General features: G+C 62.6%; 49 protein-coding genes, 10 pseudogenes and 1 other annotated feature (2 of these 60 running past the window's edge). Of the genes and pseudogenes, 31 read left to right on the top strand and 28 right to left on the bottom strand.

Features of this window, described 5'->3' with window-relative positions:
* Positions 1-1,536, bottom strand: partial view of an acyl-CoA dehydrogenase gene (locus I1A62_RS04240; RefSeq protein ID WP_219454333.1) — the 5' portion only. 327 nt of this gene lie to the left of the window's left edge; 1,536 of the gene's 1,863 nt are visible here — the first part of the coding sequence; its start codon is at positions 1,534-1,536; its stop codon lies beyond the left edge, outside the window.
* A 523-nt stretch (positions 1,537-2,059) separates the two neighbouring features.
* Here I1A62_RS04240 and I1A62_RS04235 point away from each other — a divergent pair.
* The 3 genes from I1A62_RS04235 to I1A62_RS04225 all read left to right on the top strand — a co-directional run bounded on the left by I1A62_RS04235 (position 2,060) and on the right by I1A62_RS04225 (position 5,956).
* Positions 2,060-3,079 carry a hypothetical protein gene (locus I1A62_RS04235; protein WP_219454331.1) on the top strand — a complete coding sequence of 340 codons (1,020 nt, stop codon included), beginning with the start codon at positions 2,060-2,062 and terminating at the stop codon, positions 3,077-3,079.
* A gap of 227 nt (positions 3,080-3,306) precedes the next feature.
* Entirely contained in the window at positions 3,307-4,299 is a 993-nt protein-coding gene (locus tag I1A62_RS04230) for a cyclase family protein (protein ID WP_219454329.1), read from the top strand.
* A gap of 28 nt (positions 4,300-4,327) precedes the next feature.
* Positions 4,328-5,956, top strand: a complete 1,629-nt coding sequence (locus I1A62_RS04225; protein ID WP_219454327.1) for an NAD(P)/FAD-dependent oxidoreductase — start codon at positions 4,328-4,330, stop codon at positions 5,954-5,956.
* A 245-nt stretch (positions 5,957-6,201) separates the two neighbouring features.
* Here the strand turns inward: I1A62_RS04225 and I1A62_RS04220 are convergent, their stop codons facing one another.
* Complete coding sequence (locus I1A62_RS04220; RefSeq protein ID WP_219454325.1) at positions 6,202-7,572, bottom strand: MFS transporter; 1,371 nt, start codon at positions 7,570-7,572, stop codon at positions 6,202-6,204.
* A 164-nt stretch (positions 7,573-7,736) separates the two neighbouring features.
* Positions 7,737-9,284, bottom strand: a complete 1,548-nt coding sequence (locus I1A62_RS04215) for an AMP-binding protein (protein WP_257890432.1) — start codon at positions 9,282-9,284, stop codon at positions 7,737-7,739.
* Positions 9,285-9,720: 436 nt separating this feature from the next.
* On the opposite strand from I1A62_RS04215, the gene I1A62_RS04210 reads away from it, so the two are divergent.
* Entirely contained in the window at positions 9,721-10,521 is an 801-nt protein-coding gene (locus I1A62_RS04210) for an enoyl-CoA hydratase/isomerase family protein (protein ID WP_257890431.1), read from the top strand.
* On the top strand, positions 10,518-11,597 hold the full coding sequence (locus I1A62_RS04205; RefSeq protein ID WP_257890430.1) for an MBL fold metallo-hydrolase: 1,080 nt from the start codon (positions 10,518-10,520) through the stop codon (positions 11,595-11,597). Before I1A62_RS04210 ends, I1A62_RS04205 begins: the two co-directional genes overlap by 4 nt.
* A 133-nt stretch (positions 11,598-11,730) precedes the next feature.
* On the opposite strand, the gene I1A62_RS04200 is transcribed toward I1A62_RS04205, so the two are convergent.
* Entirely contained in the window at positions 11,731-12,732 is a 1,002-nt protein-coding gene (locus I1A62_RS04200; protein WP_219454321.1) for a phosphotriesterase, read from the bottom strand.
* Positions 12,733-13,839: 1,107 nt separating this feature from the next.
* On the opposite strand from I1A62_RS04200, the gene I1A62_RS04195 reads away from it, so the two are divergent.
* The gene (locus I1A62_RS04195) at positions 13,840-14,163 is read left to right on the top strand and encodes a hypothetical protein (protein WP_219454319.1); all 324 of its coding nucleotides are present in this window, start codon (positions 13,840-13,842) and stop codon (positions 14,161-14,163) included.
* Positions 14,164-14,221: 58 nt separating this feature from the next.
* Here I1A62_RS04195 and I1A62_RS04190 read toward each other — a convergent pair whose 3' ends face one another.
* Positions 14,222-15,316: an IS630 family transposase gene (locus I1A62_RS04190; protein ID WP_219454317.1), complete on the bottom strand. Its 1,095-nt coding sequence runs from the start codon at positions 15,314-15,316 to the stop codon at positions 14,222-14,224.
* Positions 15,317-15,412: 96 nt separating this feature from the next.
* On the opposite strand from I1A62_RS04190, the gene I1A62_RS04185 reads away from it, so the two are divergent.
* From I1A62_RS04185 to I1A62_RS04175, 4 genes are all read left to right on the top strand, one after another.
* Entirely contained in the window at positions 15,413-15,808 is a 396-nt protein-coding gene (locus I1A62_RS04185; RefSeq protein WP_219454316.1) for a DUF3263 domain-containing protein, read from the top strand.
* A gap of 465 nt (positions 15,809-16,273) precedes the next feature.
* Positions 16,274-17,500 (top strand): AMP-binding protein, encoded by a 1,227-nt coding sequence (locus I1A62_RS04180; protein WP_257890428.1) that lies wholly within the window; start codon positions 16,274-16,276, stop codon positions 17,498-17,500.
* A complete protein-coding gene (locus I1A62_RS45910) occupies positions 17,497-17,664 on the top strand; it encodes a hypothetical protein (RefSeq protein ID WP_257890524.1) in 168 nt (55 codons plus the stop codon). Before I1A62_RS04180 ends, I1A62_RS45910 begins: the two co-directional genes overlap by 4 nt.
* Positions 17,665-17,722: 58 nt before the next feature.
* Positions 17,723-18,421, top strand: coding sequence for an IS6 family transposase (locus I1A62_RS04175; RefSeq protein WP_219455077.1), 699 nt, complete (start codon positions 17,723-17,725; stop codon positions 18,419-18,421).
* A 132-nt stretch (positions 18,422-18,553) separates the two neighbouring features.
* On the opposite strand, the pseudogene I1A62_RS45905 reads toward I1A62_RS04175, so the two are convergent.
* Positions 18,554-18,817, bottom strand: a pseudogene (locus I1A62_RS45905) (hydrolase); the annotation flags it as partial.
* Between I1A62_RS45905 and I1A62_RS04170 the strand changes: the two are divergent.
* A complete protein-coding gene (locus I1A62_RS04170; protein ID WP_219454314.1) occupies positions 18,713-19,273 on the top strand; it encodes a GntR family transcriptional regulator in 561 nt (186 codons plus the stop codon). The pseudogene I1A62_RS45905 and the gene I1A62_RS04170 overlap by 105 nt on opposite strands.
* Positions 19,274-20,023: 750 nt before the next feature.
* Positions 20,024-21,587, top strand: a pseudogene (locus I1A62_RS04165) (AMP-binding protein).
* Here I1A62_RS04165 and I1A62_RS04160 read toward each other — a convergent pair.
* Positions 21,540-22,295, bottom strand: a complete 756-nt coding sequence (locus tag I1A62_RS04160; protein ID WP_219454312.1) for a hypothetical protein — start codon at positions 22,293-22,295, stop codon at positions 21,540-21,542. The pseudogene I1A62_RS04165 and the gene I1A62_RS04160 overlap by 48 nt on opposite strands.
* Before the next feature lie 83 nt (positions 22,296-22,378).
* Between I1A62_RS04160 and I1A62_RS04155 the strand changes: the two genes are divergently transcribed.
* The 4 genes from I1A62_RS04155 to I1A62_RS04140 all read left to right on the top strand — a co-directional run bounded on the left by I1A62_RS04155 (position 22,379) and on the right by I1A62_RS04140 (position 25,723).
* Positions 22,379-22,657 carry a DUF5372 family protein gene (locus tag I1A62_RS04155; RefSeq protein WP_082764443.1) on the top strand — a complete coding sequence of 93 codons (279 nt, stop codon included), beginning with the start codon at positions 22,379-22,381 and terminating at the stop codon, positions 22,655-22,657.
* A gap of 174 nt (positions 22,658-22,831) precedes the next feature.
* The gene (locus I1A62_RS04150; protein ID WP_219454310.1) at positions 22,832-23,308 is read left to right on the top strand and encodes a helix-turn-helix domain-containing protein; all 477 of its coding nucleotides are present in this window, start codon (positions 22,832-22,834) and stop codon (positions 23,306-23,308) included.
* Entirely contained in the window at positions 23,238-23,702 is a 465-nt protein-coding gene (locus I1A62_RS45895; protein ID WP_257890537.1) for a hypothetical protein, read from the top strand. The genes I1A62_RS04150 and I1A62_RS45895 overlap by 71 nt, the downstream gene beginning before the upstream one ends.
* Entirely contained in the window at positions 23,669-25,723 is a 2,055-nt protein-coding gene (locus I1A62_RS04140) for a recombinase family protein (RefSeq protein WP_219454307.1), read from the top strand. The genes I1A62_RS45895 and I1A62_RS04140 overlap by 34 nt, the downstream gene beginning before the upstream one ends.
* Before the next feature lie 51 nt (positions 25,724-25,774).
* On the opposite strand, the pseudogene I1A62_RS04135 reads toward I1A62_RS04140, so the two are convergent.
* The 8 genes and pseudogenes from I1A62_RS04135 to I1A62_RS04105 all read right to left on the bottom strand — a co-directional run.
* Positions 25,775-26,593, bottom strand: a pseudogene (locus tag I1A62_RS04135) (IS21 family transposase); the annotation flags it as partial.
* Between the two features lie 374 nt (positions 26,594-26,967).
* Positions 26,968-28,356 (bottom strand): carboxylesterase family protein, encoded by a 1,389-nt coding sequence (locus I1A62_RS04130; protein WP_219454305.1) that lies wholly within the window; start codon positions 28,354-28,356, stop codon positions 26,968-26,970.
* 216 nt (positions 28,357-28,572) lie between these two features.
* Positions 28,573-28,710: a hypothetical protein gene (locus I1A62_RS04125; protein WP_219454303.1), complete on the bottom strand. Its 138-nt coding sequence runs from the start codon at positions 28,708-28,710 to the stop codon at positions 28,573-28,575.
* Positions 28,711-28,808: 98 nt separating this feature from the next.
* Positions 28,809-28,988, bottom strand: coding sequence for a hypothetical protein (locus I1A62_RS45890; RefSeq protein WP_257890426.1), 180 nt, complete (start codon positions 28,986-28,988; stop codon positions 28,809-28,811).
* A gap of 24 nt (positions 28,989-29,012) precedes the next feature.
* Positions 29,013-29,213 (bottom strand): annotated as a pseudogene (locus tag I1A62_RS47055) (MarR family transcriptional regulator); the annotation flags it as partial.
* A 12-nt stretch (positions 29,214-29,225) separates the two neighbouring features.
* Positions 29,226-29,387, bottom strand: a complete 162-nt coding sequence (locus I1A62_RS04115) for a hypothetical protein (RefSeq protein ID WP_219454300.1) — start codon at positions 29,385-29,387, stop codon at positions 29,226-29,228.
* On the bottom strand, positions 29,371-30,336 hold the full coding sequence (locus I1A62_RS04110; RefSeq protein WP_257890425.1) for a PDR/VanB family oxidoreductase: 966 nt from the start codon (positions 30,334-30,336) through the stop codon (positions 29,371-29,373). The genes I1A62_RS04115 and I1A62_RS04110 overlap by 17 nt, the downstream gene beginning before the upstream one ends.
* On the bottom strand, positions 30,333-31,631 hold the full coding sequence (locus I1A62_RS04105) for a Rieske 2Fe-2S domain-containing protein (protein WP_219454298.1): 1,299 nt from the start codon (positions 31,629-31,631) through the stop codon (positions 30,333-30,335). Before I1A62_RS04105 ends, I1A62_RS04110 begins: the two co-directional genes overlap by 4 nt.
* Before the next feature lie 300 nt (positions 31,632-31,931).
* On the opposite strand from I1A62_RS04105, the gene I1A62_RS04100 reads away from it, so the two are divergent.
* Positions 31,932-32,162 carry a hypothetical protein gene (locus I1A62_RS04100; RefSeq protein WP_219454296.1) on the top strand — a complete coding sequence of 77 codons (231 nt, stop codon included), beginning with the start codon at positions 31,932-31,934 and terminating at the stop codon, positions 32,160-32,162.
* Here the strand turns inward: I1A62_RS04100 and I1A62_RS04095 are convergent.
* A pseudogene (locus I1A62_RS04095) lies at positions 32,143-32,394 on the bottom strand (transposase); the annotation flags it as partial. The gene I1A62_RS04100 and the pseudogene I1A62_RS04095 sit on opposite strands and share 20 nt — an antisense overlap.
* 104 nt (positions 32,395-32,498) lie before the next feature.
* On the bottom strand, positions 32,499-32,738 hold the full coding sequence (locus I1A62_RS45885; RefSeq protein WP_257890424.1) for a transposase: 240 nt from the start codon (positions 32,736-32,738) through the stop codon (positions 32,499-32,501).
* A gap of 143 nt (positions 32,739-32,881) precedes the next feature.
* On the opposite strand from I1A62_RS45885, the pseudogene I1A62_RS45880 reads away from it, so the two are divergent.
* A pseudogene (locus I1A62_RS45880) lies at positions 32,882-33,106 on the top strand (IS630 family transposase); the annotation flags it as partial.
* 26 nt (positions 33,107-33,132) lie between these two features.
* On the top strand, positions 33,133-33,555 hold the full coding sequence (locus I1A62_RS04085) for a hypothetical protein (protein ID WP_257890423.1): 423 nt from the start codon (positions 33,133-33,135) through the stop codon (positions 33,553-33,555).
* A gap of 43 nt (positions 33,556-33,598) precedes the next feature.
* Here I1A62_RS04085 and I1A62_RS45875 read toward each other — a convergent pair.
* Positions 33,599-33,691, bottom strand: a pseudogene (locus I1A62_RS45875) (AAA family ATPase); the annotation flags it as partial.
* On the opposite strand from I1A62_RS45875, the pseudogene I1A62_RS04080 reads away from it, so the two are divergent.
* Positions 33,675-34,625, top strand: a pseudogene (locus I1A62_RS04080) (IS1380 family transposase); the annotation flags it as partial. The pseudogenes I1A62_RS45875 and I1A62_RS04080 overlap by 17 nt on opposite strands.
* 551 nt (positions 34,626-35,176) lie before the next feature.
* Here I1A62_RS04080 and I1A62_RS04075 read toward each other — a convergent pair.
* Both I1A62_RS04075 and mdlC read right to left on the bottom strand, forming a co-directional pair.
* The gene (locus I1A62_RS04075) at positions 35,177-36,541 is read right to left on the bottom strand and encodes an FAD-binding oxidoreductase (protein ID WP_219454295.1); all 1,365 of its coding nucleotides are present in this window, start codon (positions 36,539-36,541) and stop codon (positions 35,177-35,179) included.
* Between the two features lie 13 nt (positions 36,542-36,554).
* Entirely contained in the window at positions 36,555-38,138 is a 1,584-nt protein-coding gene (gene mdlC / locus I1A62_RS04070) for a benzoylformate decarboxylase (protein WP_219454293.1), read from the bottom strand.
* Positions 38,139-38,250: 112 nt separating this feature from the next.
* Between mdlC and I1A62_RS04065 the strand changes: the two genes are divergently transcribed.
* Positions 38,251-39,153: a LysR family transcriptional regulator gene (locus I1A62_RS04065; RefSeq protein ID WP_219454291.1), complete on the top strand. Its 903-nt coding sequence runs from the start codon at positions 38,251-38,253 to the stop codon at positions 39,151-39,153.
* 639 nt (positions 39,154-39,792) lie between these two features.
* Here I1A62_RS04065 and I1A62_RS04060 read toward each other — a convergent pair.
* From I1A62_RS04060 to I1A62_RS04025, 8 genes are all read right to left on the bottom strand, one after another.
* Entirely contained in the window at positions 39,793-41,232 is a 1,440-nt protein-coding gene (locus tag I1A62_RS04060; protein WP_219454289.1) for an aldehyde dehydrogenase, read from the bottom strand.
* Positions 41,233-41,674: 442 nt separating this feature from the next.
* Positions 41,675-42,499 (bottom strand): SDR family NAD(P)-dependent oxidoreductase, encoded by an 825-nt coding sequence (locus tag I1A62_RS04055; protein ID WP_219454287.1) that lies wholly within the window; start codon positions 42,497-42,499, stop codon positions 41,675-41,677.
* A gap of 125 nt (positions 42,500-42,624) precedes the next feature.
* Positions 42,625-44,058: a carboxylesterase family protein gene (locus tag I1A62_RS04050; RefSeq protein WP_219454285.1), complete on the bottom strand. Its 1,434-nt coding sequence runs from the start codon at positions 44,056-44,058 to the stop codon at positions 42,625-42,627.
* Positions 44,059-44,115: 57 nt separating this feature from the next.
* The gene (locus I1A62_RS04045) at positions 44,116-44,910 is read right to left on the bottom strand and encodes an SDR family NAD(P)-dependent oxidoreductase (RefSeq protein WP_219454283.1); all 795 of its coding nucleotides are present in this window, start codon (positions 44,908-44,910) and stop codon (positions 44,116-44,118) included.
* The gene (locus I1A62_RS04040) at positions 44,907-45,140 is read right to left on the bottom strand and encodes a hypothetical protein (protein ID WP_219454282.1); all 234 of its coding nucleotides are present in this window, start codon (positions 45,138-45,140) and stop codon (positions 44,907-44,909) included. The genes I1A62_RS04045 and I1A62_RS04040 overlap by 4 nt, the downstream gene beginning before the upstream one ends.
* Positions 45,137-45,727 (bottom strand): MarR family winged helix-turn-helix transcriptional regulator, encoded by a 591-nt coding sequence (locus I1A62_RS04035; RefSeq protein ID WP_219454280.1) that lies wholly within the window; start codon positions 45,725-45,727, stop codon positions 45,137-45,139. The genes I1A62_RS04040 and I1A62_RS04035 overlap by 4 nt, the downstream gene beginning before the upstream one ends.
* Entirely contained in the window at positions 45,702-46,667 is a 966-nt protein-coding gene (locus tag I1A62_RS04030; protein ID WP_219454278.1) for a PDR/VanB family oxidoreductase, read from the bottom strand. Before I1A62_RS04030 ends, I1A62_RS04035 begins: the two co-directional genes overlap by 26 nt.
* On the bottom strand, positions 46,664-47,974 hold the full coding sequence (locus tag I1A62_RS04025) for a Rieske 2Fe-2S domain-containing protein (protein ID WP_219454276.1): 1,311 nt from the start codon (positions 47,972-47,974) through the stop codon (positions 46,664-46,666). The genes I1A62_RS04030 and I1A62_RS04025 overlap by 4 nt, the downstream gene beginning before the upstream one ends.
* A gap of 329 nt (positions 47,975-48,303) precedes the next feature.
* On the opposite strand from I1A62_RS04025, the gene I1A62_RS04020 reads away from it, so the two are divergent.
* From I1A62_RS04020 to I1A62_RS03980, 10 genes and pseudogenes are all read left to right on the top strand, one after another.
* On the top strand, positions 48,304-49,659 hold the full coding sequence (locus tag I1A62_RS04020) for an MFS transporter (protein ID WP_219454274.1): 1,356 nt from the start codon (positions 48,304-48,306) through the stop codon (positions 49,657-49,659).
* A 519-nt stretch (positions 49,660-50,178) separates the two neighbouring features.
* Positions 50,179-50,646, top strand: a complete 468-nt coding sequence (locus I1A62_RS04015; RefSeq protein WP_219454273.1) for a MaoC/PaaZ C-terminal domain-containing protein — start codon at positions 50,179-50,181, stop codon at positions 50,644-50,646.
* Positions 50,643-52,289, top strand: a complete 1,647-nt coding sequence (locus I1A62_RS04010; RefSeq protein ID WP_219454271.1) for an AMP-binding protein — start codon at positions 50,643-50,645, stop codon at positions 52,287-52,289. The genes I1A62_RS04015 and I1A62_RS04010 overlap by 4 nt, the downstream gene beginning before the upstream one ends.
* Positions 52,290-52,502: 213 nt before the next feature.
* Complete coding sequence (locus I1A62_RS04005) at positions 52,503-52,763, top strand: DUF4263 domain-containing protein (protein ID WP_257890422.1); 261 nt, start codon at positions 52,503-52,505, stop codon at positions 52,761-52,763.
* 145 nt (positions 52,764-52,908) lie between these two features.
* Positions 52,909-53,442 carry a helix-turn-helix domain-containing protein gene (locus I1A62_RS04000; RefSeq protein ID WP_257890421.1) on the top strand — a complete coding sequence of 178 codons (534 nt, stop codon included), beginning with the start codon at positions 52,909-52,911 and terminating at the stop codon, positions 53,440-53,442.
* Positions 53,443-53,454: 12 nt separating this feature from the next.
* A pseudogene (locus tag I1A62_RS03995) lies at positions 53,455-54,674 on the top strand (IS3 family transposase).
* Positions 53,733-53,861, top strand: a sequence feature (AL1L pseudoknot). (Overlaps the previous pseudogene by 129 nt.)
* 309 nt (positions 54,675-54,983) lie before the next feature.
* Positions 54,984-55,754: pseudogene (locus I1A62_RS03990) on the top strand (DDE-type integrase/transposase/recombinase); the annotation flags it as partial.
* 85 nt (positions 55,755-55,839) lie between these two features.
* A complete protein-coding gene (locus I1A62_RS45870; RefSeq protein ID WP_257890420.1) occupies positions 55,840-56,346 on the top strand; it encodes a site-specific integrase in 507 nt (168 codons plus the stop codon).
* 104 nt (positions 56,347-56,450) lie between these two features.
* On the top strand, positions 56,451-56,927 hold the full coding sequence (locus I1A62_RS45865) for a tyrosine-type recombinase/integrase (protein WP_374710671.1): 477 nt from the start codon (positions 56,451-56,453) through the stop codon (positions 56,925-56,927).
* Positions 56,896-57,671 carry the 5' end (the start) of a tyrosine-type recombinase/integrase gene (locus I1A62_RS03980; protein ID WP_219454270.1) on the top strand. 1,171 nt of this gene lie beyond the right edge of the window, so only the first 776 of its 1,947 coding nucleotides appear in the window; the start codon lies at positions 56,896-56,898; its stop codon lies beyond the right edge, outside the window. Before I1A62_RS45865 ends, I1A62_RS03980 begins: the two co-directional genes overlap by 32 nt.

Here is a 57,671-nt window from a genome sequence, read left to right as displayed (position 1 = left end):
CTGACGCACCTCGGCGAGGCCCTGCGCGAGCAGGTCGGCCTCCACCTTCAGCTCGAGTTCGGACGAGGTCCCCTCGACGAAGGCACCGATTTCGCTCAGGAGGGTGTTGAGGGCACGCTGGTCGTCACGAATGATCTTCCGAAGCACGAGGTCCAGGCCCTGAATGGCCGTCGTACCCTCGTAGAGACTGTCGATCTTCGTGTCGCGGACGTACTGCTCGAGAGGGAAGTCCTTGAGGAACCCGGAGCCGCCGAACGTCTGCAACGACTCGGTGCCGAGCGTGACCCAGGCCCGCTCGGAGCAGTAGCCCTTGATGATGGGAAGCATCAGGTCGTTCATTGCATCCGCCAGCTCGGTGTTCTCGCCCTCGACCTGCGCCACCTGGATTGTGTCCTGCCAGGTTGCGGTGTAGAGGACGAGCGACCGCATGCCCTCCGCAATGGCCTTCTGGGTGAGCAATGACCGCCGAACGTCCGGGTGCTGGATGATCGCCACTCGCGGGGCGTGCTTGTCGGCCTGGCGTCGCAGATCGGGGCCCTGGACCCGCGTCTGGGCGTAAGCGAGCGCGTTCAGGTATCCGGTCGACATGGTCGCCATCGCCTTCGTCGCCACCATCATCCGCGCGTTTTCGATCACCTTGAACATCTGGTTGATGCCATCGTGAACCTCGCCGAGCAAGTAGCCGACGGCCGGACCCGACCTGTCGCCGCCGAACTCGACCTCACACGTGACCGACGCGGTCATGCCGAGTTTGGCCTCGACCGCGGTCACTCGTACGCCGTTGAGCTCGTCCAGCGGCGCCCCGGTCTCGGGGTCGAAGTGCCACTTCGGCACCAGGAACAGGCTCAGGCCCTTGGTGCCCGTTCCGCCCTGACCCTCCACTCCCTGCGGTCGCGCCAGCACGAGGTGAAGGATGTTTTCGCTCAGGTCGTGGTCGGCCCCGGTGATGAAGCGCTTGGTCCCCTCGATGTGCCACCGCCCGTCACCCGCCGGGGTCGCCCGGGTGCGCGCCGAGCCGACGTCGGAGCCGGCCTCGGGCTCGGTGAGCACCATCGTCGCGCCCCAGCGACGCTCGATCATGTGAGTGGCGATCGACCGGTCTCGTGCGTTGCCGTTCTCCCACACGATCCGGGCCGCGTCAGCGAGCGACGTGTAGAGCCAGACCGCCGGGTTGGAACCCAGGACCAGCTCGTCGAGCGCCCACACCAGCGACGGCGGTGCCGGCTCCCCGCCGAGGTCCGCCGGCAGGCGCAGGCGCCAGTACTCGGCGTTCAACCAAACGTCCACGCTCGCCTTGAATTCGGGATTCATCTCGACCGTCTGTCGAACGGCGTCGTACCGAGGGGCATTTCGGTCGGACGCTCGGAACGAGTCACCCAGCGGGCCGACCGCGAGCCGCTCGACTTCGCCGAGCAGGTTCCGCGCGGTGGACATGTCGACGGAGGCATAGGGTCGCCGACCCAGGATGTCCTGGCGCGAGAACAGCTCGAACAGGTTGAACTGGATGTCCCGGAGATTGCTGAGGTAATGGCCCATGGGTCCGCTTCTGTCAGTCGGGAAGACCGTACCTCGCAGCATCAACGCGCACGAGCCGGTCTGGTGTAATGAACGTTAACTTTGACGAGGGTGGAAGTCAACGCGATCCAACGAAACAGTGAGGTTAACTGGCAGTTCTAGGGCGTATCCGTAGCTGCTTGCCCACCCCCCTCGTTCAGCTACCGAAGTGAAGGCAGATCGGAAATTAACAATCCGATTCGTTCAGCCAACCACGGCCGGGCGCTCCCCTCGAAGGAAAGGCGGACGAGACCGGCGGGGCCGCCATTCGCCGCTCTCGCGAATCCGGTCCACCGGCGGGATGTTTACGATGAGCACCAGCGGACTCGAAACCCAAATCCGAAGACAATATATATATTCGCCACTAACTTACATGGGTCATACTTGCGCTTTCATGAGGTTGATGATGCGATCGGATCAGAATCAAAAATTACTGAGTCGCATCTGTTCGGCTCGAGCCCGGACGGTGTCGATGCAGCGCCCGCACTACCCGAAGGAGCAACGGATGGACCCGAACGACGACTTCCCGCACGCCATTGGCCCGGAGTCGAACTTCAACGAGTCGATGTACTACCACTTCGCCGATCGCACCAGCGGCCTGAACGGGTTCCTCCGCCTCGCCAACCGCCCCAACGAGGGCCGCGGCGAGCGCACACTGTGCCTGTTCCACCCCGACGGCGCCGTCAGCCTCTCCTTCGACCGACCCGTGTTCGCCGACCACGCGGCGTACGACGCCGGCGGGGTCCGCATCGACATCCGCGAGCCGTTCCGGCACCACCACATCGCATTCTCTGGATCGACCAGCGTCTTCCCGGACCCCTGGGCGCTCGAGGATCCGAAGCGCGCCTTTGCCTCGACCGAGGCGGTTCCGTGCACCCTGCGTCTGGACGCCTTCGCCCGGTCCGAACCGGTGGAGTTCAGCCTGGACGGGGGCGGCGACTTCGTGCCGCACCACTACGACCAGTTCATGGACTACTCCGGCGTGCTCAATGTCGGCGGGCGCGAGTACCTCGTCGACGGCCAAGGCATGCGCGACCACTCCTGGGGACCTCGCTCCTGGGCGGCACCCCGCTACTACCGCTGGCTGTTCGGCGCCTGCGAAGACTTCGCCTTCGCCGCCGGCGTTCTCGCTCGCGACGGGGTACCGAACCGCGCCGCCGGTTTCGTGTGGGACCAGGGAAGAGTGACGCACGTCGACCACGTGGAGGTCCACACAACATGGAACGAGCACGCCGTCGCATACCTGGAGGTCACGCTCGTGGGGCACGACGCTTCCTGGACCGTCACTGGCGCTCCAGGCAGCTCCGTGCCACTCCGTCACCGGAGCCCCGCCGGCGTCACCCGCATCCTCGAGACATCGGTGCTCTGGAGTCACGGCACGAGCGCGATGCTCGGGATTGCGGAATACCTCGACCGGATGGACGACGGCGTGGCGCTGGGTGTGGTCGAGTACGACGCACCAGATGTGGCACACCGCCCTTCCGTCCCGCCACGCCCGATGAACCCAATCAGGCAGAATAGATAATAACCTCGAAGGGACCCTCGAGGTGGCGCCATGCTCACCACAAGGGACGGCCCGCAGCTCCATTTCTGCATCTCTCACCGGCATATTGGGCCACTTCGACCGCAAGCACACCTTTCGGAATCACCCACCACGCGGACACCGTTGACTGATCAACTTGGCAGAGTTAAAGTTAACATCATGATGTGCGTCACAGGTGACGCACACCGGCGCACAGATAGGGATTTCAGATGTCTGAGGAATGGCGGACACTCGCCGACCGGGTTCGCAACTGGGGACGGTGGGGCGAGCACGACCAACTGGGATGCCTGAACCACATCACCGCGGATGCGCTTGCCGGTGCGGCAACTCTGGCCACGCAGGGCAAGTCCTTCTCACTCGCCATCCCGTTGGACGGCGACAGTCCGATGGGCCCCCACGGGCTGCGCCGGGCTCCCGTGCACCTGATGAGCCTGGACGGCGGCGACGAGTCGCTCGGCAACCGCTTGCAGGGCTTCGGGGGTTATGCAGCACGCGAGGCGGAGGCGCTCGAGCAGACCGGCCCCTTCCGTGCGAACGACGACTGGATCCTCATGCCGCTCCAGTCGTCGACGCAGTGGGATGCGCTGTGCCACGGGTACTACGAGGGGCAGATGTACAACGGCGTTCCCGCCAGCGCGTCGACGAGCCTGGGGGTCACCCGCAACGCCATCGACACCGTCGCCGCCGCCGGCGGGGTTGCAGGTCGCGGTGTGCTGCTCGACGTGGCCAGGCACCGGGGCGTGGCACACCTCGAGCCGCAGAGCGTTGTCACGGCGCAGGAACTCGATGCCGTCGCCACCGCTCAGGGCGTCACGATCCACACGGGCGACATCGTCCTCGTTCGCACCGGCTGGTGGCCGCGGTACGCCGAGCTCGGCGTCGGGAACGGCGTCGAGTGGCAGATGGGCAGCCCCGGACTCGACTGGCGTGCGGCCGAATGGCTGCACGACCACGACATCGCTGCTATCGCCTGCGACAACGTCGCTGTCGAGCCGACAATGCCGGCTGACAACGGCCTCATCCTGACGCTGCACATGCTCACGCTGCGTGACATGGGCCTGATGCTGGGCGAGCTGTGGGACCTCGAGGTCCTGGCCACCGACTGTGCCGCCGACGGCATCTACGAATTCTTCCTCACCGCCCCACCGCTCCGGGTGACCGGCGGCACGGGCTCTCCCATCAACCCCATTGCGTTCAAGTGACGACACCTATTGAGAGGCAACTACTGTCATGACCCTTTCCTCTGATGGGCAGACCGCTGCCGCTGCCGACATCGACGTCATCGTGATCGGCGCCGGTTTCGGCGGCCTGACCGCGACCTACAGGATGCGGGAGCGCGGGCTCGACGTCCTGTCCTTCGAACGCGGGCTGGACGTAGGCGGCACCTGGTACTGGAACCGCTACCCCGGTGCGCGCACGGACTCTGAAGGTTCGTTCTACCGCCTGAACCTCTTCGACGACATCGTGGAGCCGTTCTCGTTCAAGGAGAAGTTTCCGGCGCAGCCCGAGGTGCTCGCCTACCTCGGCCGCGTCGCCGACGAACTCGACCTGCGCAAGCACTACCGGTTCGGCGTCAGCGTGGACGCCGTCGTGTACGACGAGTCCACCGGTCGCTGGCAGGTCCGCACCGACGACGGACAGGACTACACCGCGAAGTACGTCGTGAGCGCCGTCGGGATCCAGTCCGAGCCGCTCGTGCCCGACCTGCCCGGTCAGGAGAATTTCGGGGGACGGATCTACCACACTGCGAAGTGGCCGGCCGATCCCGTCGATCTCGACGGTTGCCGCATCGCCGTGATCGGGACGGGCTCGAGCGGAATCCAGATCATCCCGCAGGCGGCCGACGTCGCGTCGAAGCTGTACGTCCTCCAGCGGACCCCTACCTACAGCGTGCCGATGGTCAACAAGGAGCTCACCGAGGAGGAGCAGCGCGAGCTGATCGAGAGCCTTCCCGAGATCCGAAAGGCTGTGCGGGACCACCCCTTCTCGATGCCGTACTCATTCTCCGGCCGCTCGGCGCTCGACGTCACCGACGAGGAGCGCGACGCGATCTACGGGGAGGGGTGGGCCAAGGGTGGCTTCCGGTTCATGATCGAGTCGTTCGACGACATCGGCACCACCAAGGAAGCCAACGACACGGTGTCGGAGTGGTTGCGGGCCAAGATCCACTCGATCGTCGAGGACCCGATCACGGCGGCGAAGCTCACGCCGAACTACCCGTACACGGTCAAGCGGCCACCGTCCGGCGTGGAGTTCTTCGAATCGTTCAACAAGGACCACGTCGAGTTGATCGCGCTGCGCGAATCTCCCCTGGTGTCCTTCAGCGAGAAGGGACTCGTCCTCGAGGACCGCGAGCTCGAGGTAGACGTCGTCATCCTGGCCACCGGCTTCGACTTCGTGACCGGCTCCCTCTACAAGCTCAACGTCCAGGGCCGGGACGGCCTGCCGCTCTCCGAGCGCTGGGCCGACGGCCTGTCGAACTACCTCTCGGTCACCCTGCACGGTTTCCCGAACTTCTTCGTGCTGGGCGGTCCGCTCTACCCGGGCGGCAACTGGCCGACCGTCGCGGAGGAGGTCTCGACCTACATCGCGAACGTGATCGCCGAGGGCGAGAAGCGCTCGGCGCAGGTCATCGAGACCAAGGCCGAGGTCGAGGAGGCCTGGGTCGCCCACGTCAACGAGCTCGCCTCGCAGAGCCTGATGGCCCAGTACGGCAAGGACGCCAACGCCTACGGGCTCGGTGCGAACATCGAAGGCAAGCTGCAGTCGGTCTTCTTCTATCTGGGCGGCGCCCAGGTGCTCTTCGACCAGTTCGACCACGAAGCCGCCTCGGGCTACCCGGGGTTCGAGATGTCCTGATCCGTCGGCGCCACCGACCCTCGCGCGCGGTCGCCTCTCGGCTTCGAGAGGCGACCGCTTTCATGCGCCGACCACGGTGCCCGTGGCACTGGCCGGCCCGGCAGAGGCGAGACCTCGACAGGCGAACACCGGTTTCGAAGCGCACACCGAACTACCCGTACGCGGTCAAGCGGCCACCGTCCGGCGTGGAGTTCTTCGAATCGTTCGACAAGGACCAGGTCGAGCGCCCGACCGAGCCTCGCTTCTCAGCTGCGAGAGGCGACCGCGTCCGCCCGCCGACGACGCAGGTGCGCCGGGATGAAGACACAGGAGAGCGCCGCGACCACGGCGCCCATGGCGAGGACACCGAATCCCGCGACATAGCCACCTTCGCCGGCCACGCCCGGCGCACCAGAACCCGATACGACCACTGTCGAGGACACCGCCAGACCGAAGGCGCCGCCAACTGTCCGGAGGTTCGCGTTGAGCCCGGCCGCCACGCCTGTCTGGGAGCTCGGAACGGCGCGCACGGTGGCACTGGCCAGGCTCGCGAAGGTGAGACCACTGCCGGCACCGAATACCGCGGTCGCCAAGCCCAGGCCGACCAGATCGTCATGGAGGACGATCGCCATCACGATGCCGGCGGCGGTCGTCAAGCAGCCCACTGCCGTGGTCACGCGAAACCCGAACGTGCGGTGCATGCTTCCAGCAGCGATGCCCGACAGGAAGGAGGTCACGGCCGACGGCAGCACGATCAGGCCTGCCTCTGTCGCCGAAGCAGTGAAGCCGTAGCCGTGCGCGGACGGTGTCTGGACGAGCTGGGGTACGAGGGCCAGGAACGCATACAGGGAGAAGCCGACCCAGAAGGCGACGAGGTTGGCGGACCACACGCCTCTGAGGCGCATCATCGTCACGTCGACCAACGGCACCCGGGAGCGCCGTTCGACCAGGACCCATACAACCAGGAGCGCGACGGCAACAGTCAGCGTGGAGACGAATCGCGGTGAGGTCCAGCCCCAGCTGCCGACCTGGCTCACCGGCAACAGTAGGGCGACCGTCCAGCCACTGAAGATCACGGCGGCGACGACGGGGATCGTGCCTCCGTCGCGATCGGTTGACTCCCGGAGTGCCAGGCGTACACAGATCGCGACGAGGAGCGCCACGGCGCTCGCCCCGACAAACAGCGATCGGTAGCCGAACTCGTCGATTACCGGACCGGACACCACAATCGCAGCTCCGCCGCCGACGGCGACCAGGGCGGACAGCATGCTGACGACGCTTGGCACCCGATCGTCGGGCCATTCGTCCCGCACGATGCCGAAGGCCAGCGGAAGAGTGCCCGATCCCAAGCCCTGGATCACCCGAGCGAGCAGCAGCACCTCGATGTTGGGTGCGACCGCGGCGAGAAGGGCACCCACTCCGAGTGCGACCTGGGACAGGACCAGGATGCGGCGCTTGCCCCAGGCGTCGCCCAACCGTCCGCCGATCGGTGTCGCGACGCACGACGAGAGCAGGAACGCCGTGACCACCCAGGAGGTCGTGGCCGGGTCGGTGCCCAGTTCGATCCGGATGTCGGACAGCATCGGGATCACCATCGCCTGGGGCAGCGAGTACGAAGCGATGGCGAGGGAAAGCATGAGGGCGATGCGCGTACGGTTCGACGCCGGTGCCCTCGCTACAACACGCCCGCCATGGGGCCCGCTCGGACGCGCCGACGCCCCCTCATACACAGCGGACCCGGTCCGCCCACCATCGTGGCCGGGCACGGCGCTCCTCGAGTTGCCGCTACAGGTTTCCGGCGTCAGCCCTTCGACGTCGATGAGGGCTCGCTCGTGTAGAGGGCGCGCAGCTTGCCCTTCGCCATCTTCCCCGATGCCAGTCGAGGAAGATCCTCCAGGAAGTCAACGGACTTGGGGCATTTGAAGCCCGCCAGCTGCTCTCGACAGAAAGCGATCAGAGCGCGCTCCAATTCCGGGCCGGGCGTGACACCGGGACGGACCTGGATCACAGCCTTGACTTCTTCACCGAAGTCGTCGTTGGGCACACCGATCACCGCGACGTCGCCGACCGCGGGGTGCATCACCAGCACGTCCTCAATCTCCTTGGGGTAGATGTTCACCCCGCCGCTGATGATCGTGAACGCGATGCGGTCGGTGACGAAGAGATAGCCGTCTTCATCGACGTAGCCGATGTCGCCGCAGGTGCTGGTCCGGCCGCCGTCGCGTCGCGTGGACCTCGTCTTCTCGGCATCGTTCATGTACTCGAAGTTCGTCGATCCACGCCACCAGATCTGTCCGATCGTGCGGGCGGGCACCTCGTTGCCCTCACCGTCGAGGATGAGCAGCTCGCCGAAGATGGGGCGTCCCACGGTGCCCGGCCTCTGGAGCCACTCGTGGCTGTCAACGTTGGTGGCGCCGATGGCCTCGGTGGTGCCGTAGTTCTCGATGAGAATGGGACCGAACCAGTCGATCATCTGGTGCTTGACCCCGGGCGGGCACGGTGCGGCGCCGTGGACGACGGCTTCGAGGGAAGACACGTCGTACTTGGCACGGACATCGTCCGGGAGCTGGAGTAGGCGGGAGAACATCGTCGGCACCACTGCCGTGTTGGTGACGCCGTACTTTTCGACCGTGGCGAGGAACGTCTCCGCGTCGAACTTCTCCATCACGATGGCCGTGCCACCCATGCGCAGCGACGCGGTCAGGTGACTGTGCGGCCCGCCGTGATAGAGCGGCGCCGGTTGGAGGAATACCATGCCGTCCCGCATGGAGTAGACGCTCTCGGCCTGCTTCATCAGCGGAATCGGCTCGCGCGGGTCTGCGACGGGCATCGGCCGGAGGATCCCCTTCGGCCGGCCGGTCGTCCCGGACGAGTAGTGCATGGGCAGACCGAGTCGCTCGTCCGGCACGTGGGACACGGGCTGCGACCCGATCTCCTCTGCATAGTCTACGAACGGCGCTGCGTCCGCGTCGACCATGACCCAATGCTCGACGCCGGGACACAAGGCGGGCAGCTGGTGAGCCGCCTCGGCGATCGTCGATGTCGTGAAGACGACACGAGCCCGGCAGTCGTTGATGATCCACGAGGCCTCGGCGGACGTGAGGTGCGAGTTGACGAGGGTGTAGTACAGACCGGTCCGCTCAGCGCCGCCCTCGACCTCGAGCATCTGGAGCGAGTTGGTCATGAAGACCGCGACCCGGTCGGCCGGCTCGAGTCCGTAGCTGCGGAGCAGGTGCGCCACTTGGTTCGCAGCATCCTCGAACTCTCGGTAGGTCCGTTGTTCGCCAGTGTCGTTCATGATCAGGGCCACGCGATCGGGCGTGCGTGAGGCCACTTCGGCTGCGTACACGTCGTGATGCTCCTTCCGTACGGGGCCCGGTTCGTCACCGGAGCCTATCGTGAAGGTTAACTCTGCATTAGATGCGAGGCAAGATGTGCAATTACAGGGAGATAGCACAGTTTTGTTAATGTTGAATACGTTCAATGTTGGGCGTAGGCGGCCCAGGAAGCTCCGCCGGCTCCAGGGGATACCAGAAACGACGTCGATCGGCGCACGAGCCATCCCACGCGCTCCCCGATGTGCCCCCGCTGCGCGAATGTTATCGCCCAGTTCACACCATGGCCCGAACCTTTCTCCCATTCTGCCTGCATCTATTGACGGCGTTGCAGCCAGAAGTTAATGTCAAATATTAATTCTTCCTTGGCGCTGTCCCGACGACAGCCGGTCGAGGGTTGCCTCAGCCACGCGCATCTGGCCGCGTCGGCCCGACGAAGGAGCTCAGCACGTGCCGACGAACGACCCCGTGATCCTCACCGAGACCTCGGGCGGCGTACTCACCGTGACCCTCAACCGTCCGGACAAGAAGAACGCCCTCAACACCGAGATCTACGAGGCGCTCGTAGCGCTCCTGACGGCCGTGAAGCGCGACCCCACCGTACGCGTGCTCGTACTGCGCGGCGCTGGTGACGACTTCTGCGCCGGCGGAGACCTCAGCGAAGGTCTGGCAGACGACGACCACCCCCTGCGCTACTTCGATCGTATCCACGAGGTGCCCCGGCTCCTCCATGAGCTCCCCATCCCCACCATCGCGGAGGTCTCGGGAGCAGCGTTCGGTGCAGGCTGGAACCTCGCACTGTGCTGCGACCTGGTAGTCGCCTCGACGGACGCTCGGTTCTCCCAGGTCTTCACCAAGCGCGGGCTGTCGCCTGATTGTGGAGGCTCCTGGCTGCTGCCGCAGATCGTCGGCCTCCAACTCGCGAAGCGACTGGTACTGCTCGCCGAGGTGCTCAGCGCAGCGGAGGCTGAGCGACTCGGGCTGGTGACGTTCGTGGCGGAGAAGGGACAAGTCGGATCCCTCGTCGCCAAGCTCGCCCAGCAGCTGAGTGCGTCCTCCCCCGGCGCTCTCTCCCAGTCCAAGCGACTGCTCAACGAGAGCGTGACACAGACCCTGGGCGCGTCGCTCGCCGACGAAGGTCGAGCCCAGACCGCGAATCTGGCAACTGACGACTCGCGCATCGCGTTCGAGGCATTCCTCTCCAGAAAGCAGCCCTCATTCACCGGACGCTGGAGCCTCCACGCGCAGTGAGCAGGAACAGCACTGATCGGACGCAGACCAAAAGGCCGCTGCCCGACTGGGCCGAACCCGGGGCATACCAGGTCGCGCCCGGCGTCCATCGGATCCCGCTCCCGCTTCCGTCGGACGCGCTCGTCGCGGTCAACGTCTACGTGCTCGAGAGCGACGACGGGCTCGTCCTCATCGACGGCGGATGGGCTATCACCGCGGCGCGCGACTGCCTGGAGGAGTCGCTCCGAGCAATCGGACACCATCCTCGGGACATCATGACGTTCCTCGTCACCCACTCGCATCGTGACCACTACACGCAGGCCGTGGCGCTCCGTCGGGAGTTCCGTCGAGCGCGCATCGTCCTCGGCGTCGGCGAGAGAGCCTCACTGTCTCTCGTCGCCCGGGGGAAGCCCCCTCGCGGCACTCAGGCACGTCAGCTACGTGAGGCCGGAGCGGACGATCTCGCGCTCGCGTGGAGCGACCGTGAGACCGGAGCACGAGATGACCTGATGGAATGGGAACTTCCCGACGAGTGGCTGGAGGGTCGACGCCAGATCGTCGTCGGCAACCGGACATTGGATGCCATCCCGACTCCGGGGCACACCCGAGGTCACTTCGTCTTCGCCGACCACGCCGCGGGCATCCTCTTCGCGGGTGACCACGTCCTTCCCACGATCACTCCGTCGATCGGCTACGAGGGTGTGCCGGCGCAGCTTCCGCTCGGCGACTACCTCCACTCCCTGGCGGACGTGCGAGCCCTGCCCGACCTGGAGTTGCTGCCCGCACACGGAGGCGTCGGGCACCGATCACACGCACGCATCGACGAACTGATCCATCACCACGACTCCCGGCTTGCTTTGTGCCTACGCGTCGTACGCGCGAGTGGTACAACCGCCCGCGAGGTCGCGGCCCAGATCTCCTGGACTCGTCACGATCTACACCTGGACGAGCTCGGGAAGATGGACAGCGGGCTTGCCGTGCTCGAGACCATGGCCCACCTCGACGTGCTCGCCGCCCGTGGGGCAATCGGACGATCGACGATCGACGGCGTCCACCACTACGCCCTGCCCCCAGCGGGTCCGGCCCTCCCGATGTAAGACACGAAAAGCACGGTATCTCCGCGGATCTGCCACGAACCGAGCTTGTTTCTGTTCTATCCGTGGGTAATTCGCAATGATTTACTCGACACTTACCCGGCCGCAAACAGCAGGCCACCGACCACGACCCCCGTTAGTTTAGGCCGAAGGCACCGCCGTGCTGCACGCGGCGCAGCATCCGCGCCGGATTGTCGACCGTCATCACCCGGATGGTCTCTTCGCTCACACCACGCTCGTACAGAGCTGGAACGATATGGGTGAAGAGGTGGGTGAACTTCCACTTGGGCAGCTTTTCTGCCACGAACTCGTCCGGGAGGTTGGCACTGTAGATGAAAGCGTCGTGTGACAACGTCAACCGATCGGAGTACCCCAACTCGATCAACCGGAGCAGCACCTCGATGCGCGCCTCGTCACTCATCAGGATCTCGGCACCGAAACGGTCCAGGCCGATGGTAGAGCCGTTGTCCATCAGTTCACGCAGGTAGTTAACGTCGGTTGAGTCGCCACTGTGGCCGATGACGACTCGATCCAGAGGTACGCCTTCCGCCTTGAGAAAGGCCTGCTGGTCCCGTCCGGTGAAGTCCTCGGCGTGCGTGTGCGTGGTGATGGTTACCCCGGTCTCGCGATGCGCCACTGCTGCCGCGCGCAGCACCCGCGCGACGTCGGGCGTGATGCCGTAGGAGTCGGTCGCGACCTTGATCATCGCGGCCTTCACGCCAGTTCCCGCGATACCGACGGTGATGTCGTTGATGAAGCAGGTCTCCAAGGGGTCACGCGGCATGTCGACAAGACGTCCGGGACCTCTGAGCTCGAAGTGGGTCGGCAACTGGTTGAACGTGTAGCTGCCCGTCGCCACACAGATGTTGATGTCAGTTCGCGCCGCGACCTTCTGCACGAGCGAGATGTCACGGCCGAGCCCGAGAACCGTGAGATCGACCAATGTGTCGACGCCCATTGCCTTTACCTGGTCCAGCGCGGCGACCGCCTGGTCGATCTTCGCAGCCTCGTCCCAGTGCGAGTTGGGGTAGTTCGCCTCGACCTCGGGCTCCCTGAGGAAGATGTGCTCGTGGGGCAACGTGACGCCGAGCGACTCGATCGCAACCGGCCCCTTGACCGTCTCGACTGCTGATGTCATCTCAATTCCTCACCGTAGGAGCAGCACTAGAGGCACGTACTTGTCCGCGATCCCTCGCCAGAACACTCTCCGGGGATCGGACTCAGTATCCAGAGTGAACGATAACTCTTACACGTTGGGTCGTCAAAGTGATGTTGAGATAGCCTCATTGCCATCAAAGTTAGTCCCCCATATTATTAGTGGCATGCCGACAGGCATCCAGACCACAGTGCTGAATTGACTCCGCCAACCGCGAAACAGCGTGAAGCCTCACCCTAGGAGGGGCGGGCGCCGCCACTCAGGTCACGCGGTCGGGTTACAGGGAGGGCCGTTCGGCGTTCCGGTCAGCCAACTCGAGGATCAGATACTCGCCTGAGCGCTGGCGGAGCCGCCACCCCCAAACGTGTTATCGATATCATAGTGCCTAATAACCTTTACGGGCATCTATCCAGCTGAACGAAGCATTGACGGCGCTGAATGAGATAGTTATTGTTAACTTCTTCAGTCGCGCGACATCGCCAAGCGGATTGTCTGCGGGGCGCTGTCGACTTGCCGGCATAAACGATGGACGTGAGCTGTGAAGCGCAAGCTTTTCGAACCCGAGCACGAGGCCTTCCGGGACTCGTTGCGCCGTCTTCCCCGGCGGATGTTGTCGCCTACACCGACTCGTGGGGCGCCGACGACATCGTGCCCCGACAGGTCTCCGCCAAGGCTCGCGCACTGGGATTCATCGGGATGTACTCCCCGGCCGAAAGACATTGCACAGTCGCCTTCGGCGTGGTTCCTCATTTCCTATTAGAAGCGTGAATTTCTATGGACTCTCGCGAGTATCGCCTATTACGTCGGAGACGTCGTGCCGCCTTGATCGAAGCGAACCGCAAAGGCAACCGTCGTTGCACCGAGGCCGAGCACCTCATCGCGTTCGCTCGCACATGGGCGCCATTCGGAGGCGCTTCCGAGGAGGACATCCTGGTGCACTTCGGACTGACAACACACCGGTTCATCGACCGGCTGTGGCAGGCCATCGCAGAATCGAAATGCACCGAAGACGAGATACTTCGCCTAGCGAGCGTCTATCCGCAACAACGGAATACGAGCAAATCGTCACCCAATCGGTGACCGAGCACTATGGCAGTACTGGCAATTCAACAGATCCCAAGACCTGTAAACGAAAGAACCGCACACTTCGGCAGGAAAGAAATGTGGAACGCTCACAACGACAATGACATTCTGGACTTTGCGCTCCTCTGGGAGCCACTGGGAGGACCCGGTCCGGATAACATCGCAACCGCTTTCTCGATCGAGTTCACGGAATTCAACCATCGGCTCCGAAGTGCTGCGACGCGCCATGTGGCCCGACTGCGGCACGGCACCACCTCCCCTGAGGTCATCTATGCGCTGTCCGCAGTCGCGCCCTGGCTCGAGATCCCGAAAGAGCGTCACAGAGCGTGACCGGATCTTCCCGTCGCCCCACAAGCCTGACCAGTCAAGCTACTTACCCCACGCCGTACTAGTGTCCCGCGTCAGAAATTCGTGAGATATATTTAGCGAGGGAATCGAGGATCTCCTCGGCGGTCTTGTGCCAGACGAACGGCTTCGGGTCGTCGTTCCAGGTCTTGACCCAGTTGCGAACGTCTTTCTCCAGTGCCGCAACGCTTTTGTGTACACCACGGCGGAGCAGCTGATCGGTCAGGAATGCGAACCATCGCTCGACCTGATTGATCCACGAGGACCCGGTCGGGGTGAAGTGGACGTGAAAACGTGGGTGCTTGGCCAACCAGTCGCCCACCGCCGGCGTCTTGTGGGTGGCCAGGTTGTCGCAGACAAGATGCACGTCCAACTCCTCGGGGACGGCCTTGTCGATCGCGGTGAGAAACTTCTTGAACTCCACGGCCCGGTGACGTCGATGAAGCTCGGAGATCACCGTGCCGTCGGCGATGTTGAACGCCGCGAACAGGCTGGTGACGCCGCTGCGGACGTAGTCATGACTGCGCCGTTCCGGCATGCCGGGCATCATCGGCAGCACCGGCTGGGAACGGTTCAATGCCTGCATCTGACTCTTCTCGTCCACACACAGGACGACGGCACGCTCGGGCGGATTATGGTAGAGACCAACAACATCGACGACCTTGTCCACGAACTGCGGATCCGTGGAAAGCTTGAAACCGTCGGTCAGATGCGGTTTGAGTTCAAACTTGCGCCAGATCCGGCCGATCGTCGACGGTGACAGGCCGGTGCGTTTGGCCATCGAGGTACGCGACCAGTGCGTCGCATTGGCCGGGGAGGTTTCCAGTGTCGCGGTAACCACGTCTTCGACCCGGTCCAGCAAGATCGAGGGCGGACGACCCGGTCGAGGTTCGTCGACCAAGCCGTCGAGGCGTCGGTCGACGAAGCGCCCGCGCCATTTGTTGACCGTGTTGGCGGATATCCCTAGGTCTGCCGCGACTTGCTTGTTTGTCATCCCCGGCTCCGCGCAGGCCAACACGATCCGCGACCTCAGTGCCAACGATTGTGGGGTTTTCGCTCGCCGCGACCATCGAACGAGTTGTTCGCGTTCGTTATCGGTCAACATCAACTCCGCCTTCGGGCGTCCGGTTCGAGGCATGCCTCAGGATATCAAGTTAAAGCACGAATTTATGGCGTACGACACTAGCGATCTACCCCAAGAGACAGCGTGCGGCGCCTCTCGAAAGGACCCGTCATGAGCAGCAAGAACTTACGGCGCTCCCACGCGGCTTCAGTCGCCCCTAGCAACAACGACACACTCCCCAGCCTCGCAGAACCCCGCCCGTCTCCCGCTCACGGTTACGCTCGAACTATCGCATCCTCCAACGACCGGCACAGACACAATGCCGCTTCCGCTCATCGACCCGCAACCGACGTGCTGAATTTTGCGATGAAATGGAGACATTGGGGAGGGGGATACGATGAGGACATCTTTGTCAACTTCGGACTCAGCCCTCATCAATACTTCTGGCGACTGAGACAGCTGTTGAGTACACCGGCCGCTGAACATCTGTCTTCCGATGAGATTGCACAACTGAGGGAGGTCTGCGCCAACCGTATGCGCCGCCAGATCCGTCAATCCCACCCATAGCCCGCGTCGTTCAACCACATGACAATTGGCTTTCAACGAGTTCACGTTGGCGATGTTCTCCGGCGCCATGAGAGGCACCATGCAACGCTGCGCAGTGCTGTCCAGCGGTGATGAGATCCCCCTGGTTCCGCCGGGACGGCCGCCGGAGCGAGGGTGCCACCAACCCGTCGATCTGGGTTTCTCACAGGCTCGAACGGCCCGCCCTTTCAGTTGGCACGATCCGCCTTCCGTCGAACCCGGTACCACTTCCTGCCAGACGCCACCCTTCACCGTGGCATAATGTCGACTAACATTGCACCTCGATGACAGACGTCATCGGAATATTTACGGAAGATATTCGAGTTGCACTCGTTCACTTTTCATCGGAGTGGGGCCAACCGTCAGCCGTTCAGGCAAGTGTTTCGGCGGTGAGGTGCCGACCTGGTGCACAAGTTACGGACGTGCGCTCCGATCGAGAGGACAGGTATGTATCTGACGCAGGCCCTTCATCGAGCTGTGCAACAAACTCCTGACTTGCCTGCAACAGTGTGCGGCTTGCGGACTCGGACCTGGACCGAGTGCCGCGATCGGGTCGCGCGTCTGGCCGGCTCATTCCGCGCTCTCGGTGTGACGAGCGGAGACCGGGTCGCGATCTTGTCGCAAAACTGCGACGACTACCACGATTTCATGCTCGCCGTTCCCTGGGCTGACTGCGTCGCAGTTCCCGTCAACACCCGCTGGGCCGCTCCCGAGATCGCGTTCTCACTTACAGACGCCGGCACGGTACTTCTCGTTGTCGACGACACCTTCCTCCACCTGGTGGACGAACTTCGCGAACTCGCCCCGACGGTCAAATCCTTCGTCCACGCCGGCGACTCCATCAGCCCAGACGGTGTGCACAGTTTCGAGGAACTCATCAAGACTCATGAGCCTGTCGAAGACGCACAGCGTGGCGGCGACTCGCTGGCTGCCATCTATTACACCGGCGGTACAACAGGAGTCCCGAAGGGAGTCATGCTCAGTCACGCAAACCTGATGTCAGCGGCATTGGGCGCGGCGGCGACAGGGGAGTTCATGGAGCCGCATGGCCGCCTTTTGCACAGTGCTCCGATGTTCCACCTCGCCGACGGCTCCGGGTGGATTGCCCGCAACCTCGTAGGTGGCACCCATGTGATCTTGCCCGGATTCAATCCGGAGGCCGTGGCGGCCGCTGTCGAGAAGCATCGAATTACAGATATCTTCCTTGCACCGACAATGATCCAGATGTTCGTCGACTCACCAGTCGCCAAGAAGTACGATCTTACCAGCCTACGTCACCTACTCTATGGCTCCTCACCGATATCGCCTGCACTGCTGGAACGTACGATGCAACTCTTACCGGACACACGGCTCTTGCAGGCGTACGGGATGACCGAACTGGCCCCGACGACGACAATCCTCTCCTGCAACGATCATCAGGATCCAACGCTGCTCAAGTCAGCCGGTCGTGCGATTCCCATCGCGGAGATCAAAATTGTCGATGTGGATGACACCGAAGTACCGCTCGGAACGGTGGGTGAGGTCGTAGCCCGCGGGCCCCATGTCATGCTCGGCTACTGGAACCGCCCGGATGATACAGCCGCCGCACTGCGCGGCGGTTGGATGCACACAGGCGATGGTGGCTATATGGACGACAATGGTTACCTTACATCGTGGACCGCCTCAAAGACATGATCGTATCCGGCGGAGAAAATGTGTACTCGGCCGAAGTTGAAAATGCGCTCGCCCAACATCCCGCCGTTGCGGCCTGCGCGGTAATTGGTGTCCCCGACCCCAACTGGGGCGAACGGGTACACGCCGTCGTGGTCCTTCACGGGACGGCGCTGTCACGTTGCTGAACGCGGCAAGCTGGGAGCTGGGAGCTGGGAGCTGGGAGAATGTGGCGTGACCACCCCAATGCCGTCGTACAAAGGCCACCGCTACCCGGTCGAGATCATCAACCACTGCGTGTGGTTGTACTTCCGGTTCCCGCTCAGCTTTCGTGAGGTCGAGGAGATGATGCTCGAACGAGGTGTCGTGGTCAGCTACGAGACGATCCGGCGGTGGTGCGCCAAGTTCGGGCAGGCCTACGCCAACCAGCTGCGCCGACGGCGGGCACGGCCCGGTTGGAAGTGGCACCTCGACGAGGTCTTCATCCGCATCAACGGCACCCAGCACTACCTGTGGCGCGCGGTCGACCAGGACGGCAACGTGCTCGACGTGCTGGTCCAGTCCCGCCGAAACGCGGTGGCGGCCAATCGGTTCTTCCGCAAGTTGCTCAAGGGTCTGCGATACGTGCCGCGGGTGATCATCACCGACAAGCTCGCCAGCTACAAGGTGGCGCACCGCGAGGTCCTGGCCTCGGTGGAGCGTCGCCGGTCGAAGTATTTGAACAATCGAGCCGAGAACTCGCATCAACCTACAAGGCAGCGGGAACATGCGATGAAGCGCTTCAAATCGCCCGGGCACGCGCAACGATTCCTGTCCGCTTTCTCGGGTATTTCACCGCATTTCCGGCCCCGTAGGCACAGACTCTCGGCGCCCGAATGGCGTGCCGAGATGACCGATCGCTTCGCGGTCTGGCAGGAAGTCACCGCGATCGATTCCGCCGCCTGAGAGTGAACGGCCCGGCAGTGTCCCCGTAACAGCCTGCCCCAAACCAACTGCGGCGCTTTACTTTTATATTAACGTGACAGTGCCTTCCATGGCAACTGGATCAGCGCCTAGTCAGTAAGTTTTTCTCGAGGCTTACGGAGAAACAACGGCGAAGAGGTGCCCTTGCCAGGCACGCCCTTGAGCTGGTGAGCGCCGCGTCCTCGTGATCGAGTCCGGACCCGATCACGAGGACGCGAAGCGTGCTGGACAGCAGCACATCATTCGGGCCGGCGAGCGGGACACGCGCCCGATGTGCACGGCGATCCCACCGATGTCGTCGCCGCGGACCTCGCACTCGCCGGCGCGCACCTCGATGCCGAGCCCCTGCACCGCGTCGCGAATCGCCATGGCGCACCGTCTACGCCAAGGTCGATTCGGTCACCAACGCTCAGGCGGCGGACCGAATCGACCTACTGCGCCATCAAGGACGACATCCTCAAGGGCCGGCTCCCGCCCGAGTCGCTTCTGCTGGAACACGAGTTGGCCACGCGCTTCGGTGTGTCGAAGACGCCGATCCGGGAGGCCTTGAGGCGGTTGATCAGCGAGGGATGGGTGCTGGTCATGCCGCGGCGGGGTTACTTCATCCGGCAGCTGCGGATCGAAGACGTGCGTGAGGTGTGGGTGTTGCGGCAGGCAATCGAGCCGTCACTGCTGGCCGAAACCTCACGCCGGGCAACCGCCGAGGACCTCGACGCGCTGCTGCCATGGATCGATGCGCAGCGCGCGGCGGCGGACGACCGCGACAGGGCGGTTGTCTCGGGAAGCAATTTCCATCTTGGTCGAGTACCGGCGACCCCTGGCCGGTGCTGTTGACTCGTCTGCCGTATGGCAAGCACTTAGCCAGCTCATCGACATTCAGCCCGTTGGTTGGGACGATGCTGGTGCGGCGTGCAATAAGTAACTTGACAGTCAGGGTGAGGACGCCTGGCGTTCCCCGCCCCATACTTCCGAGGGCTTCCTCAGTACGATCAGAGGTGAAAATCCCGTGAACTCTCCCCGATGGCGCCAACGGCGCCGCGCCGGTTGGGTCGAAGCAAACCGCAAGCGCACCCATCCTGACATCGAGGCGGAGCGCCTTATTGGGTTCGCTACCACGTGGGCGCCGTACGGAGGCGCTTCCGAGGAGGAGATTCTTATGCAGTTCGGGATGACGCGGCACCGGTTCCTCGAGCGATTGTGGCAGGTCATCCCTGAGTCGGCCTGTTCCGAAGCCGAGATACACAGTTTGGTGAACGCATACCCGTACCGCCGGCGCGGTTCCTCACCCATCCCGTAAACCAGCAGCGATTCGTTACGTGAACTGGCCATTCAGCTGACGGTCTAGAGAACTTGCGGACGAAATCAGTGAACGGGACGAAATGTGGAATGGCCTTAACGCCAATGACATCCTCGATTTGCGCTTCTTTGGGATCCGTTTGGAGGGCCCCGACCGTCGGTCAACCCATCCCATCAGTCGTAGACAACAGCGCTTAAGACAGCGCTCTGACATTGCTTGGAGGAACTGTGCCCGGGCTCGATGTTCCCTTGACTCCGCTTCGATTCCTCGAACGCGCCGCCGAGGTCATGCCGAACAAAACTGCCATCGTCGACGGTGACCGCGAATGGACGTACGAGGAGTTCGCGGCCGCAGTGCAGACGCTTGCCAAAAACGCTGCGAGCACAGGGTGTGTCGAACGGCGAGCGCGTCGCCTACGTCGCAACCAACTCGGCAGAACTGCTCATCGCTCACTACGCCGTACCTTTGGCGCGGGGTGTGCTCGTCGCCGTCAACACACGATTGTCCGCCAGTGAGATTCAGTACATTCTGGAACATTGTGGTGCTCGCATCGTCCTGGGGGATCTCGACCTCCTCCAACCCGTGATCACCTCGGGTCTGACGTTCCCGACAGTCGATAGTTGGGTCGAACTCCCGGATGTCACCGGCCAGTACGGGTCAAGCAACGAATTGATCAGCTACGCCTCGACGCTGGCTCGGGCAGACGGAGAGGACCTACCGTGGGACGTCGACGACGAAACCCGCACGCTAGCAATCAATTACACATCCGGTACCACTGGACGACCGAAAGGAGTGATGTACACCCACCGAGGCGCCTACCTCAGTTCACTCGGCGGAAGTCATCATTCGGGCTTCGACCTCGACACCGCATATCTGTGGACGCTCCCGATGTTCCACTGCAACGGATGGTGCAACACCTGGGCAGTGACTGCCGCACTCGGCACCCACATCTGCTACCGGACCGTACGTGCAGACACCATGTGGTCGCTCATCGACCGACACGCAATCACTCATCTGAGCGGCGCCCCCATCGTGTTGACCTTGTTCGCCGACGCCGATCAGGCACACCCGCTCGCGGCACCGCTGACCATCAGTAACGGAGGCGCACCACCTTCCCCGACGATCATCGCCCGGATCCGAGCTCTGGGCGCAGAAGTCGTGCACAGCTACGGGCTGACCGAAACCTACGGGCCGTACTCGGTCTGCGAGCCGAAAAACGAATGGAAGACCCTCGCCCCGGACTCACAGGCAACACTGATGGCGCGCCAAGGCGTCGGCATGCTCACCGCCCAACGATTGAGGGTCGTTCGACCCGCGCTGTCCTCGACCGGAGAGTTGGTCGACGTTACCCCGGACGGTGCAGAGATGGGCGAGATCGTGATGCGGGGCAACACGGTGATGAAGGGCTACTACAACGACGACGAGGGCACCCAAACAGCCACCACTGGTGGATGGTTTCACTCCGGGGATCTCGGAGTGATGCACCCGGACGGGTACGTGCAGCTGCTCGACCGCGCCAAGGACGTGGTGATATCCGGTGGCGAGAACATCTCGACCATCGAAGTCGAACAAGCAATCCTCTCCCACCCGGCCGTACAGGATGCGGCTGTCGTGGGAACACCGGACAGCAAGTGGGGTGAACGACCCAAAGCGTTCGTCATCACTCACAGCGGGGCCGATGTGAACGAGACCACGATTATCAGTCACGTCAAAACGCGGATCGCCTCGTACAAGGCGCCGCGCTCCGTCGAATTCGTCGAAAGTCTTCCCAGAACATCGACTGGGAAGATCCGCAAGAACGAACTACGCGAGGCAGAGTGGGCCGCCTCGGACGCCAACATCCAAGGCTGAACACCTCCGGACTGTCTCTACCGCTCGCCCTCTACTGCTCGCCGCACCCCACGCCACGGTGTGGGGTGGGGCGGTGTTAGTCCACTCGTTCGACCCCGATGCCCTTACACGCAGAACAAGTGTGCAGATGAGTATCCGGCTGCGACGGCCGACATTGGCGATCTCTGCAACCGAAGGCAGCCGATCTGCACTGAAACCAGTTATACGGAAGAAATATCGGCTTCTGTCAAGAATGCCAGAAGGATGCGGACGCTCGCCAAAAATTGTGCACGCAAATAACCCTGGCCACCTCGTTTCGCAGCGGACTTCCCACTTCCCGTCCTTCGTGCCGGGCCGCATCGTCATCAGTGGCTGGAGGTCGTCGGACCGGTAGACCAGATTGTTGATCTTGAACCCGGCACCGGGCTGCAACACCCTGCGGTGTAAGGGCATCAGGGCTATGTAGGTGTGCTCGTCGATCGGCACCGGAATTCCCGCGCCGGCGTCGAACATGACGGCATACATCTGGTTCGGCGTGAACTTCCGCGAAGGTATGTCCCGGTCCCGCAGCCCGTCGTGGGGGCGGTTCTGCCCCACCCGCACCCACCACTGCTCGAACGAGTCCGCCAACTCCCGCAGCGTCAGCAGTCCGTCGTGGGAGATCTCGCCCCGATGGGCCGGGCTGTTACCGACGTAGCCGGGCTGCTTCTGCATCCACAGCGTGTCCACGCTGCCCAGCAGTCTTTCAATGTGAGTCTTGTCCCACGTCGTCGACTACACCCAATCTCGACGATCGGTACCGACGTGTGCGGGTGACACACCGGTTCCATCCACTGTTCGGCCGGGACTTCGAGTTCGTTGCGCACCGGCAGAACTGGGGCGAGGACCGGGTCCACCTGCACGACGAGAACGGAGAGCTGTTCTCCCTGCCGGCCGGGTGGACCGATATCGCCCCGGTCGACCCGTTCGTGGTCGTCGCCGACGGGCGTTGCGCGTTCACCACCGACGGGCTGCTGGCGGTGGCGGATCTGATCGACCGGCTCCGGGCGCAGCGCGACGGTGACGAAGAAGTCAGGCGGATTACGCCGTGAACGTCAGGAGGATTATGCCACTACCGACTTTTCGATCCGGACGCGAACACGAGTCCCCAATTGCAAATATGTACGTGCTGCAGCAGATAATGGATTGTAGTCGGTGTGTCGCGAGGATTCTGCAGTTCAGTGGCGTCATAATTATATTGACGATCGCATGGTTCAGGAGGCGACATGACCCGGCGCGCAACACCCGAGGACCCCAAGACGGCGGCGCTGCGCGAGGCCCGCAGCCTGAACCCGCACCCGGAACGGGTGGCCGACCCGGAGTTTGCGACCGAGGAGTTCTTCGACGCCCGGGACGCGGTGCAGGTCAAGTACGAGATGGTGCGAGCCGTCCTGGTGGACGGCCAATCGGTGACCGCGGCCGCGGCGGCATTCGGGTACTCCCGGCAGACCTACTACCAGGCGGCCGCCGCGCTGGCCGAGGGCGGACTGGACGGGCTGGTCGCCGCCAAGCCCGGCCCCCGCGCCGGGCACAAGCTCACCGGCGAGATCCTGGCCTGGGCCGAGCAGCAGCTCGCCGACGATCCCGCAATGAAACCGGCCGCCCTGGTCGAGCCGATCGAGCAGCGGTTCGGTGTGCGCGTGCACCCCCGCTCCATCGAGCGAGCGGTGGTCCGCGTCCGGGAGCATTCCAAAAGCCGCTGACTCACCCGCCTTCGAGCGGAGGGAGGACCCGCAGTCCTCGGACGCCGACCGGGACACAGGCCCGCTCGACACCCGGTACGAACAGCTCCGTCACGCCGCCCTGCACGAACGCGCTCGCGCGTTCCCGCTCGGGCTCGGCGTGCTGGTCGGCAGGGGCATCACCGCCTGGCGGCGGGCCCTGACCCGGCTGACCTGCGACCGCACCCCGGCCCGCGGCCCCGGCCGGGCGCCGGGCGGTCCGGCCGAGCTGTCGGGCGCACTGACCGCCGAACTGATCGACGTCCTGGCCGCCGTCGCGCTCGCCGGCGCCGGCCCCGATCCGCCGCCCCCGTCCCTACCGCCGCGAGGAGAAGCCCACCGATGTTCACCGACACCACCGGCCCATCCAAGGTGACCGCCGCTCACCTGCAGCGCCGGGCGCTGCTCTACGTCCGCCAGTCCAGCCTCAAACAGGTTCTGCACAACACCGAGTCCGCGATCCGCCAATACGACCTGCGCGGCAAGGCCATCGCGCTCGGCTGGGCCGCCGACCAGATCACCGTCATCGACATCGACCAGGGCCAGTCCGGCGCCTCGGCCGCCGACCGCGAAGGCTTCGGGCAACTGGTCGCCGACGTCTCCCTCGGCCGGGCCGGAATCGTCCTCGGTCTCGAATGCTCCCGCCTGGCCCGCAACAGCGCCGACTGGCACCAACTGCTCGAACTCTGCGCGATGACCGGCACCCTGATCTGCGACGAGGACGGCCTCTACGATCCCCGCACCTTCAACGACCGACTCCTGCTCGGCATGAAAGGCCAAATGTCGGAAGCCGAACTGCATTTCATCAAGGCCCGGCTGCGAGGCGGGCAACTGTCCAAGGCCCGCCGCGGCGAGCTGATCATGCCGCTGCCGGTCGGCCTGATCTACGACGCCGCCCACCACGTCATCCTCGACCCCGACACCGCGGTCCGCGGCGCCCTGGCGCACCTGTTCACCACCTTCGAGGCCACCGGATCGGCGACCGCGTGCGTCAAGGCGTTCCGCACCGCCGGGCTGCTGTTCCCCTGGCGGCACCTCAAAGGCCCCCACAAGGGCGAGGTCGACTGGAAACCGCTGGCGCACCACGCCGTGCTGCGGGTGCTGCACAACCCCCGCTACGCCGGCGCCTTCACCTACGGACGGCACAGCCAGCGCACGCTGCCGGGCGGCAAAACCGTCACCGCGCAACTGCCCCGCGAGCAGTGGGTCTCCTTCATCCCCGGCGCCCACCCCGGATACATCACCCTCGACCAATACGACGCCAACCTCGCACGCCTGCAGGCTAACTCGGCCGCACACGGGCTCGAGCGCCGCAGCGGGCCGCCGCGGGAAGGGCCGGCGCTGCTGCAGGGCATCATCGTCTGCGGCCGATGCGGGCTGAAGATGACCGTCCGCTACCACCACCGCCGCGGCACCGAGGTGCCGACCTACATGTGTCAACGCGACGGCATCGAGAACGGCCGTCCGGTATGCGCCACCATCCCCGGCCAGGACCTCGACCGGGCCATCGGGCAACTGCTGATCGACACCCTCACCCCGCTCACCGTCGAAGCGGCCCTGCAGGTCTCGGCCGAGCTCACCCGCCGGGCCGCCGACGCCGACCGGCTGCGCGCCGCGCACGTCGAACGCGCCCACTACCTCGCCGACCTGGCCCGCCGCCGCTACCTGGCCGTCGACCCCGCCAACCGGCTGGTCGCCGACACCCTCGAGGCCGACTGGAACACCGCCCTCCGCGCGCTGAACCAGGCGCAGGAGAGCTACGAGAAGGCCCGACACGAGGGCACCGGGCACCTGACCGACGCGCAGAAGGCCCGAATCAATCAACTGGTCACCGACCTGCCCGCAATCTGGAAAGACCCGGACACCCCGCAGCGCGAACGCAAGCGCATCGCCCGACTGCTGCTCACCGACGTCACCCTCACCCGCACCAGCGACACCATCACCGCACACCTCCGCTTCCCCGGCGGAGATCACACCACACTCACCCTCCCGACACCCAAACCCATTGGAGAGCAACGCAAAACCCCGGCCAACATCGTCGCGGCCGTCGACGAACTGCTCGACGACCACACCTCCGGCGAGATCGCCGACATCCTCAACCGGCGTGGCCTGACCAGCAGCACCGGCGAATCGTTCCACCGGCTGATCGTCGACCACATCATCCGCGCCCACCGGCTGCGGAGCCGCCGCCAACGCCTCCGCGAAGCCGGCATGCTCACCCTCGCCGAGACCGCCGCCGCCCACGGCGTCTGCAACGACACCATCAAGGCCTGGCGGCGGGCCGGGATTGTCGGTGGCCAGCGATATAACGACAAGGGCGAGTACCTCTACACCCCACCCGACACCGACGAACCGCCCGACCGCCCGAAGATCGGCCGCCGCCCGAAACCCTCCTGACCAGATAGAACGTCAACTCCGCACGAACCGACCCGAAGAGGTGCAGTATGCAACCCGAGGTTTGTCCTTCGGCGATCGGATCCGGGCCGGGTCCGTCACGAACCCGGTGTGCTGGGAGTAGTCCAACCAGCCCTGCGACAGCCGCGGATTGACCGCGTCCGCGTCGGTCACCAACGCCTTCAGATTGTCCGGAATCAGGACCCTGAACACACCGCCGAAGAAGGTCCACGCCGCCTCGCAGCCAGCGATCACCGCCGCCAGGGTCTGCGAGTACGTCACCCACACGAACATGTGCCGCGAGTACACGGCGGTGAAGATCAGCGCGTGCACCTTGCGGCGCCGACCGGTCTCCGGATCGGTCAGATAGCCCAGGTAGCCGAAGTCGATCTGGCATTCGCTGCCCGGATCGCCGTCGACGATCCGGACGGTGGTGTCCTTGCGGCCGAAACCGCACCGCTCGGTGGCGAATCGGTGCAACGTCCGATACGGCACCACACAGCCCTGACGGGCCAGCAGGGTCTCGATCTTGGTGATCGTCAGCGGCGGATGCGGCCCGTCGCCCGCGACCCACGCCCGAATCTGATCCTCGAACCCCAACAGCTGGTCCCAGGCGGCGCCGTGTCCGCTCGGGCGGGCCGGGCGCACCGCCTCGATCACCGCGCCGATCAGCCCACCGTCGAGGGCGTCGACACAGTCGCCGCGCTGCAGCCCCGCTGCCTGGGCGGCCTCGATGTATCGGCGGGCCGTTTTGCGGTCCACCCCGCAGTGCGCCGCAATCGTGCGCAATCCCGGCGGCCGGGACCCGGTCACCCCAAGCCAGATCCGGAGCACTTCCTTGACTTCGTTCACATTGACCTCCCGAAACGCCATGCCCGTCCGCCTTCGTGACCGGGGATACCGACACGACGATCAAACGAGCGATCCGACGGGACTTCGGCGCGACGCGCCGGGTGGTGGTCCCATGACTGGCAATCCGAGTGGTCCCATGAGGGTGGCAGAAATCAGGTCAAGACGGTCCCATGCTCATGGCAGGCGACACTCCCCGAAAATGGCCCGTGACGGTTTGTACTCGAAAATACTCGAGCTGTAAGAACCGAAGGCACCACTAGAAAAGTTGGCGAACACCGCAGCGGCGTATTTACCAGGTCGATCAATCGGTGAAAACAACATTTCGACAAAGAGAGTGTGGGGATGGACCACCGTCGGCCCCGAGCAGTCGTGCAAGCGTCAGTCGCTCTCCCGATTTACGCGACACCTATCGCGATTTCATCGACGGATCCGGTCCACGACGGTTGGTCTCGACCGAGGTCACCATGATGTAAGAATCTCGCGCACAGCGCTTGCAGGTGTTTCGATGCCGGCTCCGCCGTCGCCGAATCGTAGAGACGCTGGAGCAGCGGGTGGTTCCACGTTCCGAAGAGAATCGGAATCTCGAGTGTGTGCGTGGCACCGAGCCAACCGCCCCACAACGGGGAGCGGGTGTATTGCCGAATCCGGAAGATGGTGTGACCGCCGTCGAGCAGCCTGCGCGCAAGTGTATTGGCAGGCACATCGATGATGCTCCGCTGGTACGCGCGCATGGCAACGGTGACCGGGTCCGGCCCGGATGAAGCCAACGAGTACTCGGCTACTAACTGGTCGGTCGTGCCGGGATAGAGGTGTTCGACGATCGCTTTAGCTTGGGAATCCGAGAGCGTTGGGCGAGGCCCTTCGTGCTCGAGGAGAAAGAATGATCCCTCGTCGGCCGCGACAGAGACCAGCACGGGGATCGGCGATCTGTTGGTCGGGTTGCCTGGTCCCGCCGGCACGGCGCCGGTGTCGGCTGTAGGCCAGAATCGCTGTCGTGGCGCCAACGATGCGGTGGCTTGCACGAGAAGTTCTGCTGGGCTGCTTGTCAGGTCACCAACCCGGATGCCGAGGATGTCAGCCAGCAGTGCGGTGGCTGCCTCCGAGTCTTCATTCGGCTGAGGCGGCAGGAATCCGCTGAACAGCATCAGTCCGGAGATGCGTGGGTTGACGCAGCTACCTTGAGCGAGGATTGCGGCACTGATGGAGCCCGCGGACTCTCCACCGAGGGTGATGCGGCCAGGGTCGCCGCCGAAGGCGATGATGTTTCGGTGTAGCCAGTCCAACGCGGCGCTCAAATCCAAAAGCCCAGGCGAGGTGGTTACAGCATTCAAGTCGGGGTGGAGAGCGAATCCCAGAGCTCCCAGTCGGTAGTTGACGGTTACGACGATCGCCTTGGTCGCATGTGCCAGACGCGTGCCGTCGATCGAGACAGCGCTCGCAGCACCGTTGATGAAGGCGCCACCGTGAATCCACATAAGTACGGGCGCCGGACCCTCGGTTCCGTTCGGAACCCATATGTTCATCCACAGGACGTCTTCGGACTGCCGACCAACTACGCCCTGGAGCAGTCTGGATCGGACACTGCCGGGTTGCGGGGCGACATCACCGCTGTGCCGGGCTTGCCGCACCCCCGTCCACGGTGCCACCGCGGCGGGTGGGTGAAAGCGGTAAGGACCGACCGGCGGGTGGGCGTAGGGAACTCCAAGGTAGGCGTGAACGCCGTGCGACTGCACGCCGACCAGGGCTCCTGATTCGGTGATGACAGCGGGAGCCGAGTGTGTCATTTCCGTCCTTCACTTCAGGTAGGTGCGTTGAACGCGAAACACGGAGCCTCACCCGGATGCCGCCGCTGACGTATACGTTTGAACGTTGACCAATTCAGCTCCCCATCCCTCCAGGGAACGGGAGGCTTCACTGATCTCCTCCGGTTCGCCTCGCCGCTGAATGCTATTCAGTGGTCGCTGGTCGCCGACAATATGAGAGCGGTTCGAATGAGGCGATCATGGAACTACGTCGAATTCATCCCACGCGAGGGTGGCGTCTTCGACGAGCGAGGTTCCGAGCACGATCAGTGGAAATCCGTTGTCGAGTTCCCGCCTCCTGAGATGCTCAAAGCTGCGGAATACGGTGGTGTGCACGCGCAGCTCCGAAGCGAACCGTCCCGTTTCCTCGAGGGCGAGCAAGCACTCGCTGGCGTCTTTGAGGATGTGGTTGATCCACGGTAGTGCAGTCGTGATTAGCCCTCTCCGGCGTCCTCCTCGAAAACGGTTTCGACCGTGCGCAGCAGAAGTTCGAGGGCGGACACCACCTTGGCATTCTGGGTGCGGCTGAGTCCTTCCAGACCGCAGAATGAGGTCGTGATCGTGTGCATCACTGCGCGGGCGATCTCGCGGCCTCGATCTTCGAGGCAGACCATCTGGATACGGACATCCGAGGAATGCGTCGCCCGTCGGACTAGTCTCAGTGCCACTAGGCGATCGACCTGTTTGCTGACCGCGCCCGACGTGATCAGGAGCTGGCGAAAGAGATCAGTGGGGCGGAGCGCGTAGTCTGGGCCAGATCGGGCCAGGACCAGGAGGATACGAAGATCACCGGCGCCGAGTCCATAGTCACGGGCTACTTCGACGAATTGCCGCTCGATGTACAGCGAGAGTCACTGAATGGTTGCGGTGATCAGGAACGGGTGGACATCGGTCTCATGCAGCTCTTCGGACCAGTCCTGGGCAATCTTCTGCAGGTTCGACGGCTCGGTGACGGCCGACTTGCGGGGGCGACCGGTCGTGATGGCATCTCTGCTGTCAGAGGTCGAGGACAAGGCGCTCTCCTTTGGATCCAGAGCAGCAGATGAACATGGTGTCACCGGCCTCTCGTTCGGTGGTGGTCAGTATTGAATCTCGGTGGTCGGGTGTACCTTCGAGCACACGGGTCCGACAACTGCCACAGATTCCTTCCTCGCAGGAGAAGTCGATCATGATACCCGCATCGAGCACTGCGTCGAGTATCGACTCGTTCTCCTCAATTTCTAGTGTCATACCGGATTGCGCAAGCTCGACTGTGAATCCACCCTTGGCTGGGTCGGTGTCATTAGTGAACCGTTCGAGGTGGACGGTATCGGCTGGACGGTGCCGCGTGGCAGCGAGGAAATCGTCAATGAGAGGGCTCGGGCCGCAGCAGTACAGATGTGCGCCGGGCTTGCTCACCTCTACAATATTGGCGACCCGCATCGAGCGTGGTCCGCTTTCGTCGCTTATGTACAGAGTGACGGAGCTTAAGTTGGACGGCTTCTGCTCGAGGATCTCGGCGAGAAATGCTGCTCGCTCGCGGGACGGACTTGCGTAGTGCAGTTCCCATGACCGACCCGACGCCGTCAGCTGAGCGATCATGGCATAGATGGGTGTGATGCCGATTCCACCGGCGATGAAGACCGAATGGGGGGCGTCCTCGTTCGGCACGAAACCGCCTGAGGGCGGGGAGATCGTCAGCAGGTCACCCTCGCGGATCGACTGGTGTACGGCCCGTGATCCCCCTCGACTGTCCGCGGAAAGTGCTACGGCAATTCGGTATACCTTCGGGTTCACCGAAGACGGATCGAGTAATGAGTAACTACGAGTGACTCCCGGTGTGAGGCTGACATCGATGTACTGCCCCGCGAGGGTTGCGGGCAGGACACGGCCGTCGGCCGCTTCGAGTTCGAGGCTCTTCACTCCGCGCGCGATATCTGAAATGTCCCGAACCCGGGCCTCGATCGTGAGTAGCTCGCTCACGATGCCGGCACCTGGGTCAGGTGAGCGGCATTGCCGGGAACGAGGCTTCTCCAATGCTCGTTTGTGGAAATCTGGGTGTCCGGGGCTGACCGGATGTCGTCGAGGTCAGTTAGGTCGAGGCAGATGGGATCCCCGCCGTCTTCGTTGCGGCGGACGGACTCGAGCAGGCGCGCGCGAAGGTGAATTACAGCGCGGTCGGCGGCCACCATGTGTTCTTTCGTGCGATCGACCACCGGACCCATACTGACTGCCAGTACGGCATCCTCTTGCTCGATGCCATCGAAACCTGTCCAGTCTGTTGCCATCCGCGACCGATTCTGACCCATTCCGTCCGACCAGTCAACGGTGAAGTTGCAGTCGTCGTCATTCCAGAATCGAGAATCTGTCAGGCCCATAATCCGAATGATTTCATCGCGATCGATCGGCTTGGATCCGTGCGCGATCAGGTAGGTGCTCGTCGATGCGGTGTCACGAGGAACCTCGAAGGCGAAAAACTGATACGCAGGGGCAGGGATCACGCGCACGAATGGAAGGATCACCGGCATGACTCGGGCGCTGTAACCATCGATGTTTGCTGCGGTAGAGGGTAGTTGGCGTTTTGCTGCGTAGTGAAAGCCGAAGGCTGTGTCTTCAATTTCGAGTGTCGGAGCGTTGTCAGAAGATGCCAATGCTCCTGGGTTGAAGTCTTCGTCCTTCGGGCTGAATTCGTCCAGCATCCAGGTGGGATTCGCCTGGTTGCTGTGCAAGATCCCGACGTGGGAGCTGTCGCAACCGCCTTCGTACAGCTGCAGATAGTTGGCTTGAGTGTTCAGCCTGATGACCGCTCGATGTGACTCAGGTCCGTTCATGAAGTCCCAGTGCGGAAAGGGTGGCTCCTGCGATTTGGGCCCAATATAGGTCCAGACCAGGCCGCCTGCTTCACGAACTGGGTACGCCGGCGCCTTGAGCCGACTACGGAAACGGTCGCTGCAGTGATTGGGTGTATCGAGGATCGTTCCGTCGACTGAGAACTTCCAACCGTGGTACAGGCAACGGATCCCGCCGTTCTCCACCCGACCGAGCGCCAGCGAGACGCCGCGGTGCATGCAGCCCTCGTCGAGGACACCGATGTTCCCTGCGGTGTCGCGGAAGACTACGAACATTTCGTCTAACAGCGGCGCCCGCAAAGGGTCGGAGTCGTTGTTCGGTACCTGCGCCGAGGTGCAGATCGGAATCCAGAAGCGGCGCATCATGCGCCCCATCGGCGTGTCAGGGCCGACCTCGGTGAGGACCTTGTTCTCCTCGGGTGTGAGCACGGCATCTCCTCTACTAATTATCTTCCATGGAAGATCGCTTCCACAGAAGGCTACCGCCGTCTACAGTGAGACGTCAACCACACGATGTGGTTCTTACCGGTACCAGTCACATAACTGGCGTCGCTTGTGCACTCACCCTGAAGGGCACCGACGATTCCTCGTTGACAACTCGCCTCGACTCGAGGAACAGACTCCAGGGTCGGGCTACCAAACGACTCTCTGCACAGAGGAGTGCTCATGGCTCGAACTCGGAGCTCAACACCCCCTACCGCCCCCGCGGTCGAAAGCGAAGTCCGGCGCGTGGCCTTGTCGAGCTATCTCGGCAATACCATCGAGTACTACGACTTCATCCTGTATGGATCCGCGGCTGGCTTGATTTTCGGCCCGCTGTTCTTCTCGGACCTCAGTCCGGCACTCGCGACAATGGCGTCCTTCGCCACCTTCGCGACCGGATACATCGCGCGCCCTGGGACTATCAGTTATTCGGTGGATCTGACTCTGGCACATCGATTTAGTTCTCACTCGGGGTGAGCCGGCCCTCGAACGTGATCGCGAATGCGTTCAGTGCCGGCTTCCACCTCATTGCCCATCGTGCTCTGCCCTTCCCGGTCGGGTCCAGCGCCAGGGTCGCGAGATACAGACACTCGAGAGCCGATTGGTCCGTTGGGAAGTGCCCGCGTGCCCGGATCGCCCGCCGATACCGGGCATTGAGGCTCTCGATGGCATTCGTCGAGCAGATGACACGCCTGATCTCGACGTCATAGAGCCCGTCGCAGAATGCGCGTTGAGAGAACGGGTGGAGCAGTCGAGTCGATTTTCTCGTTTGCTGCCGATTCTGAGGTGGCCGACTCGTTCCGGCTGGCGCGTTCAGCTGGCTGTTGCTCGGTGGATCTTCATCAGGTTGAATGCGCTGGCCGCGAGGTTGAGCTCGCCGAGGGCGCTGTTTAGACCACGGCCGGAGAATCGGTCGAGGACCTTCTTCAGGTTGCCGATGCCGGGTTCGACGGTGGCCCCGCGGCGTTTGTAGAGACAGGATCCTTCTGGTGTGCGTAGCCGGTGCGACATCGCCTGTCTCGGGCTCGCGCCTTCCGGAGGTGGTCCTGTCACGGGCTGTTCTATGACCGCTTTCGCGTGGTCGCGTGTCTTGTTCAGCGCGATTAACCGCTCTGGTCCGGGCGCAGAAAGGTTGCTGTCACTGCAGTACCCGGCGTCAGCGAGGACGACACCGATGATGTGTTCGGATCTGCCGGTCGCACTGGCGCCTGCGCAAACTCGCCGCCTATCTGGCCGACAACCCGGTCCGGGTCGTGAGGATCGGGCGTGAGCGGCTGCGACAGATCCTGCGTGAGCGTGGGATCACGTTCCAGCGCACCCGAACGTGGAAAGAGTCCACCGACCCGGACAAGGAGGTGAAACTGGACCGGATCGAACAGGTCACCACCGAACACCCGGACCGGTGCTTCGCGTTCGACCAGTCCACCCGCACGAAGCGTTGGTCGGGATGCTCGCGCTCCTGCACGGCGCGTCCAGCCGCGAGACCCGGCTTCTGCGCTGCAGCGACACCGACTCGCAGCACCACACCCTGCGGCTGGGCAAGCGGCCGCACCCGGTGCCGCTGGACCCGGCCACCTGGTCGGTCCTCGATCTATGCCTCGCTCATCGCGACCGACAACGGACCACCAACCCCCACGTGATCGTTACCAAGGGCACCAAGGCCGGGCGGGCAGCCGCATCGACCGCATATCTCAGCCACGTCCTCGACGACTGCGGATACCCACCTCGCACCATCCGCAGCACCCGCCTGGTCGACCTGGGCAACACCCTCGATCCGAAGCTCGTCGCTGCTGCTTTCGGGATGGACCCCCAAGCCGCGCTCATCTACCTCGCAGACCACGTCGACCCCGACCGGCTACCGCACCCGTGACACTTCGGCGCCACCTCGCACACGTTCGCGCGAACAAGTGCGCTTTCGAGAACGGCAGATTCGACGCGATCCCGATACTCGCACGCTCCTCCCGTTCAGTGATGATCTGAAACAGCATTTCCGCTCCGCGCGGGTTGAACGCCCTCATCGCCACCGTCACCACCGAGACCGCTGCGCCGGTGATTCTCGCCCAACGCCTGCGCCGAGGGGCGTGCGGCTCCGCACGTGGGGCCGTCCGGATGGTCGCCGATGCGCTGGCCACCGTCGACCGGCTGTGTTCCCAGGCAGGCGGGGCGGACGGCCACGGCGCGTCGAAGCCCCTGGTCCGCGGCGACTCCGCTTTCTACAGCTATCCCACCATCGGTGCCGCGCTCCGCGCCGGCGCCGATGTCTCGGTGACCGTGCGCCTGACCTCCACCATCAAACGTGCGATCGCCTCCATCGACGCCGACGAGTCCTCGTGGACGCCGATCCAGTACACCGACGCTCTCTACGACGAGGGCACCGACACCTGGATCTCGCGGGCGGAGGCCGCCGAGATCCCGTTCACTGCGTTCGCCTCCCAGAAGAAGGCCCACCACGTTGCGGGACGGTTGGTCGTGCGGCGTATCCCCGACCTGCGACCGAAGAAGGACCAAGGTCAGGGCACGTTGTTCGACATCTGGCGGTTCCACGCGTTCTTTACCACCACCGACCCCGACGACCTCGATACCGTCGCCGCCGACAAGACTCACCGCCAGCACGCCATCATCGAGCAGGTGCACGCGGACCTGAAGAACTCCGCACTCGCCCATCTACCGTCGAACTCGTTTCCGGCGAACGCCGCGTGGCTCGTCTGCGCGGTGATGGCGTTCAACCTGACCCGCGCCGCTGGCACCCTCACCAGCGATCCCAAACTGACGAAAGCGACGACCGGCACCCTCCGCCGCACCATTGTCTCGGTCCCCGCCCGCGTCGCCTCCTCGGCGAGGCGGTTGACGCTGCACCTCCCGCAGAACTGGCCGTGGGAAACAGCGTGGCACAACTTGTTCGACAACACCTTCGGTCGCGCACACCCGATCGTCGCCTAACGTCCAGGACATCCGCCCACCCTCAACGCGAAAGCCCCGGTGGAACAACCCGACACGAGAGGTCGGATTCTTAACCACGCCCACACACCGTCCCATGCCGCCCAGCGAAACTCGCAGCGATCAGGTCAGCGAATCGGTGAATTCAGGATAAAGTTAGCTGCCCGCGCTCGTCGTAGCGCTGCGCGCACATCCCCTGACTGCTCCCTCCATTAGCTGTGGTTGCAGCGAGAATCGCCTGGTTGCCGGAATCGAAGAATTCGTCGCCTCTCGATCCGTCAGCGAACGCTATCTTGTATCGTTCCATCACGCCGCCATCGATTGATATGCGAAACTTTCTCGCAAGCAGTTCTTTTCGAACTCGCGACTCTGCTGACTACCGTGGCGCCCTTCGTCACGACGAGGGGTTGACCAATCGCTCGATGACAGACTGAACGCTTCGTGAGTCGCACAGCGCTGCAGCGAAGATACCTATCCTGTCAGGCAGCCCCAGGCTGACCGCTACAAACACTCACATGCGATCCACTCAGCAATTTACCCATCGAAGGGTGCCATCAAAACCCGCGGCCGGGGTTCATGATCGACAACGGATCGAGCGCCCGCTTGATGCTTGCCTGCACATCGAGAGACGTTCGGCCCACCTGCTGTTCGAGCCAAGGTAGCTTGAGCTCGCCGACACCGTGTTCACCAGTGATAGTGCCACCGAGAGCCAATGCGGCGGCACAGATCCGTGCCACAGCGTCCATCGCTCTGGCTTGCTCGTCCTCGTCGTCCAGATCGGTCAGCAACAGTATGGGATGGACGTTTCCATCCCCGGCGTGGCCAACAGTGGCGATGCGTATGCGGGTCTCGGTCGAAATGTCATGGATCTGTTCGAGAAGTTCGACGAGTCGAGTACGCGGAACACATACATCCTCTGAGACCGTCGGGCCCTGTGCCATCGCGGCCCAGCCCGCCAGGCGGCGTGCTTGGATGAACATCTCGGATTCGGCGATGTCGTCCGTGGCCATCGCCAAATCGGCGCCCATCGCTTCGCAGATGGCTGCCATTGCTTCAGCTTCGGGGAGCGCTGCGTCACCGTCTGCCTGGCCGATGATGAGCAGATCTGCATCTCTGTCCAGATCCATGCGGCGGTAGTCTTCGACCATGTTGATAGTGGCGCAGTCCATCAGTTCCAAAATGCTTGGTGTGGCACCACTGGCGAAAATTGCGTTCAGGCCTCTTCCCCCGCTCTCGAGGTCTGGGAAGCTGGCGACAAACGTGGCGGTTCCGCTGGGTCTGGGGCGCAGCCGGAGCGTCGCGGAAGTGATGATTCCGAGCGCACCCTCGGACCCGACGAACAAGTGGGTCAGGTCGAGTCCTGCAACATTTTTGACCGTGCGTCCACCCGTGCACAAGATCCGCCCGTCGGGTAACACCACTTCGAGCCCGAGCACAGAATTGCGCGTGACACCGTACTTGACGCATCGCATTCCGCCTGCATTGGTTGCCAGGTTTCCACCGATTGTGGAGATTTCGAAACTGCCCGGATCGGGTGGGTAGAACAGACCGTGTTCTGCGACAGCACGCCCGACGTCGGCGTTGACCACACCGGGTTCGACTACGACAATCTGATTCGCTATGTCAACGTCGCGAATTGCAGTCATCTTTTCGAGGCTAACGATGACACATCCGTCCAGCGCCGTTGCGCCGCCTGAGGCTCCGGTGCCAGCTCCTCGAGGCACGACAACCGTGGACGTGGCGGTCGCCCACTTCATGATCGTGGACACCTGTAAGGCCGAGGTAGGGCGGAGTACGGCGAGGGGGCTTCCCGGATGCAAAAGATCAGAGCTGTCGCGCCTGTACCCCTCGACCGTGTCCGGGTCCGTGACTACGATCCCTACTGGTAGTTGTCGCCGGAGTGAATCCAGGTCTGTCATAGCCTCTTCCATTTCAGGGGCGGTCGAAGGTGGTAGTGACCTCGATCAGGTACGGCCGACGCTGTGCAAGTGCTGTGGTGAAGGCCGCCGTGAAGTCCTCTTCGGTGTCCACAGCGATCGAATCGACGCCGTACCCCTGCGCGATCTTGACGAAGTCGAGCCCGGGCACGTCGAGGCCCGGCGTCTCGCCGGTCTTCAGCAATGCACCGAAACCGCGGAGCGCTCCGTAGGTTCCGTTCTTGAGGATGACGAACACTACGGGTATCTCGTACTGAGCGGCGGTCCAGAGCGCGGTGATTCCGTAGTTGGCGGAACCGTCGCCGATGAGCCCGACAACCGGACGGTCCTGGGCGAGTGCAATACCCACTGCTGCAGGGAGGCCGAACCCGAGGCCACCTGAGGCCGGAAAGTAGAAGCTGCCTTGCTTCGAAAGATTCATCTGTGACCAGAAAGCCTGTGCGGTGGAAGTAGATTCGTTGACGTAGATGGTGTCTTCCGGGGCTGCCTCGCGTATCAACGCGAACAACATCTCCGGCCGCAGTGCGCCCTGGGCAGGTGCAGGGGTCGGATAGTCAGGTAGAGGTTCAAGCGGTGGGCGCGTCGATGTGGTAACGCGTTTCGCGAGTGCGGACAGTGCGCCGCGGATCGGAGCTATGTAGGCAGTGCCCATAGGCGCACGTGCTGCCTCGTCGGCGTCGTCCGTGATGTGAATCAGGGACGCTCCGTCCGGGAGGTACCTACCAGGAATGTACTGGTGATACCGAAAGACAGGTGCGCCGATGACGATGACGAGATCGTACCCATCGAGCACGGTGGATATCTCGCCGATTCCAGTGGGGAGCATCCCGCGGAACGAGGCGTGCCGAGTGGGGAACGAGCAGCGCGAGGATGACGGTGCCATCCAGACCGGGGCACTCAGCTTCTCCGCAAGTTCGACGGCTAAATCGTTCGCGTGCTCGGCGTCGACTGCGGGGCCGAGCACCAACACCGGGTTCATGGCTGTGTCGAGGGCGTCGACCAGTTCGTCGATCTGAGATTCACTCAGATCAGAGGCGGCAGTGGTGCTGTGTGCAAGCAGGTGATATGCCTCGTCTGGGGCCTCCTGCGCCCAGTCGTCGTAGGGCACCGACACGTAGACCGGCCCGCGCGCGGGGAGCATGGCGGTGTGGATAGCCTGGCTCATCACACGCGGGACATCTTCCGGGCACGTCGGCTCGGCGCTCCACTTGACAAGTGGTTTCATCAAGTTTCCGGCATCGACGTTGGCTAGCATCACTTCCTGGCCGATCATCGCCCGCACCTGCTGCCCTGCCGTTACCACGAGAGGGCTGTGCGAATATACTGAATTGGTCAGTGCCCCCATGGCGTTTCCTGAACCGGACGCTGCGTGCAGGTTCACGAAGACGGCAGCCCCGGTTGCAAGGGAATAGCCATCGGCCATCGACAACACCGCGCCTTCATGCAGACCGAGAACATAGTTGAAGTCGTCCGGCATGCCAGCCAGAAAGGGGAGTTCATTCGATCCGGGGTTACCGAATATGGTCGTAAGCCCATGTGCGCGGAGTAGATCGTATGTCACTGAGCTGACCGTGGCCATGGGTACTCCTCAAGGGTGCAACTTGGATAGTTTCAACCAACGGTAACGGCGCGCGGTACGGCAATCCAATGAATGTTCATTATGGCGGCATAGATGAAAGTTATAGTGAGGCGTGGCCGACATCGACTTGAATCTGGTACGCACGTTCATATTGCTCTACCAAAATAGGAGCGTCACTCGCACTGCGGCAGAGCTTTCGGTGACACAGCCCTCGGTGAGCCACGGATTGAAACGTCTGCGCCGCCATTTCGCCGACGACCTGTTCGTCCGTTCAGCAACGGGTCTGAAGCCGACGCAAGTAGCAACGCGCCTCTATCCGGAATTGCAACAGGCACTAGAGGTGATCGACTCGGCTGTGCGAGCCGTTTCGACGTTTGATGCGAAGACCTCGACAAGGACATTCCGATTGCTAGCAACCGATCTCGGTGAAACCCTCTTGTTACCGGCTATCGCCGGACTGCTAAGGGAGCGGGCTCCATCGGTCAAAGTCGAAGTCGAACCACTCGACTTCAAGACGTTCGAGGACGATCTCCGGCAGAACAGGGCAGACGGCGCGATCTGCACACCGCGAGTCACGGCAGACGATTTGAACCGCGACGTACTGCGGGCGGTGCGCTACGTGGGTCTGTGTGCCGCCCGGCACAAGCGGATAGGTGCGAAACCTTCTATGAACGCTTTCTTAAGTGAGCGGCACGTCGCAGTAACCGATGCGAGTGGGCATATGGAAGTCGACCGCGCACTTGCCCATCTGGGCTCGAAACGTGAAGTCGCAATCCGCGTTCCACATTTCGCCCCGCTGCCCGGATTAGTTCAGGAAACCGATCTACTGGCGATCATTCCCGACGGATTGTCCGATTGGTTCTTCGGCCAGTCCGACGTGCGAACATTCGCTTTACCTTTCTCAGTTCGATCGGTGGAAGTGTCTCTCTATACATACAGGAAGATGTTCCCGTCCCCGGCTGCCGACTGGTTCCGCGCACTGGTCCGCGAAGCCCTCGGCGAGCAGTGTTCGTGAAAGGGACAGCCCGTTCCCCTCGATGCACACGCCGCCGTGACATGTAAGCCTCGATGGCTGCATCGCGTGAGCGAACCTTCCGATTCGCAGTCGGCGCGGCCCAGCTCACGAGGTCAAGCTCCTCAATGATCATCGAGGCGGTACCGAGCACGTCAAGGGTTGGCCGTCGCCACGGCGATCTCCGCGTCTGCGGCGGGTGGGTCATTGTGTCGGGACATCGTGAGTGCTCATCTTCGGCGCCTTCCAGGGAAGGCTGGGGCGTGCCTCGGGAACAGGGCATGTCACTGTCACCGAGGTGTGGTCCATCATTGTGACCCAATGCTCACATACCCGATCGACCTGTCGGTCGCGCCGACGTTCTCCACGGTCGATCGGGATTGTGAACATCAGTTACCGAGCTGGTACTGACTGGCGAGAATGACAGTAGGTCGAAGGCTTCGGCCTCGATCTTCGTGAGATGAACACAACAGCGCCCTACGAGTGGAGATGGTGAGGCCCGCCGACAGCCACACGTCGTCACAGCAGTTGTCCTTGCGAACGAGGTCGCATGGCGTGACATGAAACGACAGGACCAGCCGGCCAGTGTTGCCCGGGCTGGTGATTAGTTAGCTGTGCGCGCCCCTGGAGGGGTAACACCGTCTAGGGAGCTGCGTAGATCGATTTGGTCACCTGGTAAGAGGCCAGGCCTTCCGGGCCCATCTCACGGCCGATACCACTGTCTTTGATCCCGCCAAACGGCGAAGCCAGATCGTTCATGTAGGAGTTGATCCCGATCGACCCCGTTTGGATCGAACGGGCAACTTCGCTCGCGCGATGTGGATCCGCACTCCACACCGAGCCGCCGAGTCCATAGTTACTGTCGTTTGCGATTCGGATGGCATCAGCATCGTTCGAGTAGGGAATGACTGCCAGGACAGGGCCGAATATTTCTTCCCTGGCGATTATGTGAGTGTTGTCGACGTCAGCGAACACGGTGGGAGAGATGAAATACCCACGCTGCTGATCATCCGGTCGACCTCCGCCTGTGGTGATGGTGGCGCCCTCGGCAATTCCCCGGGTGATGTACCCCTCGATCATGTCGCGTTGACGAGCTGAGACCACGGGCCCAACCTGCGTTTGTTGGTCGAGTGCGTCGCCGACCGTGGCCTTCGCTGCCATCGAGGTCACAACGTCGACGATCTCACGATATCGATTGAGGGGTGCAAGAATTCGGGTGCCAAGGAAGCAAGTCTGTCCGTTGTTGTGGAGAGTCGCTGCGAAGAATGACTCGATGTCTGCTGCTATGTCAGCGTCATCGAGAACAATGGCGGCAGATTTCCCTCCGAGTTCCAGGGTTACTGGGCGAAGTAGTCGTCCGCAGTTCTCGGCGATAGTACGTCCGGCAGCAGTTGAACCGGTGAAGGCTACTTTGTCGATCTTGGGGTGGGTGACGAGGTAGGCGCCGCCTTCACGTCCTGCTGGAACGATGTTCAGTACGCCACCGGGTATTCCTGCTTCCGCTGCGGCCTCCGCCATCACGTACGAATCGAGTACCGTTTCTGGTGACGGTTTGACAACCAGAGTGCAGCCAGCCGCCAACGCCGGGGCTATTTTAAGGAAGCTGAGGGACTGTGGAAAGTTCCATGGAGCGATGGCCGCGACCACACCGATGGGCACCCTTTGAACAATCGTGGTGCCGCCGAACATGGCATCTCGGCGTTCTTCCTTTTGGGAGGCCGCCAGACCGCCGTAATAGCGCAGCAGTAAAGGAGGGGTGACAGCCTCGACATTCTGGGCCGTTCGGATGGGCATTCCGTTCTGACTGCTCACCGCGCAAGCCGTGGCCTCGGCTCGGGCGTCGAGGGCGAGCGCGAAACGCTCTAGAGCGTCCGCTCGCTCCTGTGGTGACCACCGCGACCATCCTGTCGGGTCGTCGAACGCCTCTCGTGCGGCCGTAGCAGCACGGTCGATGTCTGCTCGAGATGCCTCGGGGCAGGACCCAATCACTTCTTCGGTGGACGGTGACGTGACGGTTATACGGCCGCTTCCCTTCGGCGGGACCCATCCGCCTCCGATGAATAGCGTGTTATGTTCGATCATTAATCTAACCTTTCGATTTAAATGAAGCCGCCATCAGTTGCAATTAAGATCAGCCGCGCTGCGCTCCGACATCTGACGCACCGCCCATTGAGGTGCTGACCGCACCGATACCGTGGATATGTCTCGACCCGACGGGCCAGGGTCACCAGCCGGAGAACAGGGATCTGTCACCGCCAGTGTCGTTACATTTGACCTGCGCTCACCCCGCCCTCCAATTCTCGTTCATGTATTGACGCGATGCAGGACTTTCACATCACCTGTGTGAATCGAAATGGGGTTCGGTCACCCAAAAGACATCGAAGGTGGCCTGCTCGGTCGATCTGGAATGCCTGAATCCTGCCAGGAAGTCAGGATCCTCATGCGATCGAGCCCGCAGAACAACGCAGTCGATCGCCTCGACATGTTGCCAACGCAGCAACACAGAAAGAGTCTTGAACAATTGCTAGCTCAGCCCGGCGTTCCACGGCAGTGTGGGCAGCTGCAGAACCCTGGATGAAGCACCGTCGACTGTGACAACCTGAGCGCTCACATGAGCGGCGAGATCCGACATCAGGTAGAGGATCGTGCCCGCAACATCTTGAGACACTGCAGTTCGGCCTAGTGGTATTCGTTCGACGACCGCAGTCCAGTGACCTTCGTCCAGTACCCTCTCCAGGGAAGGGTTCTTGATGAAGCCCGGCGCGACGGCGTTGACACGGATACCCCGAGGTCCGAGCTCAGCACCCATCCCAGCAACCAGATGATGCAAGGCCGCCTTGGCTGCGCCATAAGCCGCCTGACCTTTGACCGTGACCAGCCCGGAGTTCGAGCCGACGAAGCACATGGAACCGCCACCGGACCGTGATAGTGCCTCAGCACCGATGGTCATAGTCAGGAATGCATGATCCACGACCCCGCTGAAGGTCTTGTGCCAGTCCGCCAACGAAAAGTCCGATAGGCGACCCATTTTCGAGTACCCGACGACATCGACAATGCCATTGACCCCGCCGAGTATGGACTCCGCTTCAGCAACCATGGATCGAAACGATTTCTCATCGGTCACGTCACACGAGAGTCCTGTCACTTCGTACAACCCGGCGGTTGCTTCGGCCGCGTCCTTATCTCGGTCGACGCAGACGACCCGTGCGCCTAACTCGACCAGCGCCGCGACCGTGCTGTTACCAACCCCCGGACCCGCCCCAATGACTACGACGCGGCGCCCGTCCATTCGCAATTTGGATTGAAAGCTGTTCTGTTGCAGGGGCATATCCTGGTCCGACATTGCCATGTTCATATCTCTCCGTCTCCGAATCCGGTTCTGCCATATCTGCGTTCATTTTTCTGCGCAAGCACTCCGCTTTGGCCGCATCGAGGGCGCATAGGCTGGGCGCGGAGATGGGAACGTCGGGTGCGCTACGGCGTCGCTGCACCGGAGTCGTCGCTTTTCGCCGTTTCCGAAAGTATCATGTTGTGCCCGTTACTGACCGTCGGCGCCCCGATTTCTATGGACAGATCGTCGGCGGTCATGCATCCGTGAAAGAACCGTGCGCAGAGGGCTTGCAGCTCAGTCGCTGACGGCTCTGCCGTTATGGGATCGTAAAGCCTCTGCAGGAGCGGGTGTGTCCACGTACCGAATAGAAGTGGAATCTCGAGAGTATGAGTTGCGCCGAGCCATCCTCCCCACAGGGGGGAGCCGGTGCGCTGTCGCACGGTGTAGACCGGGTGTCCGTTCGTGACAAATTCTCGCCGCATCACATCTGCGGGTTCATCTATGATCCGGTGTTGCACAGCGCGCACGGCTGTCTCGACAGAATCTTTCGGGTGCCCAGCCGCGGGGTTTTCGATCGAAGATCGTTCGATCGAGCCCGGATACAGTCTGTCTACCATGTCCTGGGCAGCTCGGGCCGACACGGACGGCTGCGGTCCTTCACGCTCGAGCAGGAAGAACGACCCTTCCCTGGCGGCAGTTGACATGAGGACCGGATACGGCCGCCGTCCACCTGGGTGGGCGGTGAGAACGGCGGAGTTGGCGATCGTAGGCCAGAAACGATGACCGGCGGCCGCCGAAAGTGAGGTTGCCCGAACCAGTTCTTGCGCAGGAATATTGGGGAGATCACCCACTCTAATACCTAAGGTCGTTGCGAGGTGCTCTGTGGCGGCCTCGGTTTTCTTCCTTGATTGAGACTGTTGAAAACCGCTGAAAAGCATCAGACCCGCGAGGTGTGGGCGCAAGTTCGCTGACAGGCCGAGCAGTGCCGCGCTGATCGAGCCCGCTGACTCTCCGCCGACGAAGAGTTTCTCCGTGTCTCCGCCGAACGCCTGGCCGTTTCTGCGAACCCACTCCACCGCACAAAAGAGATCGAGCAAACCGGGCGAGACACTCTCGTCGTTGAGGTCCGGGTGTAGCGCGAAGCCCAGTGCACCCAGTCGATAGTTGACTGTGACTACAAGGGCGTTGGTGGCTGCGGCCAGGTGGGCACCGTCGATGGAAACGGCGCCGGCACTACCGTTGGTGAACGCGCCGCCGTGGATCCAGACCAGTATAGGCATAGCGTCGTGAGCTCCGGCAGGGACCCAAAGATTGAGCCACAGCGCATCTTCGGACTGGCCGTTGACTACACCCTGTAACAACGTCGAGCGGACGCTTCCAGGCTGGGGGGCAGCGGCGCCACTGTTGACGGCGGCGCGTTGTCCGTTCCAAGCCGGCGCGAGTTGGGGTGCGCGGAACCGGCGGCCCCCAAGCGGCACCTGAGCATAGGGAATGCCCAGGTAGCGATCGACGCCATGTGACCGTATTCCCGTCAGCGTCCCGGATTCGGTAGCGACGGGTGGTGCCGTAGTGGTCATGTGTTGGTCCTTGACGGGTATCAGGCGAGACGAGATTTTCACACGTACGGGTTCGCCTCATCCAAACGCAGACCCACCATTGACATAGAGCGTTTGGCCGGTGATGAATTGCGCTTCCGGGCTGGCTAAAAAGAAGACTGCACTGCTGATGTCGTCAGGCTGGCCCAGCCGCTTGACAGCCTGACGATTTTTGGTGGCTTCCATAAACTCTAAGCTGAGAGAATTGGCCGACATAGACGACACAACCACCCCGGGAGCTACGACGTTTACTGTGATCCCGTCTTCGCCGACCTCTGTGGACAGCGCACGCGTCAGCCCGATCAGTCCCATCTTGGATGCACGGTAGGCAATGGATTGGCGCATTGGGTTCAACACCGACCCGGATCCGATGTTGATTATGCGGCCGCTTTGATGCTCCCGCATCAGTGGAATCAGCGCCCTCGAGAGAAGGAATGGTGCGGTCAGGTTTACTTCAAGGATTTGGCTCCAGCAATCGACGTCCAGTTCATCGAAAGATATTGCATCGTTCATCGCGGCGTTGTTTACTAACACATCACACCGCCCGAACGTCGCTTGGACCTGCTCACGCAGGGCGTAAATCTCGCGCTTGTCGGTTACATCGAGCACGAACGATGACCATTCCACTTCGTGGTGTGCGGCAATGCGCCCGTACTCAAAGTCGTCGACCGGTTGGCTGTCGACGCCGATCACGTGGGCTCCCCCCGCCGCGAGGCGGACGCAGATCGATCGTCCGATGCTGCCAGCGACGCCGGTGACTACGGCTACTCGCCCGGCTAGGGGTTTAGAGTTGATCGAGCCGCCGTTGTCCGGGCCATCGTTCTCCTCTGTCATGGGACGACCTGAAATTCATCTCGAGTAAGTGTGGGGTCCTCGACCACCGATGCGCCCAACACTATGAGAGGAAGGCCGTTGGCGATTTCACGTCGCCTCAGGTACTGAAAACTGCGGTATACATCGGAAGGCACATGCAGCTCCGAGGCGAAGCTGCCCGTTTCCTCCAGCGCTAGCAGACGAGCGCTGGCGTTGTTGAGTATATGATTGATCCAAACCAAGCCGGTCATTCTCGCTTTCCTCCTTCGGTTAGATCGCTTGCACTCTCGACGGTGGTTAGTAGCAGCTTGAGTGCTGCGGCTATCTCATTACTCTGTTGAGTGTCCAGAGATTGCAAACCGCAGAAGGAGCTAATGATGGTCTCCATAGCGTGACGGGCAATCTGGTGCCCTGCGTCTTCGAGTACCACCAGCTGAATGCGAATGTCGGACGGGTGCGTTGCCCGGCGGACCAAATTCAGTGCGACCAGGCGTTCGACCTGTTTGCTGACCGCACCCGAAGTGATCAGCAGCTGACGGAACAGTTCTGTGGGCCGCAGCGCGTACTCGGGGCCTGATCTTGCGAGCGCAAGCAGTACTCGCAGGTCACCTGCGCCCAGTCCGTGGGACCGCGCGATGTCCACGAACTGTCGCTCGATATGAAGCGAGATTCGCTGAACCATCGCGGTGATCAGGAAAGGGTGAACATCGGCACGGCGCAGTTCACTAGACCACTGTCTCGCAAGATCTTTGAGATCAGGCGGTGCGGATGGGCCATGCCCGCCAGACGAACCAACGCCGTGCTCGTTGCCTTCAGAGGTCAAGGACAAGGCGATCACCTTTCGATCCAGAACAACAGATGAACATGACGTCGCCTGCTGCCCGTTCGTTTGACGACAGTATCGAGTCTCTATGATCCGGCTTTCCCTGCAGGACTCGGGTACGACAGCTGCCGCAGATACCCTCTTCACAGGAGAATTCGACGTCGACACCGGCGTCGAGTACTACGTCGAGTATGGACGCGTCCTCGGCAACCTCCAAGGTCACACCGGATCGCACGAGTTCGACTGTGAACCCGCCCGCTGCTGATTCGATGCCACTTTGGAACCGCTCGACGTGAATATTCTCTGCCGGCCGAGCGTGCGTGGCAGCAAGAAATTCGTCGAGCAGGGAAGCCGGGCCACAACAATACAGTTGCGTATCGTTGGGCGTGTTCTGCAGTATATTCGCGACCCGCATCGTGCGTGGACCCGCTTCCTCGGTGATGTATAGGGCGGTTGGGGTCGGGTCCGTGACCGCATCATCGACTAGTTCACGAAGAAATGGCGCGCGGCTCCGCGACTTAGCTGCGTAATGCAACTCCCACGACCGCCCCTCCGTGGTCAGCTGACGAATCATGGCAAGTACCGGTGTAATGCCTATGCCGCCGGCTATGAAGACCGAGTGCGAATCGTCGTTTTCTACCGTGAAATTTCCGGATGGCGATGAGATGTCGACGCAGGTACCCACCCGCAACGATTCGTGCACGAATCGCGACCCGCCCCGGCTTTGCTTTACCAGCGCGACAGCGATCCGGTAAACCTTGGGCGATTCCGCGCTCGAGTCGAGCAGCGAGTAGCTGCGCGTAATCCCGGGCGCGACAGTGACGTCGATATACTGTCCGGCGATAGCCGGCGGTAGTGAATGCCCGTCGACCGCTTCGAACTCGACGATTTTCACGCCATCTGCTGCGTCCGAGATGTCTCGCACGCGCACGGCCAGTTGGGCGCGGGTGTTCATTTTGCCGATACGGACGAGTCGGATGATTCTGCATGCAGAGTGCTACCCGGAACCAGGTCTCGCCAGTGAGAATCCGAGGAAACGGTCGTATCCGGGGCTGACCGGATGTTGTCGAGGTCGGTAATGGCCAAGGCGATCGGTTCTCCACCGTCATCGTTTCGTCGCACCGACTCTAGGAGGCGTTCGCGAAGATGAATGACCGCTCGGTCGGCTGCGACCATGTGCTCTTTCGTGCGATCGACGACGGGGCCCATACTGACGGCCAGAACAGCGTCTTCTTGTTCGATACCGTCGAAGCCGGTCCAGTCGGTACTCATCCGGGCGCGATCTTGGCCCATGCCGTCAGCCCACGAAACGGTGAAGTTGCAGTCGCGGTCGTTCCAGAAGCGGGAGTCCGTCAACCCCATTATGCGGATGATCTCGTTGCGGTCGATCGGTTTTGGTCCGTGAGCAATGATGTAGGTGCTGGTTGACCCCAGATCTTGTGGCACCTCGAACGCGAAGAATTGGAAGGCAGGCGACGGGATTATGCGAACGAACGGAAGAATGACCGGCATCACGCGGGCGCTGTACCCATTCGTATCGCCTGCTTCCGGGGGAAGGGTGCGTTTGGCAGCGTAGTGGAACCCGAAGGCTGTGTCTTCGATCTCGAGGGTCGGTGCGTTGTCCGACGAAGCCAGGGCACCCGGGTTGAATTCTTCGTCTTTGGGATTGAATTCGTTCAGCATCCACGTCGGGTTCGCTTGATTGCTGTGCAGGACGCCGACGTGTGAACTGTCGCAACCACCTTCAAAAAGCTGGAGGTAGTTCGCCTGGGTGTTCAGTCGCAGCACGGCCCGGTTTTCGTCGGGTCCGTTCATGAAGTCCCAGTGTGGGAAAGGGGGTTCCTGAGCTTTAGGGCCGATGTAGGTCCAGACCAGGCCGCCCGCCTCACGAACCGGGTATGCGGGCGCTTTGACACGTTTACGAAAACGTTCGCTGCAGTGGTTCGGTGTGTCCTGGATCGTTCCGTCAACACCGAACTTCCAACCGTGGTAGAGGCACCTGATACCACCTTTCTCAACTCTCCCGAGAGCTAGGGATACACCCCGGTGCATGCAACCTTCGTCCAGTACACCGACTGCTCCGCTCGAATCCCGGAAGACGACGAAGTTCTCGCCCAAGAGCGGCGCTCGCAGCGGGTCGGAATCGATGTCGGACACTTGCGCTGACGTGCAGATCGGAATCCAGAATCGACGCATCATTCGACCCATGGGGGTATCCGGTCCGACCTCCGTCAGGACCGTATTTTCTTCTTTCGTCAGCATGACGTCTCCTTAAAACCCTCGTGGGTGATGTCTTCCGCGGAAGACTACTTCCATGGAAAGTATGACGTCAACCACATGCTGTGGTTGCGAGCATGCCGTCTCCTGAAAACTTCCGTGGATGATGGCTTCCATGGAAGACTACTTCCATGTAAAGTATGACGTCAACCACACATGTTGGTTGCGCAACAGGGGTCACAGTTCGATCCGAATACCACCTGGCCGAGACCGGCTGGGGCGCCGACGGCGCCGACTAGATGCGCTCGGTTTTTTGCGACGCCCAACCAAACGGTGCCGCAGCCCTCATAGAATGTCCAGCACGAGGAGTGCTCATGCCCCAAATTCGAAAATCCGCAACGCCACCGAACCCACCGATCAAAAGCACAGAGATTCGTCGGGTGGCCCTATCCAGTTACCTCGGAAACACCATCGAGTACTACGACTTCATCCTGTACGGATCAGCCGCCGCGCTGGTTTTCGGCCCCTTGTTCTTCTCGAACTTGAGTCCAACCCTGGGAACGATCGCGTCGTTCGCAGTATTTTCCGCAGGATATATCGCCCGCCCGCTCGGGGGCATCATCTTCGGAAGTCTCGGCGACCGAATCGGCCGAAAATCCGTATTGCTGTACACAATGACGATCATGGGTGTGGCCAGCGGATTGATCGGTCTCCTACCGACATACGAAAAGATCGGTGTAATCGCGCCGATACTCCTGGTGGCCCTTCGAGTAATACAAGGCTTTGCGGTCGGTGGTGAATGGGGCGGCGCATCTCTGATGGCAGCCGAACATGCACCCCCGAATCAGCGAGGCTTCTACACCGCAATTGGACAGGCCGGACTTGCTTCAGGTGGCCTCCTATCCACTCTGGCCATGGCGCTCGTATCTCAACTGCCAGACGGCCAACTTTTCAGTTGGGGCTGGCGTGTCCCGTTCCTTGCCAGTTTCGCACTCTTAGCGGTGGGGGTGTTCACTCGAGTCACCATCAGCGAGAGCCCCCTGTTCGAAGAACTTCAGGAAAAAAGTGGCGGGCACATCCAAAGGCGAGGATCTTTCCGCGCCCACCGAATTGAGCTGCTCAGGGGCATGGCCGCATCAGTCCCCCCAGCCATCTCTTCGACGGTTTTCGGTAGCTTCGCTGTGTCTTATGCAGTATCTTCTGGTCATTCGCGATCGGTAGTCCTCACTGCCCTCTGCGTAGCGTGGGGTCTTTCCATTGTCGCTACACCACTCTACGGAAAGCTATCGGACAAACTTGGCCGTCGGCCCGTTTACATCACAGCAGCACTGTCTTTCGCGATCTTTGTTTACCCCCTGTTCAAAGCTATCGGATCCGAGTCGACGGTCATGATGTTCGCCGCTTTTTCCATCGCATTCGCTCTAATCACCGTTGCCATGACTGGTATGCTCTCCGCCCTCCTGTCCGAGCTTTTTTCGACCGAATATCGTTACACCGGGGTATCGATCTCCTATCAAGGTGCCACAGTGATTGGCGGACTGGCTCCACTCGGCGCCAGTATCATGTTGGCCAGCGGATCCAATGTCGCCGCGGTAGCAATCCTGGTAGCGGTTTTTTCTTTGCTCGGCGCGGCGGCAGTCGGCACGGCGACAGAATCACGCGGAGGAAGCCTTCGAGGCCAAATGACGCCTTCAATCGAACCGTCCCCCACGAAATCTGTACAACCGTAGGTTTCACGCGGACACTACCGAACGTTGAACATCATCTTCGTCTCTACTAAACGGCCTATTTCTAGTTAGCGATCAACGTAGCACTAAACTCGGGTTTCGTCGGCCCGCCACACCAGACACCGAAAAATGACCCAGATGATGTGTTCGCTTAAGGTAGGCCACCTTCATAAGCGACAAATCACAAGTAAAAGTCAGTGACCGGCCCAGGCCTGGCTGGCAGAACAGGTGTGTCGCTCCACGACGCGCGAACAGTGAAGGACTTTTCTTCTCCTTCGGGTGCACTTGCGGGGTTTCCACCTGCACTAGCCGCGTGGAAGGCCATGTGTTCCTCGTCGAGTGGCTGATTTTCAAGGCTTTTCGACCTCACGACTAGGGACTGCTTCTACACCACTCCAGTTGATGCGTGAAGTGAAGCAGCACCCAATCCCCTAAGATTTTGAACCCGCATCTCGGCGCCCACCTACCTGCTAACTGTAGCCAATTCCTGATCATCCACATTTATCACCGTGAGGAAATTCATTGATTTCCAAAGCTTTTGAAGACATCCGCATAGGCGAGACCTCGACCACCGAATGGCGCTCCATAACCGAGGACTATGTCCGCTGCTTTGCCGAAATCACTTGGGACCGACACCCTCTGCACTTGAATCCCGCCTACGCCGAGCGCACACGCTTCGGCCGCCAGATCGCGCACGGAGCGCTGATGGTCTCCACGCTACTTGGTCTGGTCGATCTCCACCCTGCGTATCTACAGTGTTTCTATGGGCTCGACCAACTCCGATTTCACGCCCCCGTATACTTCGGCGACCGGGTCCACGCCGTCACCGAGGTCGTTGAACTGCGTGTTCGCTCGGATAGCCAAACAGGAGTAGTTACCAGCAAGGCCTCTTTGTTTAAAGAAGATGGGGAACTGGCGGTCTCAGGCCTGTTCTCTTTCCTAGTCGCCGGTCACGCGCGGGCGATCGACGTGGAAGCGGTAGCACGATGAACGCTCGACTACCACAACCGTGGTGGCAAGATCTCAACTCTCCCAAATTCACCTGGACCGTGCCGAGCGAATTCAACATCGCGCAAGCATGTGTCGACCTGCAGGAACCGAATGACTGCGCACTGATCGTTGACGCCGATGACCGAAGTACTGAGTACACATTCGGTGAGGTCGCGTCACTCAGCCGAAAGTTCTCGACAGTCCTTAAACACCTCGGATTGAATGCCGGAGAACGCATCGGCGTGATGGTTCCACAAGGCATTGAGGTTCTCACTGCACATCTGGGTGCCTTCCGGGCTGGCGTCGTCACGGTGCCACTCTCGGTGAAGTTCGGTCCCGATGCCGTCTATCAAAGGCTTCGGGACTCGCAAACGCGAGTACTCGTCGTGGATGCCAAGGGCTTCGCCCGAATCAGGGACAGCCTTGTCCACGTCCCGTCGCTAGAAGCGGTGCTACTGATTGGTGAGACCCCGTTCGGCACCTCACCGATCGACATATTCCCGTACGACCGACTGGTCGCCGAGGCCGCAGAGGACCCCGAGACAGCTGCAACCGGACCCGACAGCCACGCGATCATCATCTACACTTCCGGAACAACCGGAAGCCCTAAAGGAGCGCTACACGGTCACCGAATTCTGCCCGCCCACATGCCCGGTGTACGCATTGCGTTCAGCGACGCACCCCAGCCGCAAGACGTTTTCTGGACACCGGCCGACTGGGCGTGGATCGGCGGGTTGTTCGACGTGTTGTTCCCAGCACTGGCGATGGGCTGCACCGTCATTGCCACGCCTGATCAGTTCACACCCGCCCGCGCCCTCGAAGTGATGCGCCGCTATAAAGTCACCGCGTCCTTCATCCCCCCGACAGCACTCAAGCAGATGCGCAGCACAAGAGTTGACCGCGCCTCGGCCGAAGGCGTACGACTGCGAGCACTCGCTACCGGTGGCGAATCCCTCGGAGAGGCGCTCCTGGCATGGGTAAAGAACACCTTCGGGGTAGCGATCAACGAGTTCTACGGACAGACCGAGATGAACATGACGATCGGGACCTCTCGATCAGCCTGGGCCGCCAAACCTGGGTCGATGGGTCAAGCTTTCCCCGGCTTCACTGTCGCCCTGCTCGACCCGATCGGAGACGAAGTCGACACCGGTCAGATTGGCGAGATCTGCGTGGCAACAGGTAATCCAGGCCAGTTCCTCAGATACTGGAACCAGCCAGGCGAAACATCGGACAAGGTCCACGGGGGATGGATCCACACCGGCGATCTCGGTCGCTCAGACAATGAGGGCAACCTCTGGTACGAGGGCCGCATCGATGACGTCATCTCCTCCGCTGGTTATCGGATCGGGCCCGGAGAAATCGAGGAGTGCCTGCTCTCTCACGACGCGGTTGCAATGGCAGGAGTCATAGGTGTTCCAGACGAACTACGTGGTGAAGCGGTCCGCGCCTTCGTAGTACTTGCCGTAGGAGTTTCGGAATCGGAAGCTCTGCGCAAGGAACTCCAGGACCACGTCAAGAGCCAACTAGCATTCTACCAGTACCCCCGACAAATCACCTTTATCGACCAACTCCCACAAACCGCCACTGGCAAGATCTTGCGCCGCGAACTCAAGCATCTAGCTGAGGACGCCACCGATCAATGAGCGGTCACATAACTGAACACCCTGCGCAGTTTTCAGACAGTCCGACACCCCGCCGACACGTCGGCTTATGAATGGTGAACAAGTCTGCACGACATTCGTTCTGAACCAGTCCCACGGACAGACCGGGCGAGGGGACTGCGGGATTGTGCCCCATGGGGTGGTGTAATTCGAATCCGTTCAATGGTGTTCGCGGAGATCTAACACCACGAAACGTTGCTGCTGGGGAAGGAATACCGGTCAGGGTGTTGGTCGCCGTCATCCGAGCTCAGCGGCGGGGCCACACAGATTCAGCAGACGGTACATCGAGCGGCTCGCGACATCCACGGCAGACTTGCAGAGAAGGATGAAACTGGATCCGACACCGGCGAACACACGTACTTGGTTCGTCCTCGTGCGTTCCTGATTGTGGGCAACCTGGCACAGCTGTTGACCGTCTCTCTGCGTGACGACCACGGCATGCCCGTTCTTCACTGAGGGTGCCGATGGAGGATCGCGGTGATCGCAGGGGTTGATCTGCTTCGTGTGCATCGTCAGTGTGACGAGGAACTGACGGGTGCGCGGCACCCCGCGAAGTCTTGGCGGGCTGGCGGGGTGCCGCGCTGTAGTGCTGGAGGCACTGATGGTGACGGTAGAGGCTGATCCTGTCCACGTCGAGTCCCGACTCGCGGCCTGGACGATCGGGTGCCCCGCGTGTGGGGACGACGGTGTGCTCGGCGGTTGGGGGTATGACCGCGCTCGCCGGATCGTCGGGCTCGGTGATCGGCTGCGGCCGCGGCGCGCGCGGTGCCGGGCGTGTGCGGTGACCCACGTGTTGTTGCCAGCGGTTGTGCTGCTGCGCAGGGCGTATGCGGCGGAACTGATCTGGTCGGCGTTCACCTTGCGGGCGGAGGGCTGCGGGCATCGTCGGGTCGCCGCGGCCGTGAGGGTGCCGGCGACGACGGTGCGGGGCTGGCTGCGCCGGATCGAGGGGCGCCTCGAGGTGGTGCGGTCGTGGTTTCTCGGTGTCGCGGTGCTGGCCGGGGTGGACGTGACAATTCCCGATACCACCGGCTGCCGGTGGCGGGATCTGCAGTGCGCGGTGGAGACCGCGTCCGCGGCGGTGCGATCTCGGTTTGAATCGCCCCGGGTCTGTCGGAGGCTCTCAAACCTGTGAAGGATGGAGAGCATGGCAGCACCACGGAAGTACAGCGTTGAGCTGAAGGAACGAGCAACGAAGATGGCGGTCGAGGCCCGTCAGGATCCGGCGACGCGGCCGGGAGCGCTCAAGCGGATCGCCGATCAGCTCGGTGTGCACCCCGAGGCGCTCAGGACCTGGGTCAAACAGGCCGAGGTCGACGGCGGCGTGCGCCCGGGCACCACTACCAGTGATGCCGAACGGATTGCCCAGTTGGAACGGGAGAATCGCTAGCTGCGGCGGGCGAACACGATCCTCAAGCAGGCCTCGGCTTTATTTGCGGCGGAAATCGACCGCCCACAGCGCTGATCGTGGAGTTCGTCGCTGCTCACCGCGACGAACACGGAGTCGATCCGATCTGCGCGGTCTTGCGCCGTACGGCCGCCCAGATCGCTCCGTCCACGGTCCGAGCTCACCTGAGCCCCCAGCGAACCGAATCGGCACGTGCGGTGCGTGACCGCGAGGTTCTGTCCCGGATCCGGGGTGTTCATGCCGACAATCTCGGGGTGTACGGGGCCCGCAAAGTGCACGCCAGTCTGAAACGAGAAGGGATGTCGGTGGCCCGGTGCACCGTGGAACGATAGATGAAAGCCGATGGGTTACGGGGAATATTACGGTTGAAAGGGCGGAAGACCACGCACGCTGACGGGGCCGAGACTCCGCGGCCGGCGGATCGGGTCCAGCGGCAGTTCGTCGCCGACGCGCCCAACACGTTGTGGGTGGCGGACCTGACCTACATTCGCACTCATTCGGGGTGGGTGTACGCCGCGTTCATCCTCGACGTGTTCTCCCGGATGATCGTCGGTTGGCAGGTTTCGACGTCGATGCGTACCGACCTGGCCCTCGACGCCTTGGATATGGGGTTGTGGGCTCGCCGACGGGTCGGCCAGGACGTCACCGGATTGATTCACCATAGCGACCGCGGCGTGCAGTATCGAGCGGTGCGATACACCGAGCGCCTCGACGAGTGTGACGCAGTGTCTTCTGTTGGTTCCAAGGGAGATTCGGATGACAACGCGATGGCGGAGGCGTTCAACTCGTTGTTCAAGGCCGAGTGCATTCGCAATCCCGTGATGCGCCCGCACGGGGGCTGGCGAGGCGTTGGAGACGTCGAGTGGGCGGTCGCCGAGTACATCGACTGGTTCAATCACCGCCGCTTGCACGGCGAGATCGACCACGTCCCACCCGCAGAGTACGAGACCGCCTACTGACACGGCGGCCGACTACCGTGAGACACCGGTCCTCGCTGAGGCCGGAACCAGATAGCCGAGCCTCCGTAGAACCCGGGGCGAATTAGTTCGGTCCGGCCGGGTTCGTCGGCGCGGTGACGCCGGTGCGGGTAGCGGTCGCGGCCAGCGGTGGTCGCCTCCTCGCCCCGGGGTGGCCGTCGGCGGCGCCGACGGCCGGACGCAACACCAGTCGCCCCTGACGCGGGCGGCGATGATCGGTGATCCTCGCGAAAGGCCCCTGCCGGCAACACCTGTGCCGACGGGGATTTCATCGAGAGGGGAACCGAGAAGATGTCGTGGGATGAGCACAAACGCCGGGAGCGGGCGCAGGCGATCGGATTGTTCCGGTATCGGCTGATCTGCCCGGCCCTGGACGAAGGATTGTCGACCAAGCAACGCGGCAAGCTGGTGCGCGAGATCGCCGCCGACACCCATGCCGACCCGTTCGGTACTCAGGTGCGGATCTCGCGGGAAACGCTGGACCGCTGGATCCGCCGCTACCGCGGCGGCGGGTTCGAGGCACTGGTGCCCGAACCACGCCGACTGGCCGCGCGCACCGACACACAGGTGCTGGAGTTGGCGGCGTCGCTCAAGCGGGAGAACCCCACCCGCACCGTCGCGCAGGTAGCACGGATCCTGCGCACCGCGACCGGGTGGACGCCGTCGGAATCGACACTGCTGCGCCATTTCCACCGGTTGGACCTGATGGGACCGGGCGCCGGCGAACAGCCGACGGTGTTCGGGCGGTTCGAGGCCGCCGACCCGAACGAGCTGTGGTGCGGTGACGCCCTGCACGGCCCACGGATCGGAGACCGCAAGACCTACCTGTTCGCGTTCGTCGACGACCACTCCCGGCTGCTGCCGGGCTATCGGTTCGGGTTCGCCGAAGACACGGTCCGGCTCGCCGCAGCCCTGAAACCCGCCCTGGCCGCGCGGGGTGTTCCCCGCTCGATCTACGTCGACAACGGCTCCGCGTTCGTCGACGCGTGGCTGCTGCGGGCCTGCGCGAAACTCGGTATCCGGCTGGTGCACTCGACACCCGGACGGCCCCGCTTAACCGGCTAATCCTGGTTTGGTGACCGCCGCGACACGCCGACTTTCTTGCGGTGCTTGCCGCATTGTGAGACGTCTGGAATATATGTGTCCCATGTCGGAAGAACAGCGCACCGAGACGTTGCGGGCGGTGGAGCGGGACGGCCGTTGGTCACTGACCGGGCCGGGACCGGGCGGTGTCGATGTGGTCAACGACTATCTGGGCTATCTGGCCGACCGTATGTACTCACCGCGCACCGTGCGCGCTTATGCTTTCGACCTGCTCGCGTTCGCTCGGTGGTTGGTCGACGAGCAGCTCGGGCTCGACGAGGTCACCACGGAGGCGTTGCTGCGGTTCCTGGCGTTCTGTCGGGCGACGCCGATACCGGGCAGGCCGGGCGGCAACGTGTACTCGATCCGGGACCGCCGTAATGTCGGCTACGCCGCGACGACGATCAACCGGCGGCTCGCGGCGATCTCCGGGCTGTTCTCCTATCGAGGGATGAGGGACGGGGCTGCAACCAGCCGGTGCCCAGCGGCCCGGCTGCACGCCGTGCAGCCACAGGCGAGCAGGGTGGCCTGCTCGCTCACCTGCGCAAACCGAAGCGACGCTCGCAGCTGAGGGTGCGGGAACCACGGCGGCTGCCTCGCGGTCTGGACCGGGCGGAGACCACCGCGCTGTTGGGGAGTTTCCGCACCGATCGGGACCGGGCGATCGCAGGGTTGATGCTGTTCTCTGGGCTGCGCTCGGCCGAGGTTCTCGGCCTGGCGGTGGGCGATGTGGACATCGGCCGCGGATGGGTGCGCGTTATTGGCAAGGGCGACAAGGAACGTCGCGTTCCCCTGGACCCGGATGTGGCGGGGCTGGTACAGACCTATCTGTTTGCCGAGCGTCCGGAGACCGACAGCGACACACTGTTTCTTGTCGCGAAGGGTCCGAACCGGGGGCGGCCGCTGACACCGGCGGGGTTGCGCACGATCTTCCGCTACCACCGAGACAAGGCCGGGGTGCCGGCGGGACACCCGCACGCGCTCCGGCACTCGTTCGGCACCGCGCTGGCCGAGGCGGGAGTGGACTTGTCGGTGCTGCAGGCGCTGATGGGCCACGACCACGTCGACTCCGCCGCCGCCTACATTCACCTCTCCCCGGCGCACGTGCGCGCCGCCTACGATGCCGCCCGCGACCGCCAGCGCGCCCGGTAGCGCCGCCGCGACCGCGCCAGAGCCGCGCGGGACGGCGCTGATGGACGGCTACCAGGCCGCGCTGGCTGCCCGGGGCGCGGGGAACAGTTCGTTCCTCGGCGCCGCCCGCGTGTTCCTGGCCCGCTGGCCGGACCCACAGCGGTGGGCGGAACAGCCATTGCCGACGCGGCTGTCGGCGAGCTCGGCGGTCCGGCCGCTGCTGAACTACCTGATGATGGCGGGCTATCTCCGGCCGGGCTACGACTACCTGCTCGAACGCAAGCTACCCGCCCTGCTGCGGGAGGCGCAGGCCAGCCCGCTGTCCGATGATGTTGCCCGGTTCCTTTCCGCTGCAACCGAAATCGGGTACACACCGAAGGTTGCCGCCGGGATGGCCAGCCAAGTCGCGGTGCGGATGCTGATCCAAACCGGGCGCCCACTGGGCGAGCTCGCCGACGCCGACGCCGACGAATTCGGCGCGGCGATCACCGCCCGCGAGCGGGCCCATGACCGCACCCTCAAGCACTACCGCACCGCGCTGGCCGCCACCCGCGGCGTGCTCTACCACCTGGATGGACACCTCACTCCGACCGCGAAGCACACCGCGCATCTGCGCTGGCCCTGGTGGCGTCACTTCGACGGCGCCCCAGCCGGATTGGCTGATTCTCTGGTGGCTTACCTGGAATGCGCCTCGGGCACCCGCACCAGGTCGACCGTGCTCGGCATCGCCGCCCGGCTGGGGCATTTCGTCCGGTTCCTGACCGA

The sequence above is a fragment of the Rhodococcus sp. USK10 genome (genome assembly GCF_019378875.1).
Lineage (GTDB): Bacteria > Actinomycetota > Actinomycetes > Mycobacteriales > Mycobacteriaceae > Rhodococcus_F > Rhodococcus_F pseudokoreensis.
The sequence above is the reverse complement of the archived record's forward strand: the minus strand, read 5'-3'. Positions and strand labels throughout refer to the sequence as shown.

What these genes read in the sequence shown, in the direction of transcription:
- I1A62_RS04045 (WP_219454283.1), bottom strand. Translation starts at nt 44,910, where the DNA reads ATGACAGAGGAGAACGATGGCCCGGACAACGGCGGCTCGATCAACTCT.
- mdlC (WP_219454293.1), bottom strand. Translation starts at nt 38,138, where the DNA reads ATGGCCACGGTCAGCTCAGTGACATACGATCTACTCCGCGCACATGGG.
- I1A62_RS04030 (WP_219454278.1), bottom strand. Translation starts at nt 46,667, where the DNA reads ATGAACACCCGCGCCCAACTGGCCGTGCGCGTGCGAGACATCTCGGAC.
- I1A62_RS04200 (WP_219454321.1), bottom strand. Translation starts at nt 12,732, where the DNA reads ATGACATCAGCAGTCGAGACGGTCAAGGGGCCGGTTGCGATCGAGTCG.
- I1A62_RS04180 (WP_257890428.1), top strand. Translation starts at nt 16,274, where the DNA reads ATGTATCTGACGCAGGCCCTTCATCGAGCTGTGCAACAAACTCCTGAC.
- I1A62_RS04195 (WP_219454319.1), top strand. Translation starts at nt 13,840, where the DNA reads ATGGCAGTACTGGCAATTCAACAGATCCCAAGACCTGTAAACGAAAGA.
- I1A62_RS04190 (WP_219454317.1), bottom strand. Translation starts at nt 15,316, where the DNA reads ATGCCTCGAACCGGACGCCCGAAGGCGGAGTTGATGTTGACCGATAAC.
- I1A62_RS04050 (WP_219454285.1), bottom strand. Translation starts at nt 44,058, where the DNA reads ATGACCACTACGGCACCACCCGTCGCTACCGAATCCGGGACGCTGACG.
- I1A62_RS45890 (WP_257890426.1), bottom strand. Translation starts at nt 28,988, where the DNA reads ATGGTCTGCCTCGAAGATCGAGGCCGCGAGATCGCCCGCGCAGTGATG.
- I1A62_RS45910 (WP_257890524.1), top strand. Translation starts at nt 17,497, where the DNA reads ATGATCGTATCCGGCGGAGAAAATGTGTACTCGGCCGAAGTTGAAAAT.
- I1A62_RS04055 (WP_219454287.1), bottom strand. Translation starts at nt 42,499, where the DNA reads ATGGCAATGTCGGACCAGGATATGCCCCTGCAACAGAACAGCTTTCAA.
- I1A62_RS04175 (WP_219455077.1), top strand. Translation starts at nt 17,723, where the DNA reads ATGCCGTCGTACAAAGGCCACCGCTACCCGGTCGAGATCATCAACCAC.
- I1A62_RS04010 (WP_219454271.1), top strand. Translation starts at nt 50,643, where the DNA reads ATGAACGCTCGACTACCACAACCGTGGTGGCAAGATCTCAACTCTCCC.
- I1A62_RS04220 (WP_219454325.1), bottom strand. Translation starts at nt 7,572, where the DNA reads ATGCTTTCCCTCGCCATCGCTTCGTACTCGCTGCCCCAGGCGATGGTG.
- I1A62_RS04075 (WP_219454295.1), bottom strand. Translation starts at nt 36,541, where the DNA reads ATGACAGACCTGGATTCACTCCGGCGACAACTACCAGTAGGGATCGTA.
- I1A62_RS04085 (WP_257890423.1), top strand. Translation starts at nt 33,133, where the DNA reads ATGCTCGCGCTCCTGCACGGCGCGTCCAGCCGCGAGACCCGGCTTCTG.
- I1A62_RS04185 (WP_219454316.1), top strand. Translation starts at nt 15,413, where the DNA reads ATGAGCAGCAAGAACTTACGGCGCTCCCACGCGGCTTCAGTCGCCCCT.
- I1A62_RS04130 (WP_219454305.1), bottom strand. Translation starts at nt 28,356, where the DNA reads ATGACACACTCGGCTCCCGCTGTCATCACCGAATCAGGAGCCCTGGTC.
- I1A62_RS04025 (WP_219454276.1), bottom strand. Translation starts at nt 47,974, where the DNA reads ATGCTGACGAAAGAAGAAAATACGGTCCTGACGGAGGTCGGACCGGAT.
- I1A62_RS04140 (WP_219454307.1), top strand. Translation starts at nt 23,669, where the DNA reads ATGTTCACCGACACCACCGGCCCATCCAAGGTGACCGCCGCTCACCTG.
- I1A62_RS04150 (WP_219454310.1), top strand. Translation starts at nt 22,832, where the DNA reads ATGACCCGGCGCGCAACACCCGAGGACCCCAAGACGGCGGCGCTGCGC.
- I1A62_RS04060 (WP_219454289.1), bottom strand. Translation starts at nt 41,232, where the DNA reads ATGATCGAACATAACACGCTATTCATCGGAGGCGGATGGGTCCCGCCG.
- I1A62_RS04230 (WP_219454329.1), top strand. Translation starts at nt 3,307, where the DNA reads ATGTCTGAGGAATGGCGGACACTCGCCGACCGGGTTCGCAACTGGGGA.
- I1A62_RS04020 (WP_219454274.1), top strand. Translation starts at nt 48,304, where the DNA reads ATGCCCCAAATTCGAAAATCCGCAACGCCACCGAACCCACCGATCAAA.
- I1A62_RS04235 (WP_219454331.1), top strand. Translation starts at nt 2,060, where the DNA reads ATGGACCCGAACGACGACTTCCCGCACGCCATTGGCCCGGAGTCGAAC.
- I1A62_RS04000 (WP_257890421.1), top strand. Translation starts at nt 52,909, where the DNA reads ATGGTGACGGTAGAGGCTGATCCTGTCCACGTCGAGTCCCGACTCGCG.
- I1A62_RS45870 (WP_257890420.1), top strand. Translation starts at nt 55,840, where the DNA reads ATGTCGGAAGAACAGCGCACCGAGACGTTGCGGGCGGTGGAGCGGGAC.
- I1A62_RS45865 (WP_374710671.1), top strand. Translation starts at nt 56,451, where the DNA reads ATGCTGTTCTCTGGGCTGCGCTCGGCCGAGGTTCTCGGCCTGGCGGTG.
- I1A62_RS04040 (WP_219454282.1), bottom strand. Translation starts at nt 45,140, where the DNA reads ATGACCGGCTTGGTTTGGATCAATCATATACTCAACAACGCCAGCGCT.
- I1A62_RS04225 (WP_219454327.1), top strand. Translation starts at nt 4,328, where the DNA reads ATGACCCTTTCCTCTGATGGGCAGACCGCTGCCGCTGCCGACATCGAC.